Here is a 57,671-nt window from a genome sequence, read left to right on the forward strand (position 1 = left end):
AAAATGCGTTCTTTACGTCGTCATATTATAAATTGTTTTCAGATCCTTTGAGTTCACTTTCTCTACGTATATTTATGCGTACATTATTGCTAAAAGGTTCACTTAATTCATAAACAGCAATGGGTGTATGACCCTTCTTTGATCGTGAAAAACTTACCAGTTTCTGCGTCGTTTTTCTAACATTGCAACAATTGCATTTAACTGATCTGATGAAGGCAAAGTCATAATCGTTTTATTTTCCTCTTTCCTAGCTAGATTTTGAGGTGCATAGGCAGGGATAGGAACTTTATCAAGCTGTACCATAGCAAAAGACGCAGGATATGCCGTCTTGGACTGTGCTACTTCTATCGAAGGAGATGCACTTTTCTCTGCCTTTGCTCCTCTACTTTCTAAGCCTTCATCTATAAAGCTTGGCGCATGACCAGAACGTTCTTGAGCAAAAGCATAAGCAACATCATAAGGGCGATTATTTGTAGGAACTTGAAGTTCTCCATCACGTGATCGTTTTTCATAAAAAGCATTTCCCCCTGCAACCTGCACATAATGCATGTTTTTATACGGAAAAGACAAACCAGCGGTATGAAAAAACTTAGCGTGTCTAACTTTCTTATCTCGCTCACCCCGCAAAACAGCATCAGCCGCCTCTCTTACACGAGCAACAGATGCTTTCTCCGTCATAGGACGCGTTAAAACGCCAGGAGCAAATTGCCTATATTGACCAACAACACCACAAATCGTCTTAGGATAAGCGGTTGAATTAACACGATTCATAACAACCGTCCCAACAGCAATCATTCCTTCACGGCTTGTGCGATTTGATTCAAAATACATCGCTCGCATAAGACATTGACGCTCTGTCAATGGATACGTAACTGTTTTTGTCTTATTATTACTTACTTTTCCAGTCTCTAAATGATTTGAAGCACATCCCACAACAACTAACGGCGCTACACAACAGGTAACAAAAACATTCCAACGATTTTTTTTCATCTTATGCAACACATTCCTATAATCTCTGAGCTACTCAAATTTTGAAATGAGCTTTAACTGTATCTCTCAATAAAGTACATAGCTAACTGTTACCACTTAGTAAAATTTTAATACAAGAGGTAATCAAAAAGTATTTATGCAAAATAAAAAATAAAAAACTCTTAATTTACAGATCAATATTGTTATTCTTCATGGTCCAATATAGGCCATAATAACCCACACATTCCAATGACAATAAAGTAACACTATCCACTTCTTCTACATACGAAAAAATTTGGATACCAAAACTCTTTGCATCGATATTGAAAAAAACAATACAGATATCCCCTTTAATATAAAATTTTAACAAAATGATCTGAAAGGAAATTCCCCTAGAAAACTCCCCTCCGTCCAAAATGTGAGCAATGATATCATCCAATATACAAATATGTCAAACTAAGAGTTAGCAATCTTCCATGCTTCTCTGAAAAAACTCTTCGTTGCTTCTTTGTGCTTTTCCATAAGATGGTTATCTTATTCTTTCTATAGCTGCACTGTAAGAAAATACTCATATATCTACAAACTGATTTTATATATATAAGAAAAATTTTAATCTATTTTCTTCTCACCTACCCCAACTTTATAAGTAAGGTCATCGCGAGGACGATCAGAAGACATATGGTAACCCGTTATGATATAATGCAGCATTTCAGCAATATTCGTAACATGATCACCAATTCGTTCAATATTCTTTAAACAAAACAGTAAGTGCGTACAAGCCGTAATATTGCGCATATCTTCCATCATATACGTCAAAAGTTCACGAAAAAGAGAAGTATACAAAGCGTCAATCTTCTCATCACGCTCACGCACAGCGTCAACACGCTCTAATAGGCGACTCGTATAAGCATTTAAGACTTCTTTTAATTGATTGAGCGCTAAAGCTGTAATTGTTTCAAGCCCATGATAAAGAGAAGCAGATTGACGTATTTCTGAAAGTGCAACAGTCCTTTTAGCAATGTTTTTAGCCATATCCCCAATCCGCTCAAGATCAGAAGAAATACGAATGGCTCCAATAATTTCACGCAAATCAACAGCCATCGGTTGGCGTTTGCAAATAATAGCAACCGCTTTTTCATCAATGTCACGTTCTGCTTCATCTAAAAACACATCATCGGCAATCACTGTCGTTGCAAGTTGAAGATCACTACACACAATCGATGCGACAGAACGTTCAATCATCCTTTCTGCATGGCTCCCCATTTCTGTAATCCTTGCTTTTAAATATTTTAGTTCTGCATCATAAGAACGGACAGTATGGTTCATAGACATATCTTACACTCCTCAATTCACCTATCCAAAACGCCCCGTAATATAATCTTGCGTCCGTTGCTCTTTTGGTGAGGTAAAGATCATTTCCGTCGCACCAACTTCTACTAAATGCCCTAAATGAAACATAGCCGTATATTGAGAAACACGTGCGGCCTGTTGCATGGAATGCGTTACGATAACAATTGTATAATTTTGCCGTAATGCATCGATAAGCTCTTCAATCCGTGCCGTCGCAATGGGATCAAGAGCTGAACAGGGCTCATCCATCAAAATAACTTCAGGACTAACTGCAATAGCACGCGCAATACACAAACGCTGTTGTTGCCCCCCTGATAAACTTGTTCCAAGATCATGAAGACGGTCTTTTACTTCTTCAAACAAACCTGCCTGCCTCAAACTCTTTTCAACTACATCATGCAATTCAGAGCGCGTTTTAACTAAACCATGAATGCGTGGACCATACGCAACATTCTCAAATATGGATTTTGGAAAAGGACTAGGCTTTTGAAAAACCATTCCAACACGAGCGCGCAATTCTACAACATCAATCCTCTGGTCATAAATATTCTCCCCATCTAAGGTAATAAGACCGGTTGTTTTAGCGCCTTCAATCGTATCATTCATACGGTTAAAACAACGCAAAAAAGTCGACTTTCCGCATCCTGATGGACCAATCAGAGCTGTTACTTGATGTTCAGGAATATCAAGTGTAATACCATGGAGTGCTTCTTTGTCTCCATAAGAAACCTTCACATCCTGACCTCGCATTTTAATCTTCATTACAAAAATTCACCTTACAAAAATCTTATCAAAGCTATTGTTTATTAAAATTACTGGCGGCGTTCAAATCGTCGACGTAAAAAAACCGCAGAAACATTCATGATCGCAAGAAAAATCATTAATACAATAATAGCACCTGATGTCTTTTCAACAAAAGCGCGCTCTGCTTCACCCGCCCACATAAAAATTTGAACAGGCAAAGCTGTTGCTGGATCCATGGGGGTCGTAGGAATATTAACAACAAAAGCAACCATTCCAATCAAAAGCAAAGGCGCTGTTTCACCCAAAGCCTGTGCGACTCCAATAATTGTGCCTGTCAAAATACCAGGCGCAGCTAAAGGAACAACATGATGAAAAATCATTTGTGTTTTTGATGCTCCCAGTCCTAAAGCTGCTGCACGAATAGAGAGAGGAACAGCACGCAAAGCAGAACGTGTTGCAATAATGATCGTGGGAAGAGTCATGAGCGCTAAAACAAGACCACCAACAAAAGAGGCTGAACGTGGTAATCCTAAAAAATTAACAAAAAAAGAGAGTCCTAAAAGACCAAACACAATTGAAGGAACAGCTGCAAGATTATTGATGTTAACCTCTATAAAATCTGTAAATTTATTTTTGCGTGCATATTCTTCCAAATAAAGAGCCGTTGCTATGCCTATCGGAAGTGAAACTAATAAAACGATGCCTATCATATAAAGAGAACCAATGATCGCAACACCTAATCCTGCAGTCTCAGGACGACTTGAAGCGCCAAATGTAAAAAAACCAATATTAAATGTTTTATAAAGCGTACCATCACGCGCTAAACGCTTTATCCATTCTACTTGTCGATTAGAAACCTTACGGTTTTTTTCTGCTACGCGCAAATCAATCTGTCCCTTATAAGCAGAATCAATATCCGCAGATGCCAAAACTTTGATTTTTTGCGTTGTGCCAATCAGTTTTGGATTCTTTGTCACCATTTCACGCAGTTGAACGCGGACACCATTTGAAAACATACGATTAATGTCCAGAAGAGAGGCTCGATCATTTTGATCTATATTCAGTTTCTTTACTAAAGCATTGCGTACAAGAAGTGGATAATTCGCCGTCATGAGTATTTGCGGTTTTGTTTTACGTTGACCACTTGGATCAATGATCTTTTCATCCAAATAAATCGATAATGTCATTTCACTTTGAAAAAAAGCTGTATAGCCTTGACTAATGATAGACCATAAAAGCGTAAATAAAAAAAACAAACCAATAAAAATAGCAATCAAACCATAGGCGCGAAAACGACGTTCAGCCCAATACCGACGCTTGAGGCTAATATTGCGACGAGGAAAAAAATCTTCATTCATTCATATTGTTCCCGATATTTACGCACAATATAAAGAGCTAGAATATTCATCAAAAGTGTCATAACAAAGAGCGTCATCCCTAAAGCAAAAGCCACCAGAGTTTGTGGAGAATTAAACTCAAAATCACCGGTCAATTGATTAACAATCTTAACAGTCATCGTAGTCATTGCTTCGAAAGGATTGAGTGTTAAGTTTGCTGCAACACCTGCCGCCAAAACCACAATCATTGTTTCTCCAATTGCACGCGATGCCGTCAACAAAATGGCCCCCATAATCCCTGGAAGCGCTGCTGGTATAACAACTTTTTTAATTGTTTCAGATTGCGTTGCGCCTAAACCATAAGAACCTTCACGTAAAATGCGTGGTACAGCCGTAATAACATCATCCGATAAGGAGGAAACAAAAGGTATCAACATAATTCCCATCACAACTCCAGCGGTCAAAACACTTTGTGCCATAATAAAACCACCCCCCTCTGAGAGAGACGCAGAGAGATCACGTAAAAATGGTCCGACAACCTTTAAAGCAAAAAAACCATAAACAATGGTTGGGATGCCAGCAAGAACTTCCAACAATGGTTTTACAATTGCTCGCAATCGCGCAGAAGCATACTCAGCCATATAAAGAGCTGAAAATAGTCCTATCGGTACAGCAAAAAGCATAGCGACAAATGCAATATAAAGCGTACCAGCAAGAAGCGGTATTAAACCAAATTGTCCTATTTCATCGCTTGAACCGCTCGCGGAAAAACGCGGATCCCAAACTGTCCCTAAAAAGAAATTTGAAAAGGATACAGACTGAAAAAAGCTTACTGCCTGAAAAAGCATAGAAAGCGCAATGGCTATTGTTGTTAAAACTGCAACAATAGATGCACAAATTAATCCAATAATAATAAAAGATTCAACCTTATTGCGCGCACGTTGATGAGGCGCAATTTGCATCATTCCACAGATAAAACCAAAGGACGCAATAGCAAAAAGGAAGCCATAACCTATAAACTTAAGCTTTTCAGAAGAGAATACCCACGACTGTGCTATTTTGAACACATCATCCGATGCTTCATGAGGTAAAATCAATCCCTTCGCGAGTAATTGTGCCTGCACTTCCTTATAGGAAGAGGTAGAAAGATTCCCCTCAAAGCGATAAATCTTTTTGACGAGACTTCGAAGTGTCTCCCAAAGTAGATCGTGATTTACAGGCCCTGTTACATGCGCACTATACGCCCCAAGTTCTCGAGAGGCATTATATTCTAAATAAATTGTACTCCCAGCATCCCAAAAAATTAAAAAAATAAAAGCTGGAATAACAGTAATCAAAAATGTCCACCAGCCATAATAATACGCACGAGAATGCATTTTATGCTGTCTGTATTCAAGAGTGCGTGCTCGCATATAAGAAATACAAAAGCCACAAAATCCAAAAATCAATAATAGCAAAACAATGAAGGAAATGCGCATTTTATCTTTCAGTTTTTATAAAAAATAGCACCAAAATTTCCTATCCCAGAAATCCAACAAATTATTCCCTGCAAATTATTTCAATGTCATTATTCGACCAGCAGAAAAATCAGAACGCTGTGCTTGACGCTCCTTTTCAGGAGAAACAATCAAACCATATTCAGCCAAAGGACCCTCTGGACCAATCATTTGATCAGAAAGAAAAAAGTCAACATACTCTCGCAAACCTGCAACAATACCTAAATGTGCTTTCTTAATATAGAAAAAAAGCGGACGAGAAACTGGATATTGTCCACTAGAAATCGTCTCAACCGTTGGCGCAAAACCGTTAATATCGGCAACCTTTAGCCTATCAGCATTATTTTGATAAAAAGACAAACCAAAAATACCAACCCCTGTTTTATTAGAAGTTAGACGCGCAAATGTTTCAGAATAATCACCATCAATATCAACCGCTTTTCCATCCTTACGTACCGCAATACAAGCAGTGTGTATCTCCTTATCATCCATTCCTAAAGACTTCATCACCTCAACTGCCCCACTCTCTTTACACCCTTCAGTAAGTAATTTTTCCTCAAAAACTTCACGCGTCCCATGCTTCTCTCCAGGAATATACGCTGCTATCGTCCAATTAGGAAGAGCACTATTAACTGCACTCCATTTCAAAACATTATTTGGTTGCAATTTTCCGTCTATAATAATTCGAGCAGCAAGAGCTTTATAAACATCTACTGGCTGTAATTTCCAATCAGGACCCTTAATATCTGTTGCAAAAACAATGCCATCATACCCAATACGTATTTCCTCAACATCTTTTACACCAGCATCAAAACAAGACTGTAATTCACTCGGTTTCATTGCTCGCGAAGCATTAACAATATCAACGGTGTTCTCCCCAATACCACGGCAGAATTCCTTAATACCAGCTCCTGTTCCACCCGATTCGATAACAGGAACCTTAAAATTGGGATAAATCTCTCCAAATGTCTCAGCAACAATCTTTTGATAAGGTAAAACTGTAGATGAACCAGTAATCTGTATTTGATCGCGCGCATTGCCTCCATTTGCTGACAGCAGTAGCGCAAAAATCAATCCCACTCCAATTGATAATACTCTGTTCATCTATAAACTCCCTAAAAATTGAGGACAAAGCCTCTTAATTCATATCATACAGTCATTGTAGTTCACATTTGCAACATAACAAATATAAAAAAGCAACATGGATCATTTTTTTAAAACCATGTTTTGGTCCTCTGTCAAATAAATTAATTTGAACACTTGAACTCAATAACATCCCAAAACAAATGAGCAACATCTGTACCGCAGAAGCGTTTAATTTCACGAATTCCCGTAGGAGATGTCACATTAATTTCTGTTATATAATCTCCGATCACATCAATCCCCACAAAAAGAAGACCACGTTCCTTTAAGGCTGGACCAATGCGTTCACAAATCTCATAATCACGTTTTGTTAACTCAACATTTTCCGCACGACCTCCAACATGCATATTAGAGCGCACATCTGTTTCTGTCGGAATTCGATTAATAGCTCCAACAGGTGTACCATCAAGCAAAATAATCCTTTTATCCCCTTTTCGTACTGCCTCTAAATAGCGCTGAACAATAAAAGGTTCGTGATAAATTTCTGCAAACATTTCCAACAATGATGCTAAATTGCGATCATCTTGTTTTAAATAAAAAATACCAGCGCCCCCATTTCCATAAAGTGGTTTAACAATAATATCGCCAAATGTCTCTCTAAAAGCTGTTATTTCTTCAATATCTTTGGTAATTAATGTTTCTGGCATCAGATCGGAAAATTCAGTAACAAAAATTTTTTCTGGACTGTTGCGTACCCATGCTGGATCATTCACAACAAGTGTTTTAGGATGAATACGTTCTAACAAATGAGTCGTTGTGATATAATTGAGATCAAAAGGTGGATCTTGGCGTAAAAGAACCACATCCATATCTGTTAATTCCGTGCGAACAGACTTTTCTAATTGATAGTGGCTTCCCTCTTTATCATGTACAATCAATGGCTCTAGTCGTGCAATCACACAACCATCGTATAGAGATAAACGATCTGGTGTATAATGGAAGAGAGAGTGTCCACGTTCTTGTGCTGCTAAAGCGAGTGCAAATGTCGTATCTCCTTGAATCCGAACTGTTGAAATATGATCCATTTGAATGGCAATTTTCATAAATAAATCCTCCCTATCCTAAAAGCAGACTAGTCTATGCACCATAAACTTAGTAAACAATAAAAGAACTATGACAAGAGAAAATTTATGACACAAGAAACAGATATAAAATTAAACAACAAAGAAATCGAACGCTATGCACGCCACATCATTTTGCCTGAAATTGGTGGTGCAGGGCAACAAAAGCTAAAAAAAGCACGTGTTCTTGTTGTAGGCGCTGGTGGTCTTGGTACTCCTGTCTTAATCTATTTGGCTGCCGCAGGGGTTGGAACCCTTGGAATTGTCGATAACGACATCGTTTCACTTTCCAATTTACAACGCCAAGTTATTCATAAAACAAATGCAATAAACAAAAGCAAAACAGACAGTGCTGAAACCACTATAAAAGCAATAAATCCCCATGTTGTAGTTGAAAAACACACTCTACGCTTAGATAAAAGTAATGTGGATAAACTGCTCAATGCTTACCACATCATTGTTGATGGAAGTGATAATTTTACGACACGCTATCTTCTTGCTGATCACGCTGCCCAATGCAAAAAACCTTTAATAAGTGGTGCTGTAGAACGTTTTAATGGCTCATTAACCGTCCTTATGCCGTATAAAGACAATAATCCTCACTATCGCGACTTATTTCCCACCCCTCCGGCTCACGGAACTATCCCAACATGCGCTGAAACTGGAATCATCGGTGTTTTACCTGGTGTTATTGGAACCCTACAAGCAATGGAAGTTATTAAAATGATCACAAACATCGGAGAGCCATTAGTAGGAAAAATTCTTCTCTATAATGGATTATTAGCGCAATTTAATATTATTACTTATAAACGCTCAAATTATAAAGAAAATGCCATAGTTATTAAGAAGCCTGGAGAATCATGATTATGTCCCCTCTCCTAATAATTTTTAGCACTCTTGCAATACGTGAAATACTGATGTTTTGTCATAAGTCATCGAAACACTGTAACCAATGAAAATTATTTATCACAAATATGGAAACCCGTTTGTGAAAAAGTAATTCTCTATAATGGATTATCAGCATAATTTCATGTCATCGTCTATAAATGGACAGAGACTCGTGCAAACTTAGCTGCCATCAGTATTCTTGTGTAAAAAATTTTCGAAGTAGATAAAAATACAATCAGCAGAACTCTATTCAACTATTTTACTATTCACACATACAAAATTGCCTCACATGAAAGTGCTTACTTCAAGCCATAACCTATAAATAATTAATCTAAGTCATATTTTAGTGATCGATACTATAAAAGGTCAATGATTTGTATCTACACCTCTAACTTCAAGAGGAAACGTCTATTCATCAAGCATCATAAAATGCAGTTTAGGATTATTGCACGTATAAGAACAATCAATAGTCTCTGTTCATAAGAAAAATACATGGTGTATAGAAGGATTAAGATAAACCTCATGGAGAGCTTTAATTACATAATTATTGCGTTCAGAAACAGAAAGCTGCGGCTCATGAATTGATAATCCTTGAACAATAATTTCACAGACAAGCATATTATAGAAAAAGTGAAGCAAACAAATCTTAAAAACCAATCTGCAGATGATAGCGTAAGGAGTACATTTTTATAAAAGATCTCTTTAAAACAAGCGCGTAAATATGCAACGTTAAATGTGTTCTGTTTTGCGCGAGGGGCGTTTCCCTAACAAAACATCAATAAGAGCTCTTTTGATAACCGTAAAACTAAAATTACAAAAAAATCAGACTTCTTTCTAAAATTAACATCTATGGTATAAGTTAATTTGGCTCTTTCGCTTTATTATTATCCATTGGTAAAGGAACAGGATGATCGGATAAACTGCGTAAATAAAGCAAAAGATCGGCACGATCTTGGTCATTTTTAATTCCACGAAAAGACATAATGGTCCCAGGAAAAGCTTCACGTGGAGAATGTAAATAACGATCTAACGTTACAAAATCCCATTTTTGATCAGAATGAGCACGCAATGCCCGTGAATAAGCAAAACCTGCTGCTGATGCCAAAGGGCGGTTAACAATCTCCCAAAGAACTGGACCAACACGCCCTGCTTCATTGCGTCCAGAAGTATGGCATATGGCACATTGGCGAAAAATTTTACGGCCATTTTCAAAATTTCCTTGTTGAAGACGGCTATTTAGTGATAGGGAAATATCAGGTGCTTTTTGTTTTTCTTTAAATGTATCATTCTTGGCAACTGTATGATAATATTGAATTGATGTAGGATGGTCGTAAATGATATTGCTGAGTGTGAAAATCCCCACAATAATGACCAGTACACATAAACAAGCACAAATAAAATAAATAAATCTCAGGCGATTCATAAAAACTCAAATATTCACGGTTTCATTACCATTTTTAGTTTAAGCTTTTTCTTTATAACACACAACATCATAAATGCATCACAGATGACATTTGGAATCTTACAATGACTCTTGAACCAATTATTCTTATTCCTGCCCGTATAGGCTCAACCCGTCTTCCTCAAAAAGCTCTCGCTGAAATTGGCGGAAAACCGATGATTGTTCATGTCGCAGAACAAGCCAAAAAAGCTGCAATAGGGCGTACAATCGTTGCAACAGATCATAATGATATCGCTAAAGCTGTTGCAGATTATGGGCATGAATGTATCATAACACAAGGCGATCATAAATCTGGATCTGATCGTATTTATGAAGCTTTGATGCGTATTGATCCGGAGCAACGTTACAATACCATTTTAAATATACAAGGTGACTTACCAACAATAATGCCTCGTGAAATCATTCATGCTTTACGCCCTTTAGAAAATAGCTTTACTGATATTGCAACCTTGGGTGCTCAAATCATTGAAGAAAATGAAAAAAGAGATCCCAATATCGTCAAAATCGTTGGTACACCGCTTTCTCAAAATCGCCTTCGTGCTCTTTATTTTACGCGCACCACAGCACCTTATGGAGATGGTCCTCTTTATCACCATATTGGAATATACGCTTATCGGCGCGAAGCACTTGAGAAATTTGTATCATTCAAACCCTCTACACTTGAGATGCGTGAAAAACTTGAACAATTACGTGCATTAGAAAACAATATGCGTATCGATGTGGAAATAGTCGATACAATTCCCTTAGGCGTAGACACACAACATGATCTCAATAGAGTTCGTGAGATTTTAGCATGAAAATACTTCAAAAAACCAATAAAATTTCTTTCCAAGGAGAATACGGCGCTAATTCCCATATTGCTTGCTCCAATATGTTCCCCAATATGGATGCTGTTCCCTCTGCTACTTTTGAAGACGCCCTTAATTTAGTGGAAAGTGGGAAAGCTGATCTTGCTATGATCCCTATTGAAAATACTCTTGCGGGACGCGTTGCAGACATTCATCATCTTTTACCGCAATCATCTCTTTATATTATTGATGAATATTTTTTACCTATCCATTTTCAATTAATGGTTTTGCCCGGCGTTACATATAACGAAATTAAAACCGTCCACAGCCATACGCATGCCCTTGCACAATGCCGAAAAATCATACGAAACAACGGTTGGAAACCTGTTGTTTCTACAGACACTGCTGGAGCTGCAAAATTTATTAAAAAAAATGCTAAACGTTCACAGGCTGCCTTAGCTCCTCTGATCGCAGCAGAACTCTATGGACTTGATATTCTTGAAAGAGATGTTGAAGATAACCCTCATAATATTACCCGTTTTGTCATCCTCTCACGCTCCAAACGACATGTTCCCAAACCTCAAAATGGCGAAAAAATCATCACCAGTCTTCTTTTTCGAGTGCGCAATGTCCCCGCTGCTCTCTATAAAGCTATGGGAGGATTTGCAACGAATGGTATCAATATGACAAAATTAGAAAGCTATCAAATTGGTGGAAATTTCAACGCAACACAATTTTTTGTTGATATTGAAGGACATCCTGAAGACCCGATGATGAAACTTGCCTTAGAAGAATTATCTTTCTTTTCTGCAGAACTGCGTATTATCGGTACTTATCCAGCACAAAACGATCGAGCATCGTATATATAAAAGCAATTAAACTGCCATCATTCTTTGCTGATATCAAAGAGCATCGTAAAAATTTCATGATGCGACGCATCTTGGAAGAGCTCGTTTTTTCTACTCAACACCCTTCATAAACACTGAAGAAGAAAAAACAGCTCGTAACAGAATATATAAATTATTTTCATAATATTTTTTCACAAATTATATCATGATAAAAAGCAATTCAACTTGCATCAAAACAAATGTAAAAAACACAGTAACCACAAATAAAAAAACTTGTACCATATATTTCCCTTTATATATTAAAGGGAGGTTCTTGAGAAAAGTCATTTCCTCTGATAATTTATTCCAATAAAGATAACGAATTTCTAAATTGGCTCTCAAAACAATTCAAATTATTATACATAATAGAGCATTCAAATCTCTTAGACTGATATCATTCTGAACATGGTTTAAAGCTAGAAAATGCAACTTAGTCCTGCTTTTAGCATTAAGTTTGAACTTTCATTTTTATAAAAACTGATTTATGATTCATCTCACTTTAGAAAAAAGGAAAGGATAATGAAAAAAATCTTCGCGCAAGGATTATTAGCCGCAAATATTCTCGCCTACTCTAGTGTTGCATTTGCTGGCTTTGGTGAGAGAAAGTGGAATTTTTCGCTGGATGAAAGTGTTGTGATAACCCCATCCGATATTGTCCATCAAGGAGTTGAATACTCTTGTAGTACCTTTAAACCGAATAAAGTATCCTTCACTTTATCGTACTCTACTCCTTCTGATCTAAACAAATTGAGAATTGTTGTTGATGATGAAAAGAAAATAACCCATGATAAAGAAAAGAAGGTCTTTACACTAAAAAATATAAAATCTCTTCACATAAGTTTTCCTTCGTCAGGACATTATATTTTTAAAAATATTACGAAGAAAAAAGTTGTTGGAACAAATTGTGACACAGGAGATTATGATTAATAATATTTCTATAACATCTAAACTTGAGTAGAGTTATTCTTTTTTCAGGTGTTTTTTCAAAATACGGCATGATAGGCTATTAAAACTAATTGCTGAAGAGGTGTTTTATACTAATATGGAAGAACCTTAAGCTGCTCAGAACATTAGGTATTGAAGGACTTTTGCAAAAACTAAAAGACTAAAATTCAATTGCTCTGTATTTTCTACTATCAGAGCTATTTTTAAAATAATAATATAACTTTTATCTTCGCAATTGCTTCATTTTAAGCACTATAAAGCACATCGTGCCCAAATCACTTAGATAAACAGAAAAGTAAAATTTGCTCTATAGATGCATTCCTTGCTGCATTTTAAATCATACTCATTCAGCTTTTGTAAAAATTCATCTTGCTTTTCCCTCCTTGTTAAAGGATATAATTATTTGAAAATATAAAATGTCGTTTATATAGAATAAGAATCTTTTTATGCTTATAAAATTAGCACCGCCTTATTTCTATAGCGTTTAATGTCGCCTCTTCTCTTGCATGAGTACAGCCCCTTGAAAAATATATGAAATCTTTTCTCAAATAATGAAAATTTATATATTGATCCGTCTTGTGATGAACATCAATGTTTTTTAATTAAAAGAACAAGCACTCAAAAAAAGAGCGATAACATCTACTCAGTATTTATATTCGTATATGTTAAAAGAAAAAATATTACGTATTTGATATTCTCATTCATTATAGAAATGAGGTGCTGACCTTATAAGATATTTAAGATATTGACTTATCATTATAAGACTTTGATTTTTTGATACTGAATTACAACCGCAAATAAAGTACGATCCTCCTAGCTTAAATCTGCATATTGAATCAATTAAAATCGTTTCCTTGAAAGTTACAAATAGGAGTGGTGTGTGAGTAAAAACAATTAAAAAAAAGGAATAAAAATGCTTCTTATAAAGCCTCTCAGGTGCAAGGGATCGCAACATTGGGATTTGTTAAATAGTATGAGGGCTCAAATGCATGCTTTTATTAAGTGTAAAGAGAGTAGTGCACAATGGATTTATACCTCAATGGAAGGGATTTATACCTCAAAGAAACCATGTATACTATTACGAGCGGGGTTTGAAATAGAGTATTGAGCAATAGCTCTTTAAAAAGCCTGTGAATGTACAACATTAAGTTATTCTGTTTGAGATGTTCTGTTTTGTGTGAGAGAAGCAACACCATTAAAGCAATATTTTATAATTATTTAAATAGCACTCTTCCCCCTAATTTTCGAATGTTAGCCAATTACATGATCTATCTGCTTTATTTGCTTCTTTGACTGTTGTAAATTTTTGATGGTTCAATTTCGTAAGTTTTAGAACAAACGTATCTACCTTAAAACTCTTACATATTTCAGCGAATGAGAATAATTATACATTCAAATTATCCTAAGCGAAAAAATATTTTCATACCAAATAAATATAAAGAGCTACTGTTATGAAAACTGATAAATCCACAGTCTCTTTGTTGTTTATATGTCAATAAATTAAACACAAAAGAAAATTCTTCATCGTTCTTAGGATATTTTTCGTTTCTGAGCTTGATTTTTCATTCCAAATCGACAATATGAACTTGGGAGGTTGGTGGTGGACGAACTACTCGCCAACTGGGTCAGGTCTGGAAAGAAGCAGCCCCAACGAGTTCTGGTACGGGTCATCGTTCCAGCCTCCTATTTTGCTGAAGAAATTATTTTTTATGCTGTCTTTTAGCGAGGTATTTTTAATCTTCAGAGCGGCATTTGTATGCAGCAAATGAAGGGATTTGATTATTTTTAAACAAATTATCCTATAAATAATTTGATTAAAAAAAAATCCTTTTATATGAGACTACAGTATTGATCTATGCTTTTGTATATCAAAATGTACGCATAAAAAACTTCGAAGTTGGAAATATTCATGGAAAATGTACCGGTAGAAACAGCCTATCGTGTTCTTGCTCGTAAATATCGACCTCAAAACTTCTCTGACCTCATTGGTCAGGAAGCTATGGTGCGTACTCTCACCAACGCCTTCGAAAAAGGTCGTATTGCACAGGCGTGGATGTTAACAGGGATTCGTGGCGTAGGTAAAACCACAACAGCACGTATTTTGGCACGCGCGCTTAATTATAAAACAAAAGATATTGACCAACCAACAACCGTATTGGACTCTCTTGGTGAACATTGCACACAAATTATCGAAGGACGCCATATTGATGTTATAGAAATGGATGCCGCTTCTCATACGGGCATTGATGATATTCGTGAAATTATTGAACAAATACGCTATCGTCCTGTTTCTGCACGTTATAAGGTTTATATTATCGATGAAGTACATATGCTCTCAACACAAGCCTTTAATGGTTTATTGAAAACTCTTGAAGAACCACCGTCCCATGTGAAATTTATTTTTGCCACAACAGAAATTCGCAAAGTTCCTATTACAATTCTTTCGCGTTGCCAACGTTTTGATTTGCGACGTATTGAATCAAAAGCTTTGAGTGCACATTTGCGCCAAATTGCGAAATATGAAAAGGTAGAAGTAGAAGATCAAGCACTCTCTATGATTGCCCGTGCTGCAGAAGGATCTGCACGTGATGCATTATCCATTTTTGATCAAGCGATTGCCCATGGCAATGGCAATGTTAATGCCATTGCGGTGCGTACAATGTTAGGATTAGCGGATCAAGCGCGTATTATTGATCTTTTTGAATTTATCATGAAGGGCGATGTTGTCAATGCATTACATGAATTACGCAGTCAATATGAGGCAGGTGCTGATCCTCTTACTGTATTGACAGAACTAGCCGATTTTAATCATCTGGTTACACGTTTACGTTTTACACCAGAAATAGTGGAAGATTCCTCGCTGACTGAAGAACAACGTTTAAGAAGCTTAAATTTTTCAAAAAAACTTTCCGTTCCTGTTTTATCCCGAAACTGGCAAATGTTACTCAAAGGTTTGCAGGAAGTTAATCAAACTGCACGTCCGCTTCAAGCCGCTGAAATGCTTTTAATTCGTCTTGCTCACACAGCTGACTTACCAACTCTTGATGAAGCTTTAAAAAAGCTTTCACAAGAAAAAACACCTCTCACACTGGTTAAAAACTCTTCTCATCAAGAATCTGCAAATGCAAATAATATAACAAAAGAAACAATGGTCGAAGCCCATGCTTCCTCGAGCATTTCAAATACATTACCAGATCAATCAGATTTAAAAAATCAATTAGATCATTCCTTACAACCGGAAAAATTTGTTAAAAATCAAAACCCTGACAACACAAAAACCCAAGAAGTAGCAGAAACTCTTGAAACTTCTCAATCTATTGATCTTTCTGAAAAGATTGCAAATTTATCGCATTCTGTCACGCAAACAACGGAAAAGATTACTCAACCTGAAACTCTAGTGATTAATTCTTTGCACGATATTGTTCAATTAGCCGAACAGCATAATGACACTCCTTTCAAACTCCTTGTTAAAGAATTTATTCATCCTGTTTCTTTTGAAGCTGGGCATATTACCTTAAGACTTTCTGAAAATACCCCTCAATTTCTTGCTCATGATATAGAAAAAAAGATATCTCAATGGACTGAGAAACGCTGGACGATAACTTTTGTTAATGAAGGAGGTGGACCAACCTTACAGGAGGAAAGTATAGCGATTCAAAAGACTCTTTTTTCCAATGCAGAAACAGATCCTGATATCGCGAAAATCCTCAACCATTTCCCAGAAGCAAAAATTGTCGATATTCGACTCAATAAAGAAGAAAATGATCTTGATTTACTCCCCAATACCTCTAAAAATGCTGATATTTTTAAAAATAAAAATGATATCAATGATGAATAAGGATACCTATTCCTATGCGTGAAATGATGAGCATGATGAAAAAAGCCAAAGAAATGCAAGAAAAAATGCAGAAGATTCAGGAAGAAATAGCTAATCTGCAAGCTACCGGCACTGCAGGGGGTGGTCTTGTCAATATCACTTTAAGTGGCAAAAATATTATAACAGCAATTCAAATTGATCCTTCATTACTCAAACCTGAGGAAGCTGAAATTCTTGAAGATCTCATTATGGCAGCTTATAATGAAGCCAGAGCAAAAATCGAAGTCGCAATAGAAGAAAAAACCAAAAGTATAACGGCAGGACTACCGCTCCCATCAGGTTTAAAGCTTCCATTTTAATGAAACGGATTTTTCCGTGGGACAAAAATATGTCTAAATACATTGCAGGACCTGAGATTGAACGTCTCATTCAGATTTTATCACGTATACCAGGTCTTGGTCCACGTTCAGCGCGTCGTGCTGCACTTCATCTTATCAAAAAAAAAGAGACATTGCTGGAGCCTTTAGGAGCAGCTATACAAGCAGCTATAGAAAAAGTCGGCATTTGTTCTGTTTGTGGAAATGTCGATACCATTGATCCTTGTTCAATTTGTACAGATCCTCGCCGCGATGATACAACAATTATTGTTGTTGAGGATATTGCTGATCTGTGGGCTCTTGAGCGTGCAAAAACTTTAGCCGCACGTTACCATGTATTGGGTGGACGACTCTCCCCCTTAGATGGAATAGGTCCTGACGAACTCAACATTGCCGCCTTAATACAACGTGTTGTACAAAATCCCATTACAGAAATTATTCTTGCTGTCAATGCAACCGTCGAAGGTCAAACAACTGCTCACTATATCACAGATCAGCTTTCCAATTTTTCAGTTAAAATTACGCGACTTGCTCATGGTGTTCCTGTAGGAGGCGAACTTGATTATCTTGATGATGGAACTTTAGCAGCAGCTGTACAAGCACGAACAAATCTTTAAAACTTTTTCTTCTTAACCTTTAGCTCTTTAATGACGGGGAAATATTCAAATGCTAAAGAAAAAACTCTTATTTTTCAACGACCTTGGTCCTGGTATTTTAGTATGTTTATTCATATCAGCTTTAGCGTATGGTTTAGAAGTCGTGGAAAAGCAGCTTTTTGGGCAAGCATGGCTTGAAAGTCTTGTTTTAGCAATTCTCTTAGGATCTGTTACCCGTAGTTGTTTTACTTTGCCAACATATTTTCAAAAAGGTATAACTTTTTGTGCCAAAACACTTCTTGAAATTGCTATCGTACTTCTAGGAGCAAGCATTAGCATTAACGCAGTGCTTTCAGCCGGTTGGAATTTACTTTCTAGCATCATATTCGTTATATTCGTAATGATTATCCTTAGCTTTGCCATTGGTCGAATCTGCGGGCTCTCTAAACATTTAGCAATGCTCGTTGCTTGCGGAAATGCTATTTGTGGTAACTCAGCTATCGTTGCCGTTGCACCTATCATTAAAGCTAAACACGAAGAAGTAGCTGCATCAATTGCTTTTACTGCTCTTTTAGGAGTTGTTATTATTTTACTTCTCCCTTTTTTATATCTATTTTTGAACTTGTCATTTAGTCAATATGGTGTGCTTGCTGGCATGGTAGTTTATGCCGTACCACAGGTCTTAGCAGCAACAGCGCCAATATCTTTCGTGAGCGTTCAAATTGCAACAATTGTCAAATTAGTACGTGTTCTCATGTTAGGCCCTGTTATTTGTATCCTATCCATTATCTATCATCGATCAGCACAAACACGCCTGCGTCTACATACCCTTGTCCCATGGTTTATTATTGGCTTTATTCTTATGATGCTTGTTCGCTCAAGTGGTTTTATCCCTGAAAAAGTACTTAATCCCATCAAACTAATTGCTCAGTTATTGACCGTCATTTCAATGGCAGCATTAGGACTAGGCGTTGATATTCGTTCATTGAAAAAAGCAGGATGGCGTGTTATCTTAGCTTCAACCTGCTCCATACTCACCCTTGGAGCTTGTAGTCTGATCATGATAAAATTAATCGATTTAAATCAGATAATATTTTGAAATAGCCCTTAAATACTTTTGCTTTTTTCAATGTAGCACACAATAAACCCCAATATTTGCTAGTATTAGGGTAGCCTTTTCACCAAACTAAGCTAACATTTCAAAGAATTCTCTATCATTCTATACAAAAAATTTCATGCGCTTTAATATAGTGCAGAAAGCTATCAAATTGCTTATAACTGAGTATCATAGTACTGAAATACATCATTCATTAAAAACTCTACTCTAACCAAAATCAAGTTTTTACAAAAGGCTAATGAATGTGCTCTTATTGGGAAAAACAAATGTGATCTCACGATTTCTTCCCTTCAAATGGTTGTTATTTGCTCTGTTATACAACAAAGCATAATGAAAATTAAATCTCCCCCACATTCAATAAGGAAAAGAATATTAAATATTGATTAAACATAATAAAAAACTTCAAAAAAACAGTGTTATCTATTTGTTTTATAAGTGACTTTAACTATTGCAAAATGTACAATAAAATAAAAAAGAGTAAAAAAATACAGCAGGCCTTTTGTTTATCATATTATTCAACTACAATATTTTCATGCTTATCCTTGCCATAGACACTGCTTCAATCTATTGCGCTGTTGCGCTTATTCGTCATAAATCTGTTATTGCGCGTATCAATGAGCGCATGAACAAAGGGCATGCTGAAAAACTTATTGGGCAAATTACACAAATAATGACACAAGCCAATATGACTCTTGATCAAGTTGAGCGTATTGCTGTCAATATTGGACCTGGGTCATTTACTGGTGTACGTGTCGGTGTTGCAACAGCGCGCGCTTTGGCATTAGCACTTGAGATACCAGCTATTGGAGTGAGTGCTTTTGAAGCGTTAGCAGCACAAGTAATAAACAGTAAAAGTACAGCATCAGCAATTACTGTTGTCATTGAAGCAGGGAGAGAGATGTTTTACCATCAAAATTTCCATAAAGATCTCACACCTTTGGGAGCGCCGGGATTAAAAACAATTGAAAATATCCTCGACGATTTGCCAAAAAAAACCCGTCTGACTGGCCCAGCTGCTGATGTCATTGTGGAACATATTAAAAACCATAAAATAAACGAAAAAATTGTCCTAGAAAAAATCCCCTGCGAAGCGGCTGATATTGTAAACTATGCTTATCTTGCTGCAAACAAACAATCAAAAAATTCGCCTCGCCCACTCTATCTACGCAGCGCTGATGCAAAGCAACAAACCAATTTTGCTTTACCACAAAAAAAATAATGCCCAAATTTTCATTGACAAAAAAGATTTTTAGAATTGCTCCGCTACAAATTAATGATAGTGCTCCTCTTCATCAAATTCATCAACATTGTTTTACCCCTTCTTGGGGGAAACAAGCTTTTGATAATTTCTTAACAGATCACTCTATCTTCGGATACAAAGTTTTTCTCATTGATCGCTCTGATCAAATTTTAGGCTTTTGCCTATGCCGTCTCATCCTTGATGAAGCAGAAATCATCACAATTGCTGTTCACCCTCATTATCGTCAACAAGGAATTGGTACCTTTCTTATCGAAAGCACAGTTCAGCATCTTCACAACAAAGGCGCTATAAAATTATTCTTGGAAGTAGAAGCCACAAACCTTTCTGCTTTGAACCTTTATCAACGCTTTGAATTTCAAAAAATTTCTGAACGTCTTGCCTACTACCCGTCAAAAAATGGTCGTGGTGATGCAATTATCATGCAAAAAACTTTTAAGTAAATAGATTGAGATTTGTGTAAAAAACATTTACACATGTGCCATGAATAAAGTAAATCCTAAAAATACACCTCCTGTTGCTCCGAAAAAGGTTTTTATCAAAACCTATGGATGCCAAATGAATGTTTATGATAGCCAACGGATGACTGATAGTCTCAGTTCGCAAGGCTATGTGACAACACAAATTCCCAGTGATGCCGATCTTATTCTTGTTAATACCTGTCATATTCGTGAAAAAGCAGCAGAAAAACTTTATTCTGATCTCGGTCGTTTGCGCGTTATGCGTCAAGAGCGCACACCTGATAAACCCCTGATGGTTGGTGTAACGGGTTGTGTTGCACAAGCTGAGGGAAGTGAAATCTTGCGCCGTGCTCCAACAGTGGATCTTGTTATTGGTCCGCAAATGTATCATCGCTTGCCAGAATTGTTAGAGAAAGCCAAACACGGAAAAAAAATTATCGAAACAGACTATGCTGTTGAAGATAAATTTGCTCATTTGCCGCCCCATAATAAACATGCAGTAAGAAAACGAGGTGTTAGCGCATTTTTAACAGTACAGGAAGGTTGCGATAAATTTTGCACTTTTTGTGTTGTGCCCTATACACGCGGTGCTGAAATATCACGATCCGTTGAGCAAATTACTGAAGAAGCCCTTCAACTCATCGAAGCGGGTGTCAAAGAAATTACGCTGCTTGGACAAAATGTCAATGGTTGGCATGGACAAAATGTTGATGGCAAAACTTGGCGTCTTGGCGATCTGCTTTATCATCTTGCAAAACTCGATGGTTTAAAGCGTTTGCGTTACACAACCAGCCACCCACGTGATATGGATGATAGCCTTATTGCCGCGCATCGAGATCTTGATATGTTAATGCCTTACCTCCATCTTCCTGTTCAATCAGGCTCAGATCGCATCTTAAAAGCTATGAACCGCCAACATAAAAGCTCTCATTATCTTCATCTTATCGAAAAAATTCGAACCGCACGGCCAGATATTGCCTTTTCAGGCGATTTCATTGTAGGTTTTCCAGGAGAAACAGATGAAGACTTTGAAGAAACCATTAAACTTATTCAACAAGTACAGTACAGTTCAGCTTATTCTTTTAAATATTCCCCCCGTCCTGGAACAGTGGGAGCCACAATGAAAAATCATGTTGATGAATCTGTAAAAGATGCCCGCCTTCAACATTTACAAGTCCTTCTCCTTGAGCAACAAAATGCGTTTTTGCGTTCTAAAATTGGTCAAAAAACGAACGTTCTCATCGAAAAACCTGGACGTCACTCTGGACAAATGGTAGGACGTTCCCCTTGGCTTTTACCTGTTGTCGTCGATACAGAAGCCTCTACAGGTAGCGTAATAGAAGTTAATATTAAAAATGCAAGCTCAAACAGTTTTGTTGGTGAAGTGACAAATAGATAAATATGCCTCTAAAACCTTGTTCACAATAAATATTTTGGAAAACTCTTTTATTTTAAAAGAAAATGATTACATCTAAAGCGTGCACTTTTGTAAAAAATTGTCTTTTATAAAGTTTACTTAACAAAATGTGCAATCTTTATGTAGATATGGAGAATAGGCTGAAAGCTTCAACCGAAAAAATAAAGCGTATTAAAGAAAAAGTAAATATGTCCCTTGAAAAGGCTGATACCTTAAAACAAACAAGCGCTTCAGATCTGAGCCAAGTTGTTTTGATTTTCGAAAATAATAAATATGCAAAAGCAGTTTTTGGTAAATTTGACGAAAATCTCGCTTATATCGAAAAAAAACTCGAACTTAGTATTCATCCGCGTGGTAATGAAGTATTAATCCGTGGAAATATTTCGGTTATAAAACGTGCGCAATATGTATTGCAGCAACTTTATGAACGTGCCAAAACACATCAAGAGCTCACTTTATCAGATATAAAAGGAGCGCTTGCTATGGCAAATATACCAAAGAAGCAGAAAGAAGACACAATAACTCACAAATCTGCAACGAAACGTATACCAGCACGGCTAAGTACCCATAAAAAAATAATTCATGCAAGAACTCCAACACAAGATGCTTACATACGCGCTATGGAGCATACTGAACTTGTGTTTGGTGTAGGACCAGCAGGAACAGGTAAAACTTATCTTGCTGTTGCTCATGCTGCTATGCTTCTAGAACGTGGTATCATTGAGCGAATTATTCTCTCGCGTCCGGCTGTTGAAGCTGGAGAACATCTTGGTTTTCTTCCCGGTGATCTCAAAGAAAAAGTCGACCCATATTTACGACCACTTTATGATGCTCTTTATGATATGATGCCTGCTGAAAAAGTCGAGCGCATTTTAGCTTCTGGTGTCATCGAAATTGCTCCTCTTGCCTTTATGCGCGGACGAACACTTGCCCATGCTGCTGTTATTCTTGATGAGGCACAAAATACTACGCCCATGCAAATGAAGATGTTCCTCACACGTCTTGGAGAAGGAACACGTATGATTATTACCGGTGACGTAAGCCAAATTGATTTGCCTACAGGGCAAAAGTCAGGTCTCATTGAAGCAATTCGCATTCTTTCAAATGTAGAAAATATTGCAATTGTACATTTTGATGAAAAAGATGTTATACGCCATCCACTTGTTGCTGCTATCGTTCGTGCTTATGATCGTGATTCCGAGATAAAAAATAAAAAAAAATCATTCACATGCGATGATGAACATGATGCATTAAAAAATGAGTTTGATTCATCATGATTATTATTGATATAATGGTTAAAAGCGCAGGGTGGAATGATGAGAAAATGCTTTATAATATTACTGAAAAAGCATTAATGACGACTATGCATCATGTTTCATTGGAAGATGTTGTAAGCGAGATTAGCCTGCTTTTTACGGATGATGAACATATGGCACAAATCAATGCACAATGGCGCAACAAAAACAAATCTACTAATGTATTATCCTTTCCTGCTTTTCCACTTAAAGCTGGAAATCGACCTGGTCCCATACTCGGTGATATTATTATTGCCCGAGAAACTGTTGTTTTCGAAGCAGAGAAAGAAGGAAAAACATTTCAAGATCATTTAACGCATATGATTGTTCATGGTATCTTGCATCTGCTTGGTTATGACCATGAAACTGATGATGAAGCATATAAAATGGAAAAGCTCGAAAGAGAAATTCTTCAAAAGCTTTCTATAAAAGATCCTTACGCAGAATTGTCTATCAATGATAAAATTTAACTTTTAAAATCAATATTACCAGCATACCATTTAAAGCCTCTTATTTATCTATTATAAAAAGAAAGTCTAGAAGATCTCAAAACCATGGCAAACAAAATAAATGCACAAAATAATAGTCAAGCATCTTCTAATAATGAAAAAGACCCCTCTCAACAGACGAATCATACAGAAAAATATTCCCTGATGAATCATTTATTTTCATTCTTACGTGGCCGTAATTGTGCATCGACATCACTGCGCGACGATCTTACCGTTGCACTCACGACTAACAATGAAAAAGATACCGACCTCTTCTCACCTGAAGAACGTACTATGCTGCATAATATTTTACGCTTACGTGAAGCACGCGTGGATGATGTTATGATACCACGTTCTGAAATCGAAGCACTGGAAATAAACACTTCACTTGGAGAAACCCTTAAATGTTTTGCAAAAATTGGTCATTCTCGCATACCTGTTTATGCTGAAACTTTAGATGATCCGCGCGGCATGATTCATATCCGCGATGTTCTTAACTATATGACTCGCTTTATTGTCAGCCCAACAAAAACTGACCAGAAATCCGATTTGCTTCAATTAAACCATACAGACTTACATACCCCAATCGGTGAATTGGATTTGATCCGAACAGTTCTTTTTGTTCCAAGTTCCATGCTTGCAAGCAAATTATTAACACGGATGCAAACTACACGAACACAAATGGCTTTAGTTATTGATGAACATGGGGGAACAGATGGTCTCGTTTCAATGGAAGATATTGTTGAGTTAGTCGTTGGGGATATCGAAGATGAACATGATAATGTTGACAATGCTATCGTACGTGAACCAAATAATAAATGGCTCGTTGATGCAAGAACTGAACTAGAAGATGTGGAGAAAGCTCTTGGTCCTGATTTTATTGTAGGGGAATATGGTGATGAAGTTGATACTATTGGTGGTTTGATCGTCTCCATTCTTGATCGCATTCCTGCCAAAGGTGAAATTGTCGAAGCTGTACCTGGCTATAGATTTCGTATTTTAGAAGCTGATAAACGCCGGATTAAGCGATTGCGTATTTTTCGCATTCCCCAAAATGAGAATCTTGAGAACAATGCCATCCCTAAAGAATAGTCCAGCGTTTTTAAACAATTTCATCGTTTTTTTGTCCTCTGTTACCGGTTGGAAGCGCCAAGCATGGATATTTCTGTGCGGTGCTCTTACTTCTTTTGCACTTCCACCCTTTTATTTGACACCTCTTTGCTTTTTAACTTTCCCTCTCTTTATTGTTTTACTTGACTCAATACGGGACACTAAAAACAATAAAAAACATTTTTTTACTTACGCTTTAAGCTGTGGAACCTTTGGTTTTAGTTATTTTATTTGCGGACTTTGGTGGCTATGCAATGCTTTATTAACAGATCCAGATTCTTTTGGTTGGGCAGTCCCATTAGCCATTTTAGGCCCCCCACTCTACCTTTCTCTTTATTGGTTTTTTTCTGGTTTCATTGTCGGTTTATTATGGACAAAAGGAATAGCACGCTTTTTTGTTTTAGCCTTTGCATTAGGATTGGCCGAATGGTTGCGTGCATTTTTATTCACAGGATTTCCATGGAATGCTCTTGGCTATACAGCCATGCCAACCCCTATGTTCATGCAATCTGATGCAATAGTAGGACTTTACGGAATAAATATTCTTGCTGTATTAGCCTACAGTTTGCCAACTGTTTTATTAACGGATGAAAAAAAGAAAGCAGCACTTTCTCTTTGCTTATCACTTATATTCATTCATAGTGGTTTTGGGTTTTATCGTCTTCATACTATAGAAAACACAGCTGAAAATCAAAAAAAATCTTATTGGGTGCGCATTGTTCAACCTTCTATCCAACAAAATATAAAATTGCGTGATAATACACGAGAAGCTATGTTGGAAGCACATCTGAATCTAAGTGCAATGCCAACAACCGATCAAAACTCAGAACCCGATTTTATCGTATGGCCCGAAGCTTCCGTTCCTTACCTTCTCTATGATAACTCATCTATCACAATGCGCATTGCCTCTCTTTTAAAACCTAAGCAATGGGCTATTGTCGGAGCAATACGCGCCAGCAATGATATACCTCATTCCCAAACACAATATTTTAATACAATTGCACTCATTAATGCTCAAGGTAATATTTTAAACACTTCCGATAAGCTTCATTTGGTTCCTTTTGGTGAGTATCTTCCTTATCAGAATCTATTGAAAAAAATTGGATTGCGTACCCTTGCCGATAATATTGGTGGATATAGTGCTGCAAGTGTGCGCAAAATTGTTACAATGCCAAACGGATTTTCTTATCTACCCTTGATTTGTTATGAAGCAATATTTCCCCATGAAATGACTTTTAAAGGATCCCCGCCTCAAGCAATTATTAATATTACAAATGATGCATGGTTTGGTGTAACACCGGGCCCCTATCAACATCTTCAACAAGCACAGCTTCGTGCAGTTGAACTGGGAATCCCCCTCATACGGGCAGCCAATAATGGAATATCAGCTGTTATTGATTCTTATGGACGAATCGTTGTAGCTCTTCAACAAAATGCTGTGGGCATTATTGATTCGCAAGTTCCATCATCCATTACCCCTATAGGAAGCAATGAATACAGAACTTTCTCTACTTTTATCTTATTCATCCTTATGCTATTGTGTCGTGTTGGTTTTGGTTTTACAAAACAGCTTAAGTGATTCAAGTGCTCCTTGTACGGTATTATGTTGCGTGTACCAGTAATATTGGGAAAAAATATTACATATTATTTTAATTATATGATAAATCAGCTTCGTATAAATATGATGTTGGTTTAGAAGAAAAGTGCTGGAAATAAAGAGTTGCATTATGACCGAAACTAAAAAAAAACCTGACCCTATAGATATCTATGTTGGAACTCGTATCCGTTTACGTCGTAATATTTTAGGACTCACTCAAGAGAAACTAGGCGAAAAATTAGGAATTACTTTTCAGCAAATCCAAAAATATGAAAAAGGAACAAACCGTATTGGTGCCAGTCGTCTTCAAGCGATAGCGGAAATTATGGATGTTCCTGTTTCTTACTTTTTTGATAAAGGTATTACCTCCCAACAAGTAGAGGGTTTTGCTGAAAGTGATCACAATTTTATAGACTTTTGTTCTAGCAGCGAAGGGATTCAGCTCATGCGCGCTTTTACAAATATATCTGATGCTAAAGTGCGTCGAAAAATTATTGACTTGGCAAAAGCGCTTTCTGAGGAAGATTTGACAAATAAGCTATAAATCAAAATTATATCTGTCCCCTTTATTCATATAAATTTGCATTGACGATTTGCTGTAGAATTAGCCAATCGTGACAACTTTAGTAAGCAATTAATTAAATCGTTGATTTTCTTTTTTGAAGGAGTTCCTATGCCGCATCAAGATTATCTTTTTACGAGCGAATCGGTATCGGAAGGACATCCTGATAAAATTTGTGATCGTATTTCTGATGAAATCGTTGATATGGTCTATAAAGAAGCTGAAAAGACTGGTACTGATCCATGGTTAATACGCGTTGCCTGTGAAACTCTCGTCAGTGTCAACCGTGTTGTTATCGCTGGTGAAGTGCGTGTTCCCGATACGCTATTAAAAAAAGATAAAAATAAAGAATTTATCTATGATGAAACTGGCTTTCCACTCATTAATCCTACGCGTTTTCGTACAGCAGCGCGCCGTGCTATTCGTACCATTGGCTATGAACAAGCAGGATTCCATTGGAAAACTGTTAAAATTGATGTTCTTTTGCGCCCTCAATCAGCTGACATAGCAAGAGGGGTTGATAATGCTACGGATCGGCATGGTGAAGAAGGAGCAGGTGATCAAGGCATCATGTTTGGATATGCCTGCCGTGAAACACCTGATTTCATGCCTGCGCCAATTTATTATGCGCATAAAATTCTCAAACTTCTTGCCGCAGCCCGTCATAAAGGAGAGGGAGAAGCTGGAAAATTAGGACCTGATGCTAAAAGCCAAATAACCATACGCTATAAAAATGGAAAACCGATAGAGGTCACATCGATTGTTCTTTCAACGCAACACCTCGATGAAAGCTGGGATTCTAACAAGGTACGTACAGTGGTTGAACCTTACATTCGCCAAGCTTTACATGATATTCCCATTGCGGCTCAATGCAGTTGGTATATTAACCCAACAGGAAAATTTGTCATTGGTGGTCCTCAAAGCGATGCCGGATTAACAGGACGCAAAATTATTGTGGATACTTATGGAGGTGCAGCACCCCATGGAGGCGGTGCTTTCTCAGGAAAAGATACAACAAAAGTTGATCGTTCTGCAGCTTATGCGGCACGCTATCTGGCTAAAAATATTGTTGCTGCTCATTTAGCAGAGCGATGCACCATTCAACTCTCTTATGCAATTGGTATTGCACAACCTTTATCTATTTATCTTAATCTTCATGGAACAGGAAAAGTCGATGAAAAAGTTATTGAAGAAGCCATTCGCAAAATAATGGACCTTTCACCTACCGGCATTCGAAAACATCTCGACCTCAATAAACCTATTTATGCGAAAACAGCTGCCTATGGTCACTTTGGACGTAAACCAAAATACGATGGTTCGTTTTCATGGGAAAAAACTGATCTCGTAAAAACACTTCAAACAATGATCCAAATCCCATGATTAAACATAATACACGCAAGAGTGAAGCATTTTTTGGACGCAGACAAGGAAAACAGCTTCGAAACAGTCAGCTTACACGTATAAAAATGCTTCTTCCCAATTTTAATATTGATTTAAATGTCCCTCCTCCCTCAAACCTTACATCCTTATTTTCAAGTCAAGTAAGGGAAATTCGACTTGAAATCGGCTTTGGTGGAGGTGAACATTTACTTTATGAAATGGAATATTTTCCAAAAACTGGTTTTATCGGCGTCGAGCCTTTTATCAATGGCATGGCAAAAATATTGTTGTCTCTTGAACAGCATCAAAACCATCAAAATCGTCTTCGCCTCTATAATGATGATGCTACACGCCTCCTTGATTGGCTCCCTGATAACTCTCTTGATGGAATAGATCTCTTCTATCCTGATCCTTGGCCAAAAAAGAAACACTGGAAACGACGTTTCATTAACATAAAAAATCTTAACCGTTTTGCTCGTGTTCTTAAAATAGGAAAAATTTTTCGCTTTGCTAGTGATATAGACAGTTATGTAAACTGGACTTTGTACCATTGTGCACAACATGATCACTTTGAATGGAAAGCTGAAAGCCCTCAAGACTGGAAACTCCCTTATCCACTATGGAAAGGAACCCGCTATGAAGCAAAAGCTTTACGCGAAGGACGAACGCCTGCCTATCTTATCTTTATCAAGAAATAAATGATCAAGCGCTTTTCTCATAAACAACTTGAAAAATTTTGAATTTAAGAGTATCAATAGTTAAATTCTTGGTCTTATGATGAAGGGTGGGCCGTTGGACCCGCTCTTTTTTAATATCATAAACTGATGAAAACAACTTGGATAAAATGTATGAACGAAGCTGAAAAAATAAGCAATCTTGACGAACCACGCCTGTTTGAAGAAGATGGTATCGAAGCACAGGTTGCTGCTCTTGTCATACCACTACTTAAACCTTTAGGTTTTCGTTTGGTTCGTGTGAAACTTCTTGGTCAAAATGGTTTAACACTTCAAATTATGGTTGAACGTGCCGATGGTTCTATGACCGTAGAAGATTGTGAAACTGTTAGTCGAACTGTTTCCCCGCTCCTTGATGTACAAAATGTTATTGAACGCAAATATCATTTAGAAATCTCATCACCTGGAATTGATCGTCCATTGGTAAGAAAATCTGATTTTTCTCATTGGCAAGGGCATCTTGCAAAAATTGAAACCAAAATAACAATTGATGGGCGCCGAAAATTTCGCGGGACACTTACAAATATCACGCAAGATGGATTTATTTTAAATACTGATAAAGCTGCTTATGGAGAAGCCATGTATACCCCTATTTCCTATTGTGATATCATAAATGCACATTTAGTGCTTACCGATGAGCTTATTCGCGACGCATTGAAAAAAAATAAAGATTTAAGTCAACAATTCATTGCCGAAGAGAAAGCTAACGACTCTATACAGACGCTCAATTTCAAAAAATAATATCACAGGGGAATACCCATCGTGTGGCACAAAGAAGGAGAAAATTGATGGCTACAAGCGCTAACAGGCTTGAGATTCTGCAAATTGCAGATGCTGTTGCACGTGAAAAGTCAATCGACCGTGAAATTGTCATTTCTGCGATGGCTGATGCTATTCAAAAAGCAGCACGTTCTCGTTATGGTCAAGAAACCAATATCCGTGCTGAAATCAATTCTAAGACAGGTGAAATTAAATTACAGCGCCTGCTTAAAATCGTTGATGTCGTTGAAGACTATACAACGGAAATTACTTTGTCTGATGCTCTCAAACATCAAGCAGAAGCAAAAATTGGTGATTTTTTTGCTGATCTTTTACCTCCTATGGATTTTGGACGTATCGCAGCACAATCTGCTAAACAGGTTATTGTACAAAAAGTACGCGACGCAGAGCGTGATCAGCAATATGAAGAATTCAAAAATAAAGTTGGTGAAATTATTTCTGGTACAGTTAAGCGTGTGGAATATGGTAACGTTATCGTTGATCTCGGGCGTGGTGAAGCTATTGTGCGCCGTGACGAATTAATTCCTCGTGAATCATTCCGCTATGGAGATCGTATTCGTGCTTTTGTCAATGATGTACACCGTGAAACGCGTGGACCGCAAATTTTCCTTTCACGCACACATCCCCAATTTATGGTAAAACTTTTCACTATGGAAGTGCCAGAAATTTATGATGGTATTATAGAAATCAAATCTGTTGCTCGTGATCCAGGTTCACGAGCTAAAATCGCCGTTGTTTCACGCGATGGCTCCATTGATCCTGTTGGAGCATGCGTTGGAATGCGAGGAAGTCGTGTACAAGCTGTTGTTGCTGAATTACAAGGCGAAAAAATTGATATTATTCCTTGGTCGCCTGATGCGGCAACATTTGTCGTTAATGCACTGCAACCTGCTGAAGTTTCTAAAATCATCCTTGATGAAGATGCTGAACGGATTGAAGTTATTGTGCCAGATGATCAACTTAGTCTTGCTATTGGACGACGTGGACAAAATGTTCGCTTAGCTTCGCAACTAACAGGATGGAACATTGATATTTTAACGGAAAAGGAAGAATCTGAAAATCGTCAAAAAGAATTTACTGAACGGAGTAAATTGTTTATGGAAGCCTTAGAGGTTGACGAAATGATCGGACAGGTTATGGCATCAGAGGGTTTTTCTTCTATTGAAGAAATCGCCTATATTGATCTTGAAGAAATCGCTTCTATTGATGGTTTTGACCATGATACCGCCGCTGAAATCCAAAGTCGTGCCCGCGAATATCTTGATCATCAAGAAAAAGAACTTGATGAAAAACGCAAAAAGCTTGGAGTTTCTGACGAATTGCGAACACTTCCTGGAATGACAAGTGCTATGTTAGTTGCTGTAGGTGAGGATGGTGTAAAAACAATAGAAGACTTTGCTGGCTATGCCGTTGATGATTTAGCAGGTTGGAGAGAACGTAAAGAAGGTCAAACACAGAATTTTTCTGGTATTTTAACCCCTTTTGACATTACACGCGCGGATGCAGAAGCTATGGTTTTAGCCGCACGTGTACAAGCAGGCTGGATAGACCAAGCTGATCTTGTTACAGAAAATCCTGTAGAAGATGAAAGTTCTACAGAAAATGAAAAAACAGATGATTTGGATGTGGATACACTTTAAATGAATGAACGGACTTGCATTGTGACCAGAAAAAATGCTTCAGCACAAACGCTGATCCGTTTTGTTATTGGTCCCAATAACCAAATTGTTCCCGATCTTAAAGCGAAGTTACCAGGGCGAGGCGTTTGGGTTTCTGCCCATCACGCTGTTATTGAGAAAGCAATCAAACAGAAAGCTTTTCATAGAAATTTTAAAACAGATGTTGAGGTTGCGCCAAATCTTGTGCATGTTGTTGATACGCTTTTACTAAAAGCCGCTCTTTCAAGCCTTTCCATGGCACGAAAAGCGGGAGCAATTGTTATGGGAGCAACAAAGGTTGATGCTGCTATCCGCTCTGGTAAAGTTATTCTTGTACTTCATGCTAAAGAAACAACAGAAGATGGGAAACGAAAAATTGCACAGGCCATTCATTCAATACAACAACAAACAAATCGGACTATAAAAACCATATCTTTATTTACAAGTGATGAAATGCGAGTGGCTTTTGGCTCTAATCCTGTAATGCACGCGGCCTTATTGGATACAAAAGCTGCCGAAGGATTTCTCAAAACGACATATAAATTGATCAGCTATCGTGACGACAAGCATAGTAAGCCTAGTGAGATGACGGCACAAGCCGTGAAGGAAGTACAATGAGTGAAAATAACAACGACAAAACAACCGTCAAGAAGACACTAACTCTCAAGAGGTCTGTCTTGGAAACAAGCACGGTCAAACAAAATTTTAGTCATGGCCGTACGAAGGCTGTCGTTGTCGAAACCAAACGGCGTAAAATTACGCGACCTGATGAAAAAGCTGAAACCGCACAGCCCATTACAAAGCCGCACGTGGCCGCCCAGCGCTCTAAACCGCGTTTTGAGAGGAAAAAACCTCAAGAATCTGTGGCCAAAAGCAATCTTTCATCGACTGAAATGGAAGCGAGACTTCGCGCGTTAGAAGAAGCACATATCCAAGAAAGAATAACGCGAGAACAAGCCGAAGAAGAAGCAAGACGCGCTAAAGAGCGTGAAGAAATTTTACAGCAAGAAATTAAAGAAAAAGAAATACATCTCCAACAAGAAGAAGAAATATCACCAGCACAGACTCCACCTGTTCCCCCTCTCATTGAACAGACAGCTATTCCTATTGCGCCTAAAAACACAACCGTGGTTGAAAAACGCAAAATAGATGAAAATAAAGAGGAAGAACGGCATAGTCGACGTGCTAATCCTGCTAAATCAGAAATACGTGTACCAAAAGTTGTCAAAGGAGCTGATGAGCGGCGACGCGGAAAGCTAACTCTGAATAGTGCACTGGATGAAGAAGGAAGCGCACGTGGGCGCTCAATGGCTGCAATGCGGCGTAGACAAGAAAAGTTTAAGCGTGCACAAAATCAAGAACCAAGAGAAAAAATTTCTCGCGAAGTTGTTCTTCCTGAAACGATTACCATTCAAGAGCTCGCACAACGTATGACTGAGCGTTCTGTTGATGTGATTAAATTCTTGATGAAACAAGGACAAATGATGAAACCTGGCGATGTCATTGATGCAGATGTTGCCGAACTCATCGCTGTTGAATTTGGACATACTGTTAAACGTGTTTTAGAATCTGATGTAGAGGAAGGTATCTTTAATATAACAGATAATCCTCAAAACATGCAGCAGCGCCCCCCTGTTGTAACCATTATGGGCCATGTTGACCACGGAAAAACTTCTCTTTTGGATGCTATTCGTAAAGCAAATGTTGTTTCTGGCGAAGCAGGAGGTATTACGCAGCATATTGGTGCCTATCAAGTAGAACAAAACGGTCAAAAAATTACTTTTATTGATACACCAGGACATGCTGCTTTTACGGCTATGCGTGCACGTGGAGCTCGTGTTACTGATATTGCTGTTCTCGTTGTAGCCGCTGATGATAGTGTTATGCCTCAAACGATTGAATCAATCAATCACGCGAAAGCCGCTGGTGTACCTATCATTGTTGCTATCAACAAAATTGATAAACCAGCTGCAAATGCACAAAAAGTGCGTACAGAACTTCTACAACATGAAGTGTTTGTTGAAACTATGGGCGGAGAAACGTTGGACGTTGAAGTTTCTGCTAAAACTGGTCAAAACCTTGATAAACTTCTCGAAGCTATCCTTCTTCAGGCTGAAATGCTTGATCTGAAAGCAGATTCTCAACGAACTGCAGAAGGCGTTATCATTGAAGCCAAATTGGATCGTGGGCGTGGATCTGTTGCAACAGTTCTTGTTCAAAAAGGTACATTACACCCTTCTGATATTATAGTTGCCGGAAATGAATGGGGTCGTGTGCGTGCTTTGATTGACGACCATGGACGCCATGTCAAAGAAGCCGTTCCCTCTACACCGATTGAAATTTTAGGCATGCAAGGAACACCACAAGCCGGAGACCGTTTTGCTGTTGTCACACATGAAGCAAAAGCACGTGAAATTTCTGAATACCGTCAACGATTAGCGCGCGATAAAGCTGTTGCGCGGCAAACTGGTTCGCGTGGTTCTCTTGAACAGATGATGACAAAATTGCAAACGACTGGTGTTAAGGAATTTTCCCTTATTATAAAAGGGGATGTGCAAGGATCAATTGAAGCAATCGCTTCAGCATTGGAAAAACTCGGAAATGATGAGGTTCGTGCGCGTATTGTACATGCTGGTGCTGGAGGAATTACCGAAAGTGATATTTCTCTTGCGGAAGCTTCCAACTCTGCTGTAATTGGTTTTAATGTTCGAGCCAATAAGCAGGCACGTGATTTTGCTAAAACACAAGGAATTGAAATTCGTTATTACAACATCATTTATGATCTTGTTGACGATATAAAGGCTGCCATGTCTGGATTACTCTCACCAGAACAGCGTGAAACTTTCCTTGGTAATGCTGAAATTCTAGAAGTCTTTAACATTACAAAAACTGGAAAAGTTGCAGGATGTCGTGTTACAGAAGGTAAAATAGAACGAGGAGCCGGTGTTCGCCTTATCCGCGATAATATCGTTATTCACGAAGGAAAGCTGAAAACACTCAAACGCTTTAAGGATGAAGTCAATGAAGTGCAAAGTGGCCAAGAATGTGGAATAGCCTTTGAAAATTATGAAGATATGCGCGCAGGAGACATCATTGAGACCTTCCGTATCGAACATATTAATCGCACATTATAAAATAATCCAACAACTTTACTTTGTTGTAAAATGAGAAAAGTTATTAGATTTTATACACAATATCTTTTTTTCCTTATCTGAATGGTCAAAAAAGAGATCTTGTAGCAAGGATAAAACTTTGATGAAAAATGCAGGGCCATCACAACGGCAACTTAGAGTAGCAGAGCAAGTGCGTCATGCAATAGCGCATATATTACAGCGTGATATTTTGCTTGATGATATTTTGAAAGATATTGTTATTTCTATCTCTGAAGTACGCATGTCACCAGATTTAAAAATTGCTACTTGCTTTGTATCACCTCTCAGCACTCTTAAAAATGCTTCTCATACCGATGTTGTTGATACCCTCAATAAACATAGTCGTTTTCTCCGTGGAGAAATCAGTCATGCGTTGCGACAAATGAAATATATGCCAGAACTGCGTTTCCGACTTGATAATAGTTTTGATAATTTTTCAAAAATTGATGCCCTCCTTCGCTCGCCTGAGGTTGCTCGCGATCTTCACCATAGTGATAAAAATGAGGATTAAAAATATGGCGCGGCAACACAAAAAAAAAGGGCGTCCTGTTTCTGGCTGGGTCATATTTGATAAACCAAAAGGAATGAAATCAACAGAAGCTGTCTCACAAATCAAATGGCTCTTTCATGCACAAAAAGCAGGACATGCGGGCACACTTGATCCTCTTGCTTCTGGTCTCCTTCCCATCGCATTGGGCGAAGCAACCAAAACCGTCCCTTACGTGATGCAAGGCAAAAAAACTTACCGTTTTCATATCGCTTGGGGACAAGAGCGTTCAACAGATGATCTAGAGGGCGAAATAACGAAAACTTCTCTCAAACGTCCAACACAAGAAGAAATACTTGCTCTTCTTCCTCAATATACAGGTATTATTTTGCAAACGCCTCCACAATTTTCAGCAATAAAAATTGCCGGAAATCGTGCCTATGATTTAGCGCGTGAAGGGGAAGTTGTTGAAATTCCGCCCCGTGAAGTCGAAATAGAAACTTTCAAGTTATTAGAAATGCCTACCAAAGAGCACTCTGTCTTTGAGATAACCTGCGGAAAAGGAACTTATGTGCGCTCTTTAGCACGCGATATGGGACGTGATCTAGGTTGCTATGGGTATATTGCTGACTTAAGACGTGTTTCCGTCGCACCTTTTGATGAAGAAGATCTCATTACATGGGACGAACTAAAAGCGGCCATTCCGCTAAATAAAAACACTACAGATGAAAATAATCGTTCTTTTGAAAAAAACTTCACAACACTTGATGAGCTCTTAATTGAAACAAGCGCCGCATTGGATTGCCTCCCTCACTATATCCTTAATGAAACTCAAGCGCAGAGAGTTATAAGGGGTCATTCTATCCTCTTGAGTCATCACAAAGTACCGCTTGATGAAGATGAGATTTTTGTCCTCTATAAAGAACAACTTCTTGCCATTGGCACCCTCGACAAAAGTTTATTTAAACCGAAGCGGATTTTCACAATTTAATCGATTCTTTTCCACCACCACCTTTTGCGGAAAAATATTTTTCTCTATCAATTAAGAAAAATATGGTGCTTTTCATTGTCTATATTTACCGTATTCATATCAAAATTTAAGTCCGTGCTATAAGCTAACACCACTACACACTTTTTCCTCTTAACGTCGCAACAATCCTTGCATTTGAAAGGATTCATAAGAGGCTTTTTATTTCTTTTTCAATCGTTTTTTACTCACACTTTAGCCCTCGTTTGTAATGTGCAAGCGAAGATTTGAACTGATTTACTCTAAATAGATTTGAAACGAGAAAAACTTAAGATTTTCAGAACTATCGTTCAATATGAAAAATAATCATTATAAATCAATTTATTAACTATTTAAGCCGTAGTTTTTTGTTATGATTATGCTAACAAATTGAACGAAATAATATTAACATATTTAATATTTTACAAAAACTGTTTTAACCCTAAGGGAGATGATCAGAGGAGACTTTTAAAAGCATCTCATTGGCTTGGGGTATTGTTTGGCGTTCAATCATACGGTGCACTCTTATGCCGTTAGGAGCACAATTTAAATGACGCAAACGCTTATTGACTTCTGCATCCGCTTTTGTACGACGATGATTATGGCGTAAATAATCTACCCATGTTGGCATATGATAAGCCTCTGTCCAATATTCAGGTCTTTCAAGATCTCGTAAAAGGACCCACTGACGTGCACCATCACGTAACCGAATATGGCGTCGACGCGTCATCACTTTGAGAAACTCTTCGAGATCATTTTCATGAATTTGATAATCAATCATTATCATGATCGGGCCACTCCTTGCTTTGAGGTCGAGTAATAATTCCGGCTCTCTAAAATGATCAAGAGGATTTAAATCTATTTGAGGAATTTCTTGAATTCTAAATTTTACTCCCGCAAGAGCACCAAAAATCAAGAATAGAGAACAAACACTTAAAGCAATTGTTGGAGAATAACCATCAGCTAAACCTCCCCAGATTGCACTTCCAATAGCCATCCCCCCATAAGACGCCGTTTGATAAAGTGCTAAAGAACGTGCAACAACCCAACGTGGTGTAGAGAGTTGTACAGATGTATTAAACAATGATAACGCCAAAACCCAACATAAACCTGCAGGAAATAAAGCAATATGGCTTATAATCAGTGAACGGCTGATTCCCAATAAAAAGCAAGAAAAGGCGAAACCAATAAATGCACTTGCAATAATTGTTTCTGAACGAAAATGATGCCGTACAACTGCATTAATAATACCTGCTGTCATGGCTCCTAACCCAAAACAACCGAGCAGTGTACCATAAAGAAGGGCATTTCCTCCAAGAACTTTATGCGCAACAATTGGCAAAAGTGCTAAAATCGAAATTGCTCCTACACCAAAAAGGAACGCTCGAACCATAATACTTAGGAGATTAGGTGACATCGCAACATAACGCAAACCATCTGAGACAGCTCCTAATAGCCTTTCTCGTGGCAATGGATTGTTTTTATAATTCGACTTCCAGAAAAATAACGCACCGATAAGAGGAATATAGCTTATAGCATTAAACAAAAAAGCAGCCGATGCCCCCAAAGTTGCAATAATAGCACCACCAATAGCAGGGCCAACACTCCGCATCAAATTAAAGCCGACACTATTCAAACTAACAGCAGCAGGAATATTTTCCCTGCTCACAATATCTCCTATCGTTGCTTGCCAAGAAGGATTATAAAAAGCTGTGCCACATCCAATCAAAAACGTAAAACATAACAAAAGCCAAGGTGTTAGAAATCCCATATAGGCTAAAACAGATAAACTCATGGATATGAGCATCATCATAATCTGCGCACACAACATAATTTGACGCCGATTAAAATTATCAGCTAATGCCCCTGCCATCAAAGAAAACATAACAAGTGGTAATGTTGTGGCACTTTGAACAAGCCCAACCATGGAATGCGAAGAACTAATCAACGCCATTAACCATCCTGCTCCAACAGCCTGTATCAGTCCCCCTAAATTAGAAATAAGAGTAGATGACCATAAATTTCGAAATACCGAATTACGAAAAAGTTTTAATGTTGAAATGCTCTGCATCTTTTTCCTCCAAATCGGTATTTATCACTTTTATTACCACGCACGCGCTCATAATCTTTGTATCAAAAGGATGCATAATTCTTTAAAAAACTTCTCATAAAACTCTATTTAAATCAATATTTCAAAACAAAAGCTTTTATTTAAAGAAAGACTTCAAAATGCTGTCAAGGGCTAGTATTTTAACCTTCTTTCCTATATAAGGACGAAAACAGGTAAGAGTCTTAGACTTTTCTTGTTTCCTCACAGACCCTTGCTGAACGACATCTTGGCTATGGGTGACTTTATGTTTCTTCGTTTTTAGAAAGGATAATACGATGTCGATTACAGCTGAACGTAAACAAGCTCTTGTCGCAGAATACGCAAACAAAGCCGGTGATACAGGATCACCAGAAGTACAGATTGCTGTACTTTCTGAACGTATTTCTAATTTAACAAACCACTTTAAATCTCACAAAAAGGATAATCATTCTCGTCGTGGTCTTTTGAAGATGGTGTCTCAACGCCGGCGCCTTCTTGATTATCTTAAAGGAGTTGACCAAAATCGTTATCAAACACTTATCAAGAAGTTAGGTTTGCGTCGCTAAAAGAAAAATGGAGGTGGTGTTTTAAAAAAAACACCCATTTTTTTTCGACGTGTTGCTTTTAATTAAGAATTTTAAAAACTGACAAGTTATTATGGGATAGGACTGCTCATCATCGTTTCGCATTTAAGGCAGTTTACTTCTCTTTTCTCGCAACAAAGATAAAAAGTATGTTGTCCACTACAGAGCTTGGAAATATGCTACGCAAAACCAGAATGTGAGCAATCAAAGATTTAAACACTGGTCATTAAGGATAAAAAATGTTCAAAACGCACAAGATAGAAATTGAATGGGCCGGGCGTCCTCTCACCCTTGAGACAGGGAAAATAGCACGTCAAGCTGATGGTGCAGTGATTGCTACCTATGGAGAAACTATTGTCTTAGCAACCGTTGTATCAGCCAGAAGTCCAAAACCAGACCAAGATTTTTTTCCACTCACTGTTAATTATCAAGAAAAATCCTATGCTGTTGGTAGAATACCTGGGGGCTATTTAAAACGTGAAAGTCGACCAAGTGAAAATGAAACTTTGGTTTCACGTTTGATTGATCGCCCAATTCGTCCCCTTTTCGTTGAGGGATATAAAAATGATACACAAGTCATTGTTTCCGTTATACAGCATGATCTCGAAAATAATCCCGATATCCTTGCGATGATTGCATCTTCTGCCGCATTAACCCTGTCAGGTGTTCCTTTCATGGGGCCTATAGCTGGTGCTCGCGTTGGCTATTGTAATGGACAATATGTTCTCAATCCTCATATCGATGAAATGCCTGAATCAAAACTTGATCTTGTTGTTGCTGGAACAGAAAGTGCTGTTTTGATGGTTGAATCAGAAGCACAAGAATTACCGGAAGATATCATGTTGGGGGCCGTAATGTTTGGTCACAAAGGCCTTCAACCCGTCCTTGATGCCATTATAAAGCTTGCTGAAGTTGCTGCAAAAGATCCCCGTGATTTTGTTCCTGAAGATCTTTCTGAACTTGAAAAAGCAATGCAAAAAATGGCAGAAAAGGATATACGAAAAGCTTACACAATTACTGATAAGCAAGAACGTTATGCTGCAATTGATGCACTAAAGACAGAAATCCTCAATAAATTTATGCCAGAAACAGAAGAAGACTGTAAGTTTAGTGCTGATCAAATTGCAACCGTATTTAAACAGTTGCAAGCAAACATTGTTCGCGGGAACATTCTTGATACCCAAAAGCGGATTGATGGACGCAATCTTTCTACCGTACGCCCTATCCAATCAGAAGTAAGTATTTTACCCCGCACACATGGATCAGCACTCTTTACCCGCGGAGAAACACAAGCTATTGTCGTTGCAACACTAGGAACTGGTGAAGATGAACAATATGTTGATTCCTTGACAGGGATGTATAAGGAAACATTCCTTCTCCATTACAATTTCCCACCATTTTCAGTGGGTGAAACGGGACGCCTTGGTTCTCCTGGTCGTCGTGAAATTGGACATGGCAAATTAGCATGGCGGGCCATTCACCCCATGTTGCCAACGAAAGAATCTTTTCCCTATACCATTCGTGCTGTCTCAGAAATCACTGAATCCAATGGCTCTTCTTCTATGGCAACAGTTTGTGGAACCTCACTTGCTCTTATGGATGCTGGTGTTCCTTTAGCACGCCCTGTTGCTGGTATTGCTATGGGCTTGATTAAAGAAGGAGAACGCTTTGCTGTTCTTTCTGATATTTTAGGGGATGAAGATCATCTTGGAGATATGGATTTTAAAGTCGCAGGAACAGAAAATGGTATTACTGCCTTGCAAATGGATATCAAAATTGATGGTATTACCGAAGAGATTATGGAAATCGCGCTTGAACAAGCCAAAGGTGGCCGAATCCATATCCTTAATGAGATGGCGAAAGCTTTAACCAGTGCACGTGCTGAGCTGAGTGAATTTTCTCCACGAATCGAAGTTATGAATATTTCTGTCGATAAAATCCGTGATGTTATCGGCTCTGGTGGTAAAGTTATTCGGGAAATCGTGGAACAAACTGGAGCAAAAATTAATATTGAAGATGATGGTACCATTAAAATTGCTTCTGCTGATGCTAAAACCATTGAAGCAGCAAAGCGCTGGATCCATTCTATTGTTGATGAGCCTGAAGTTGGTGCTATCTACCAAGGAACAGTTGTAAAAACCGCAGAATTTGGTGCATTTATAAACTTCTTTGGTTCTCGTGATGGACTCGTTCATATCTCTCAGCTTGCATCAGAACGCGTCACCAAAACAACCGATATTGTAAAAGAAGGTGACAAAGTTTGGGTTAAATTAATGGGCTTTGATGAGCGTGGAAAAGTTCGGTTATCCATGAAGGTCGTTGATCAAACAACCGGAAAGGAAATCACCGGTGATAAAACGATGAATGAAGAAAAGTGCGTTGATGAAAAAAAACAACCTGAAAATAAGCGCCGCCGTAAGAAAAAAGAAGAGTAAGTTTTTCCTCTTATCGTATCATGAAATGCCATCCCAACATTGGAGTGGCATTTTTCTTTGAAAGAGTCATATGTGTTATTATTTTTGCCTTTTGAAAATCATGAACTCCCGTATCCTGATCCAAACCAATGTTGGCTAAGTTTCGGTTTAACAGAAATTCCCGCTCCAGAATGGGCACAAAATTTAAAAGTTATTACGCCTTGGCGACCAGATTTTTTAAAATTTGTCGATACTCAATTTCACTGCTCTCCTCAAATAGACAAAACCTTCAGCTATGATGGTGCATTTTTACATTTGAGCAAATATCGTGGTTTTAACCAAAATTGTTTTCTTGATTTATTAGAATGCGTTAAACCCAATGGATGGATTGTAATCAGTGGGAATAAAACTGCTGGTGCTGCTTCAATGATGAAATGGGTCAAAACAATTGTGCCCATCACCAATAAATTATCTAAAAATCATGGTCTTGTATTTTGGTTGCAAGTTCCTCAACAAATTGAGAGACATAACATTGCGCAATTACGCTCACCACCGCTCAATTTTGGTAAATTTCAAACCACTTCTGGTATGTTCTCACACGGACGTATTGATCCAGGATCTGCTGCGCTTGCTTCTTATATGCTCAAAGTTATTTCTGGAAAAACGGCTGATTTTGGTGCTGGATGGGGCTATCTTTCTCACGTTGCACTTGAAAGAAGTGAAAAACTCACCACTCTCGACCTTTATGAAGCAGACTACAACGCTTTGACAGCAGCAAAACAGCACCTGAAATCCATAACAGCTCCTTTTTCAATTCATTTTTATTGGCATGACCTTGTGCATGAACCTATCACAAATCTGTATGACACAATCATTTCAAATCCACCGTTTCACACACAACAAACGACAGATGTTTCATTAGGAAAAAATTTTATTATAAATGCTGCAAAGTGCTTAAAACCAGGCGGACGTCTGCTTTTTGTTGCAAACCGCCACCTGCCTTATGAAACATTATTAAAAAACATTTTCCGCACAGTGTTGATACATGAACAAGCCCATGGTTTCAAAATTATTGAAGCGCGTAGATAAAGAAAACAAGCGATAACTTTCAAAGAATAAAACGTGAAAGATCGATATCAGCAGCAAGCTCGCCAATAGATTTTCTCACATAATCGGCATCAATTGTAAACGATGTTCCAGCTTTATCAGGTGCCGTGAAAGAAATTTCATCCAAAACGCGCTCCATCACTGTTTGCAAACGACGTGCCCCTATATTTTCAATCCTTGCATTTAAATCTACAGCAATATCTGCTAAAGCATCAATTGCATCATCAGTAATTTCCAAATGAACCTCTTCTGTTGCCATAAGAGCAATATATTGCTTAATCAAACTAGCTTCTGGTTCTGTTAGAATGCGCCGTAAATCTTCTCTTGTTAAAGGGTTGAGCTCCACACGGATGGGCAAACGTCCTTGAAGTTCCGGTAATAAATCAGATGGCTTAGAAACATGAAATGCACCTGAGGCAATAAAAAGAATATGATCTGTTTTGATTTGCCCATATTTCGTACTAACCGTTGTTCCTTCAACCAAAGGCAAAAGATCACGTTGAACGCCCTCACGCGAAACCGCAGCACCAACTCCACCATCCCTAGTTGCAATTTTATCAATCTCGTCGATAAAAACAATACCGTCATTTTCAGCAACACGAAGCGCTTCTTGAATAATTTGCTCCTGATCAAGGAGTTTTTCAGATTCATCATCAATGAGCGGCTTAAAAGCATCCCTTACTGTTGTCTTACGGACTTTTGTACGACTGCCCATTTTGCCCAAAATATCTGATAAATTCATAATACCCATTTGTGCCCCAGGCATCCCAGGAATATCAAAGGTTGAAGCACTATTGCTATTATTATCGGCGACTTCAATTTCAATCTCTTTCTCATCCAATTCACCTTCACGCAATTTTTTGCGAAAACTATCACGGGTAGCGGGGCTGGCTGTTTTACCAACAAGGGAGTCTAAAACGCGCTCTTCAGCATTCACGTGAGCCTTTTCTTTTATTTCATCCCGTTTCTTTTCACGCACAAGAGAAATAGAAATTTCAACAAGGTCTCGAATAATTTGCTCAACATCACGTCCCACATAACCAACTTCAGTAAATTTAGTCGCTTCTACTTTAACGAAGGGTGCTCCAGAAAGTTTTGCTAAGCGACGTGCAATACCAGTTTTACCAACACCTGTTGGCCCTATCATTAAAATATTTTTTGGCATAACTTCTTCACGCATCGGCTCATCAAGTTGTTGTCTACGCCACCGATTGCGCAGTGCAATAGCTACAGAGCGTTTGGCATCATTTTGGCCAATAATAAAACGATCAAGTTCAGAAACAGTCTCACGAGGGGAAAATACAACACACATTTAAATAGCTTTCTCTAAAGAAGATAATTCTGTATCCAATGTTTCAATCGTAAAATGATCATTGGTGTAAACACAAATTTTAGCGGCAATAGCCATAGCTTTACGAGCAATAGTTTCTGCATCCAAATCTAAATCCATAAGTGCACGTGCTGCTGAAAGAGCAAAATTTCCTCCAGAGCCAATTGCCATAACCCCATCTTCTGGTTCTAAAACATCACCAAGCCCTGTTAGAGCCAAAGTTACTTTCTTATCAGCCACGAGCATCATTGCTTCGAGACGACGCAAATAGCGATCTGTTCGCCAATCTTTTGCAAGTTCGACACATGCACGCATAAGCTGATCAGGATACTGCTCAAGCTTTGTTTCCAATCTTTCCAGTAATGTGAAAGCATCTGCCGTAGCACCTGCAAAACCAGCAATAACCACTCCGTTCTTTCCAAGACGACGCACTTTACGTGCATTGCCTTTCATAATTGTCTGTCCAAGAGAGACCTGACCATCACCGGCCATCACGACTTTGCCACCTTTTCGTACCGTAATAATTGTTGTACCATACATTATGTCTGGCTTATGTTCTGTCATAAGGAAACTCCTTAATATTAACTTTACTTTTTAATATTGATTTCTTTTCATACAATGTAAAACTCAATTACTATTGTCCTATTTAAGAACATATACAACAAAACACAATGATTCAGCATAACTCAATTTGTTGAAAATGGAAAAATGATATCATTGTTGTCAATGTAAATTACTGCTAAATAGCTTTATATAAACAGTTTGTGCCTTTTAGAGGAAAATTATGAAAAAAATAGCCATAGGAACCTTAGGTGGAACAATTGCAATGACTGCTGATCGTTTTGGTCACATGCAACCGACTTTAACTTCAGATAACCTCATAAAAAGTGTTCCTGATTTAAATAACGTTGCTGATATTCATGCACAAACATTAACGCAAATACCAAGTGGATCTTTATCGTTTCAAATTCTTTTTGAAATAATCGAGTGGGCAAAACAACAAATAAAAGCTGGTGCAGAAGGTATTGTTTTAACACAAGGGACTGATACTCTAGAAGAAACAGCTTTTTTTCTTTCTCTTTATTGGAAGGAAGCTGAACCACTCATCATAACCGGCGCTATGCGCATGCCTCATGAAGCAGGTGCGGACGGCCCCGCTAACATTTTAGCAGCCACTCGTGTCGCAGCAGCCACACAAAGTCGTAACAGGGGCGTTCTCGTTGTTATAAATGATGCAATTCATTCACCTTATTGGCTCTATAAAAGCCATACCGTCAAAGTCGAAACATTTCAATCAGGTCTTGCAGGTATTTTAGGAACTATTTTAGAGGGAAAACTTATTTATTTCAATGATCAAAAACTTTTTCCGACAACGTTTGATCTTCCCCAAAACCACGATCATCAAATTGCACTCCTCTATTCCTCTTTATCATCTGGTGCACAATTAATGAAACTATGCCTCGAAAGTGGGTATTATGCTGGAGTTGTTATTGCTGGTTTTGGTGCAGGACACTGTAGTTTTCAAGAAGCAGACCTTGTACAACAATATGCACAAAAAATACCAATCATTATTGCTAGTCGTTGTTGTAATGGATCAACAACTCGTATAACTTATGGCTATAAAGGCTCAGAAATCGATATGATTGCTTCCGGTGCTCTCATGTCTGGTTATTTGTCAGCCGTAAAAGCGCGTCTACTTTTATGGGCTTTTTTAGCACAAGGGCACTCATTAGCACAAATCCGTGCGGACTGGAATGACTGGACTATAAGTTAATGAAAAATGATCTATTATCTTAAAGAAGAGAGCATGCAAAACAAAACTTATTTGAAAATCAAGCCGCTCATCTGTCTACTTTTAATCGATTGCTGCGGCAAAAAATTCTCGACCAATACAAATGATTGATACGACTATACAAAAAATTAATCAGGAAGATAATCTGGTTAAATCCGTTTCTGACCGATATTCGCCCTATCGTGTTTTTACTGCACAAGAATGGTCAGAGTTTCGTGCAGACACACCTCTTACTTTGACTTTTGATGAAATTAAGCGTTTACGCTCTATTGATGATCCTATCGATCTTAAAGAAGTCCAACGGATTTATCTTTCTTTATCGCGTCTGTTATCATGCCATGTTGAAGCAGTACAGGAACTTTTTCACAAACGTCAGCAGTTTCTCCATCAAGAAGAGAGTAGAAAAACGCCCTTTATTATTGGAATTGCTGGTTCTGTAGCAGTAGGAAAATCAACCACAGCTCGCATTCTTCAAGAACTATTGAAAAGATGGACATCCAGCCTTAAAGTTGATCTGATCACAACGGATGGTTTTCTCTACCCTAACACAATCTTACAGCAAAAAAATCGTATGAATCGTAAAGGATTTCCTGATTCCTATGACATTAAAAAATTGCTGTGCTTTCTTTCGGCTATAAAAGCAGGTATCGGAAATGTTCGTGCACCGCTTTACTCACATATGACCTATGATGTTCTAGAAAATCAGACAATTACCATTGATCGTCCTGATATTTTAATTATTGAAGGTATTAATGTATTACAGGTCAGTGATCTTCCTAAAGATGGGAAAGCTATTCCTTTCGTATCAGATTTTTTTGATTTTTCAATCTATGTCGATGCTGAAACAGAAGTCATTCGTCACTGGTATTTGGAGCGCTTTAAACGTTTGCGTAAAACAGCTTTTCAAAATCCTGAATCCTATTTTCATCGTTATGCTCTGCTCAGTGAAAAAGAAGCCTCAAAAATCGCTGAGGATCTTTGGCAAACAATCAATTTAAAAAATTTACAAGAAAATATATTGCCAACACGACCACGATCCAATCTCATTCTACGAAAAGGAAAAAATCATTTGGTCGAGTATGTCGCACTTAGACGACTATAAGGAACTCATAACTATGCAGCACTATCACGTTCATTTTACCTCAACGCGTATCGATAACAGTTGCCCTATCATCTTGGTAAACCAAAGAACTCTTGCCAACCTATCACTTGATGCGTCAACAACAGCATGGATAAAAGTTAATGACTTTACTGGTAAAGCAGGACAAATACTCTTTGTTCCTCATGAAACTGGGCATTTAAAAAAAGTTTTATTTGGAGTTGGCAATGGTAACGATCCCTTTATTACAGGACTGCTTGCTCAAAAACTTCCTGCTGGTCAATGGCATTTAGAAGGTACAACCTCTGATGAAATAAATGCTTATCTTGGATTAGCATTCGGTAGCTATCAATTTAATCGCTATCGTCAAAATTCTTCTTTCAAATCATTATCCATCCATGTCAATGAGGCCGTTGATCTTAATGAACTCCAACGAATTTATGAAGCTGTCTTTTTCGTCCGTGATCTCATCAATATTCCAGCCAATGATATGACCCCTGATGCTCTCGAAAAAGAAGCACGAAAACTAGGAAAAACTTATGGTGCTCATGTCCAAAGTATTTGTGGAGATGCTCTCTTAACCCATAACTTTCCAATGATTCATGCCGTAGGACGAGCAGGCAGTACTTCACCACGACTGATTGAATTACATTGGGGGCAAGAACATCATCCTAAAATAACGTTGGTAGGCAAAGGAGTAACTTTTGATACGGGAGGACTCGATATTAAATCAGCCAATAACATGTTGCTTATGAAAAAAGACATGGGGGGTGGAGCAAACGTTTTGGGATTAGCTAAGCTTATCATGGATGCCAAATTGCCTTTCCGTCTACGTGTTTTGATTCCAGCTGTAGAAAATGCAATTTCTGCCAATGCTTACCGACCAAGTGATATTCTCAAAAGTCGTAAAGGCTTAAGTGTTGAAGTAGGTAATACAGATGCTGAAGGGCGACTTGTCCTTGCCGATGCGCTCGCCTATGGTGATGAAGAAAGTCCACAATTCATGCTTTGTATGGCTACTTTAACAGGGGCAGCGCGTATAGCATTAGGACCAGATCTTCCCGCATTTTATTGTAATGATTCAATATGGGCACAAAAAATTTCTGAATCTGCTCACACTGTTTTTGATCCTCTTTGGCAAATGCCCCTTTGGAAACCTTATCAAGAGATGTTATCATCACCAATTGCTGATCTTAACAATGTAACTGGAAATAGCTTTGCTGGCTCTATAACGGCTGCTTTATTTCTTAATTCTTTTGTTGAAAAAGCTGAACATTTTGCACATTTTGACCTTTATGGATGGGTTCCAAAAGAAAAACCAGGATATCCTATTGGTGGATCAGCACAAACTATTCGTGCCCTTTATAATATTTTTAAAAATGAAGTTTGACACACAATATCCACAAAGATAAACAATTTTGCAGCTTAAAGAACAATTGCTATCGTCTGAAACGGTGTTCTTAGTTTTATTTGATAATAAAAACCTTACTAATACAATTTTCATAAGTTTGGTTAAAAGGTAAGAAGTAACAAAATGAAAAGAAAAAAGATGATCTCTAAAGACCCAAGGCTTTACGCATTCAGAGATGATCTAGCGGACCAACGCCTTGAAACAGAAGTTATAGCTCAGCGCTTTGTTCAAGGTGAAAAAAGACGTGTTAATACAGCGATTGCTGGACTTTTTAAAGAAAGTAGCAAAAAAAGTGAAAGACAAACAGAATGCTTATTGGGAGAAGAACTTCTCATTTTTGAAGAAGGCGAAACGATGTCGTGGGGGCAATCACTCAAAGATGGTTATGTTGGTTATATTGATACAACAGCCCTTTGTACATCAACTGTAAAACAAACGCATGTAGTTTCAGTACCACGTACATTTAAATATTTACACGCCGACTTACGTGGACCAATAGTGTCTCCGTTATCTATGGGAAGCAAAGTCAGTGTTGTTGATGAAATTGAAGTCCGTGACACAATGTATTCTATTCTTGAAAATGGAACAGCAATTATTACGAGCCATCTCAGCCCCATTGGACGTGTATATGAAGATTATGTCACAGTTGCAGAAACCTTTATCCGTACACCTTATCTTTGGGGTGGTGTCAGCGGTTTTGGAATTGATTGTTCGGGACTCATTCAGCTCTCTATGATGATGACCGATCAAATAGTTTTACGTGACACAGATATGCAGCAAGAAACTATAGGCAGTCCTCTTACAGATACTGATAAACTTCAACGAGGCGATTTAATTTTTTGGAAAGATCATGTTGCTATTATGGTTGATCACGCAAATATTATTCACGCAAATGGTTTTTCTATGGACGTTATGATCGAGCCCTTGGAAGAAGCAATTACCCGTATCGCTAAAAAAAATCAATATCCCATCGCAAAACGCCGTCCAATTCAAGAAACTTAATACATGCCTCCTATAAAAAATAATTAATTGAATATTTTTGTTATATAATAAATTGATTTATAAGGATAATTATCCATTATTCATTCTGTGTCAAGCATTCTAAATATCTTAAAATTCTCTCATTTCAAATCTGTTTTTATGTTGAAGCAATCAAATTTTCTTGCTTGTTCATCACAAACGGAATTGATGTATAAGTAAAAATGATTACGAAAAAAAATATCCCATCTGAATGCTCTCAAATGCCAAGAACTATCGTAACATTGCGACCGGCTTACTCCTTCATAAGCGTAAAGACAGGGCTCTCAATAGATTTTACATTATTTCCATGGGGGCTTTAACGTTATACTATTCACTAGTACCGGCACGAAATGGACTTTGGAGCGTTTCGAGATGCCTCTTTTAAATAAGCTCATGAATATGCAACACAATGCCGTTCTATATTACGTAAAGAACGTACCTCTCTCAATCAAAAGCGACATTTTTTGATCTTTTCTCGTAAAGTTCATATTCATTTAGAAATCTTTATTAATATTCGCCTACCTTTAAATACTGAGAAAACTCTTCAACCGGCTTACTCAATAACATTCTAAAATATCATATAGCAATCATAAATCGTATTACATAATTTGAATCAGAATTCTTGATATTATCATATTTCACTGTTTCAAATACCTTTATTACAAACCAATAGAGAAATAAGCGTATTCTTTTCAAAAAAAAATAGAAATAGAAATTATTACGCAGCTTTATCATTTCTTTTCCATTCAGTTTTATGTTTTTTTAATATAAAAAATAATATATTTCTCTTTTATATACTTACTTAGGTAGCTTTTTTCTTCATCTCTCATACCATAGAATGTATAATATATAATTCCCTGAAGAAGCCTTCTGTTCATGTTTTTCTTTTATATTTAATAATTCATTAACCGTATGTTTTATTTGTTTTAAAATTGTTGTTTAAATTACATACCACTCTTTTATTCGCACGTTATTGAACATTTTTTTGATTGACAAATCGTATAGCATCAAGAAAAATAAAAGGAAATTTATAATTATAAAACAATATGTTATTATATAATCATGTATTACAATGATGATTGAACCTTTGATCATGTAAAACAATCTCTAACAGCAAACACAAAGCATTTTTTGAAATTTTTCCTATTATCGATATCTCATGAAATAAATACTCCTGATATCTCTCAGTGCATCCAAACCTATCTCACAATGATACGCGTGGAAAGTATAACATACATTACCTACCATTATCTTTATGCTTATGAATCGTGCAAAGACATCATTACACACTTTGCCAATTCTCAATGTTACGATGCCCCTTGACTATTAGAAAGCGTTCTTTCAGCACGTATTTTATTTCTTTCTTAAATAATTTTTATCCACATAACTTTCCCCGCTTGGAACGTGCAAAAGAATGGTCTTGATTAATTTAACATAAAACACATTTGAAATGAAAAAAAATTTACGACTTTAGGCTTTTCCATTCAACATAAAAATTATAAATTATCATTTCAAATCAATATCTTGAATTTTATTTAAACAATATTTCCTACTTATAACACATTAAAGAAGATGATTTTTCAATACCTGAACCAATGGTTTATCAGCATCAGGCATCGGATATTTATCAAGATAACCAATAAAAACCCATTCTAAGTTTTGCCCTTCCCGCCCTTGCGCAACGCCCTCATAATGGTCACAAAGATACAATGGCATTAAGAGATGAAATGTTTTATAGCTATGACTTGCAAATGTTAAAGGGTGTAAATTATTTGGTTGAACATAAATACCAAGCTCTTCCTCTAGTTCACGAATCAATGATTCTTCCGGAGTTTCACCTTGCTCAACCTTGCCACCAGGAAACTCCCATAAACCAGCCAGTGATTTTCCTGCAGGACGCTGTGTAAGCAAAACACGATTATTCTGATCGAACAATGCGCATGAAACAACAAGAAGAATGGAACTTTTTATACACATATCACTCCCCAATAGGGAACATAAAGATAACTGTCTTTTCTATCATATCCCCTCTGCTCCTAAAAGAGCTCACATACCCTATTTTCTCTGAAAAATAATAAGCTGTTAAATATAAAGTGCATCCATTAACTTCTGTAATCGCTATTGATCATAACGTACTCTTTTGTTAAATCGCAAGACCAAACCGTCGCCGTGCCCTTACCCAAACCGATATCAACACGAATTGTGATGTGTTTACCTTGCATATAAGTCCCTATTGCCTCTTCACAATATTCAGGATCTCGTACGCCATTTACAGCCACACGATGCTCACCAAACCAAATCGTCAATAGATCACGATCGACTTCAACACCAGCCTTCCCAACTGCCATAACGACCCGCCCCCAATTCGCATCTTCACCAGCAATAGCTGTTTTTACAAGCGGTGAATTTGCAATTGATAAAGCAATCGTTTTCGCTGCATTGTTTGTTGTAGCGCCCATCACATTAACCTCAATTAAATGACGAGCACCTTCACCATCGCAAACAATTTGTAGTGCAAGTTCATGTAGAAGTGCACTCAATTGTTTCACAAAAACCCCATAACGCGGATCAGATTTACTTGTAAGACATGGAAAATGTTCTTTTCCTGTCGCAAACAACATAAGCGTATCTGAAGTTGAGGTATCACTATCAACAGTAATTGAATTAAAAGACCCCTCAACTGCCTCTGATAACATAGATTGGAGTGCATCCGAAGAAATAGCAGCATCACTAACCACAAACGATAGCATCGTCGCCATATCGGGTGCAATCATACCAGCACCTTTTGCAATTCCATTAATGGTAACACACTCTCCCCCACAGTCAAAAGTGCGCGTCGCAAGTTTTGGAAATGTGTCCGTTGTCATTATGGCTTTTGCAGCCTCCAACCAATTTCCCTCTTCTGCTGTCTCTACCATACTTGGTAAAAGATTGACAATACCCGATGCATCCATTGGCTCACCAATAACACCCGTAGAGGCTATAAAAATTTCATCTTCTCTAACCTTTAAAGCGTTCGCTGCTGCACAGATGATTGCATTGGTTGTGTGCTTTCCTTTGCTTCCTGTAAAAGCATTTGCATTTCCAGAATTCACAACAACACCCCTCGCAACCCCATGAGGAAGCGATGCACGACAATGCTCTACAGGGGCAGATGGACATTTTGAACGAGTAAAAACACCGGCCACACTCACTGGCTTATCGAATATGATGAAAAGAAGATCTGTACGATCTTTGTATTTAATCCCAGCTTCAGCTGTCGCTATCCGTACACCAGATAAGGGAGAAAGCGCCTGGATCTTTTGAGGCGCCAAAGGAGAGATTTTTAAAACCACAATATGCTTTCTATAAAAACAAATGAAATGACTGCAGATCAATAACCTCTCATAGAAAACTGCTAGGCTTTTTGAACAAACCTAACCTAACAAATTATCTATTAAAGAGGCTATCCACTTATTTTTCCTAGCTATTCCGTATCTTCTTCATCAGATGTCTCATCGGGAAGTAGCGTTCCATTTTGATGAAGTGACTCCATGATTTTTGCAACATTAGGATCAGGATATTTCACATCTATCTTGCTACGCAAATCAACAATCAGTTCTTGATAGCGCTTTTTTATAAGCTGTGTACGCAACATCTCTTTAACATCATCAAATGCAGGCGGTTGTTTTACACGACGATCTTCTAATTTAATAATATGCCAACCAAAAGGACTTTCAACGGGTTGTTTAGTGTATTCGCCAATTTTCAAACCAAATGCAGCATCTTCAAAAGGCTTGACCATTTGACCATGGCTAAAATAACCAAGATCACCCCCAACGGCAGCAGAACCATCTGTTGAACTTTTCTTTGCAATCTCTTCAAAATTTTCGCCTTTATTTAAATGCTTAATGATAGCTTCTGCTTCTTTTCTCGTTTTGACCAAAATATGACGCGCTTTAACCTCATCCTCTTTAGGTAAAGCAGCAACTTCTTGCTTATAAAGGGCTTCCAAATCAGTATCCGATATTTTGTCAACAATTGCCTGTTTAAAATAAAGCTGTTGAAGAACATTGTCACGCATGACTGCCATACGCTTATCGTAAGCTTCTGTCTTATCAAGACCTTTGCTTCTTGCTGCTTTTGCAAGTGCCTGCATATCTAAATAAGCTTTTAGAACCATCATACGGCGTTGCTCATCAGGGAAACGTGCTAAATTAGGATTTATTTCAAGCGCTAAATCATCCAATTGGCCTGCTGTAATATTTTTTCCATCAATGACCGCCATAACATGAGAAGGAGAAACGGCTTTTTCAGAAGCTTTCTCCAAAGTCTTTAAATCATTCGACGATGAATTCAAACCTTCTTGGGCTCTCACCCCTAAACTTGTACTTGCCAATAAAGTTGATGCTAAAAAAAGCGTAATAAAGTTAAATTTCATAAATATACTCCTTAAAAATGAAGGCAGGTTCAAGATTCCAATTTTCTTTACCATAACACTTTAATCTTTAAACATAGAGAAATAAATTAGTAATTTATTTTAAAAAAGCATAAAATTGTCCTTTTATCTCAGTCTCTCCAATCCTATCTAATGCAGATGAAAAACATAATAATAGAAAAAAATGACGTATTGTATCTTAAATTACTTTGTATTGTACCAGTTAAATAGCATACCTAAAGTTGACATAAGGCGCTTAGCCTCTTATCTCTACTTTACAATTAACGTGAAAAAATTGCACACCAGCAAGTATAATGATACCATCTGCATTTCGTGATTTCATGATATCTCTAATGATATTAGATAACTTGAAGAAAATGTAGAGTATGGGGAGAGCGTATGAATTACCCAACAAGAGTGACAACAATTAAAAGAAAGGGCCAGAGATGGTCAGTTTAGGTGTTTTTGCCCGTAAGTTTTTTGGTTCAGCTCATGAGCGACGTCTCAAAGCACTCCGCCAAAAAGTTGCACAAATTAATGCTTTGGAAGAACAATTCGTAAAATTAAGTGATGAGCAGCTTTGCCAAAAAACAGATGCCTTTCGTAAACGTCTTAGTGAAGGTGAAAGTGTTGATTTGCTCTTACCAGAAGCTTTCGCAACTGTTCGTGAAGCTGCAAAACGTGTTTATGACATGCGTCCTTTTGACGTACAACTTATTGGTGGAATGGTCCTTCACGACTGTGGTATAGCTGAAATGCGTACTGGTGAAGGTAAAACATTAATGGCAACTCTGCCAATTTATCTCAATGCACTGGAAGGTAAAGGCGTTCATGTTGTGACAGTAAACGATTATCTCGCCAGTCGTGATGCTGAAACCATGGGAAAAATTTTTAGTTTTCTAGGGCTTACAACAGGCGTGATTCTTCATGATCTTGATAGTGATGCCCGCCGAGAGGCCTATGCATGCGACATCACCTATGCCACAAATAATGAACTAGGTTTTGATTATTTGCGTGATAATATGGCCTTCGATCATAGTCAAATGGTCCAACGTGGACATCATTACGCAATTGTTGATGAAGTTGATTCGATTCTTATTGATGAAGCCCGTACACCCCTTATTATTTCTGGTCCTCTAGAAGATCGTACTGACTTCTATAACCTTATTGATACATTTATTCCTGCCTTAACTCCAGAAGACTATGAAATAGACGAAAAACAAAAAACAACGACCTTTACCGAAGTTGGTACTGAAAAAATTGAAAAAATGCTCGAACAAGCTGGGCATCTTAAAGGTGAAAGTCTTTATGACATAGAAAATGTCGCTATCGTTCATCATGTCAATAATGCTCTAAAAGCTCATAAACTGTTTGCTCGCGATAAAGATTACATTGTTCGCAATGATGAAATCGTTATCATTGACGAATTTACAGGGCGAATGATGCCTGGGCGGCGTTATTCTGAAGGACTTCATCAAGCGTTAGAAGCTAAAGAGCATGTTGCTATTCAACCAGAAAACCAGACACTTGCTTCCATCACTTTCCAAAATTATTTCCGTATGTATAGAAAATTATCTGGCATGACTGGAACTGCAACAACAGAAGCCGAAGAATTCAGAAATATTTATGGTCTTGACGTTGTTGAAGTCCCTACAAATTTGCCAATACAACGTATTGATGAAGATGATGAGATTTATCGAACAGCAGAAGAGAAATATCGGGCGATTGTGCGTGATATCCGTCAAGCACACGAAAAAGAACAGCCTATTCTTGTTGGAACAACCTCTATTGAGAAGTCAGAACAATTGGCAGAGCGTTTGCGAAAAGAAGGCATTACCGATTTTAGAGTCTTAAATGCTCGCTATCACGAACAAGAAGCATACATCATTGCGCAAGCAGGAGTTCCTAGAGCTCTCACCATCGCAACCAACATGGCAGGACGCGGTACGGATATACAGCTTGGTGGTAACGTTGAAATGCGCATCCGACAAGAGTTACAGGATATCCCCGAAGGTCCAGAGCGGACAGCTAAAATTGAAGAAATAAAAAAAGATGTTCAGAAGCTTAAAGACAAAGCTTTAGCGGCTGGAGGGCTTTACGTTATCGCTACTGAACGTCATGAAAGCCGTCGTATTGATAACCAGCTTCGTGGACGCTCTGGTCGCCAAGGCGATCCGGGTCGCTCAAAATTCTTTCTCTCTCTTCAAGATGATCTTATGCGTATCTTTGGCTCCAACCGTATGGATAGTATGCTGCAAAAACTTGGATTGAAAGAAAATGAAGCTATTATCCATCCATGGATTAATAAAGCCCTTGAAAAAGCACAAAAAAAGGTCGAAGCACGAAACTTTGAAATTCGTAAAAATCTGCTAAAATATGATGATGTCATGAATGATCAACGCAAGGTTATTTTTGAACAGCGTATGGAGGTCATGAACGCAGATGATTTGTCAGAAATGATCCTTGAAATGCGCAATGAAGTCGTAGAGGATCTCGTAGAGGCTTATATCCCATCAGGGACATATTCTGAAAAATGGGATGTAAAAACTCTCGAAGAAGAGCTTCGACAACTCTTTAATCTTGAGCTTCCAGTGGAAGAATGGGCAAAAGAAGATGGAATTGCCGAGGAGCAAATTTTAGAGCGTGTATCAGATGCTGTTACAAAACTTGAAAATGAGCGTACTGAGCGCTATTCCCCAGAAGTTATGGCTTATTTTCACAAAGCAGTATTGCTCGAAACTATTGACACGTTATGGCGTGAACATCTGGTAAGTTTAGACCATTTACGTTCTGTTGTTGGTTTTCGTGGTTATGCGCAGCGAGATCCACTCAATGAATATAAGACAGAATCATTTGAACTCTTTCAAAGTATGTTGAAAAATTTGCGCCGAATTGTCACTTCTAAGCTTATGCGCTTTGAAATCATTCAACAACCAACAGAACCGACCATGCCTGAGCAAACTGATGCTTCTTCTTCTGTCTTTAATGATCAAAGTCAAGAAAATGCTCCCACTTTATGGGCACGATCACAAGAAAATAGATTTGTTAATCCACAAGATCGTGACCCTAACGATATAACGACATGGGGAAAAGTTGGACGTAATGAGCGTTGTCCTTGCGGTTCAGAGAAAAAATACAAACACTGTCATGGAGCCTTTGTTTGAAAAGCAAACTATGAAAATGAATAAAAAGCGAAATTATGAGCAAGAATTGCGCACAGCTGGTTTAAGAGTAACACGTCAACGACGAGTTATTCTTGATATTTTGACTGATACAAATGACCATCCCAATGCATTTGAAATTTTTCAGCGTGCAAACAAAATAGATTCGAATATTTCACTCTCAACTGTTTATCGAACCATGAAAATATTAGAAGGAAATGGAACAATTCATCGCCATAGCTTTAGCGGTGGTCCATCTCGTTTTGAGCAAGCAGATGGGCAACATCATGATCATCTCATTGATATAGAAACAGGACAAGTTATCGAATTTCATTCTGATGTTATTGAAAAGCTGCAAGAGGAAATTGCAAAATCTCTTGGTTATGATATTATTCATCACCGCCTTGAACTTTACGGAAAAAAAAACTCTTAAAAAATTGACCATATATTATGAGATAAAACACCTCAGGCAAATCAAATTTTATAAAAATTTACCTTTAAAATATAATAGTTTTCATTGGCAAAAAAAAAGAATTGCTTTATCACCCCTTTTTGTATGATGCTATACGGTAATTCATTGCCAATATTATAACAAAAAATCATTGCAACAAAATATTATAAAAATTGTATTATGAAAAATTAGGCTAATATTATCATGGTTTCTTTGCCACAAGATCGTATGAGACAGCTTGAAAAGCGCTTTGAAATAATTGAAAGCCAAATGACGACTAATCCAAATGCTGAAACATATGTCAAATTAGCTTCTGAATATGCAGAACTACAACCTGTTATTGCCTCTATACGCGCATTAAATGCTCTTTACAGAGAGATTACAGAATTAGAAACGATTATCAACGATAAACAAACAGATATAGAGATGCGTAA

48 protein-coding genes and 1 other RNA gene (1 of these 49 only partly in view) are annotated in these 57,671 nt (G+C 37.8%); 35 read left to right on the forward strand and 14 right to left on the reverse strand.

Annotated features, from left to right (window positions below; genetic code table 11):
• Positions 1 to 153 precede the first annotated feature (153 nt).
• The 7 genes from ACFIK6_RS02250 to gshB form a co-directional block, all read right to left on the reverse strand.
• A complete protein-coding gene (locus tag ACFIK6_RS02250; RefSeq protein ID WP_375641596.1) occupies positions 154 to 990 on the reverse strand; it encodes a cell wall hydrolase in 837 nt (278 codons plus the stop codon).
• 588 nt (positions 991 to 1,578) lie between these two features.
• A complete protein-coding gene (phoU, locus tag ACFIK6_RS02255) occupies positions 1,579 to 2,301 on the reverse strand; it encodes a phosphate signaling complex protein PhoU (protein WP_375641597.1) in 723 nt (240 codons plus the stop codon).
• Between the two features lie 21 nt (positions 2,302 to 2,322).
• A complete protein-coding gene (gene pstB / locus ACFIK6_RS02260) occupies positions 2,323 to 3,081 on the reverse strand; it encodes a phosphate ABC transporter ATP-binding protein PstB (protein WP_375625677.1) in 759 nt (252 codons plus the stop codon).
• A gap of 50 nt (positions 3,082 to 3,131) precedes the next feature.
• Positions 3,132 to 4,421: a phosphate ABC transporter permease PstA gene (gene pstA / locus ACFIK6_RS02265; protein ID WP_375641598.1), complete on the reverse strand. Its 1,290-nt coding sequence runs from the start codon at positions 4,419 to 4,421 to the stop codon at positions 3,132 to 3,134.
• Positions 4,418 to 5,878, reverse strand: a complete 1,461-nt coding sequence (gene pstC, locus ACFIK6_RS02270; protein WP_375677312.1) for a phosphate ABC transporter permease subunit PstC — start codon at positions 5,876 to 5,878, stop codon at positions 4,418 to 4,420. The genes pstA and pstC overlap by 4 nt, the downstream gene beginning before the upstream one ends.
• A gap of 75 nt (positions 5,879 to 5,953) precedes the next feature.
• The gene (locus ACFIK6_RS02275; RefSeq protein WP_375677313.1) at positions 5,954 to 7,000 is read right to left on the reverse strand and encodes a PstS family phosphate ABC transporter substrate-binding protein; all 1,047 of its coding nucleotides are present in this window, start codon (positions 6,998 to 7,000) and stop codon (positions 5,954 to 5,956) included.
• Between the two features lie 143 nt (positions 7,001 to 7,143).
• Positions 7,144 to 8,082: a glutathione synthase gene (gene gshB / locus ACFIK6_RS02280; RefSeq protein WP_375677314.1), complete on the reverse strand. Its 939-nt coding sequence runs from the start codon at positions 8,080 to 8,082 to the stop codon at positions 7,144 to 7,146.
• An 87-nt stretch (positions 8,083 to 8,169) separates the two neighbouring features.
• Here gshB and ACFIK6_RS02285 point away from each other — a divergent pair, with 87 nt between their 5' ends.
• Positions 8,170 to 8,964: a molybdopterin-synthase adenylyltransferase MoeB gene (locus ACFIK6_RS02285; protein WP_375677315.1), complete on the forward strand. Its 795-nt coding sequence runs from the start codon at positions 8,170 to 8,172 to the stop codon at positions 8,962 to 8,964.
• A gap of 883 nt (positions 8,965 to 9,847) precedes the next feature.
• Here the strand turns inward: ACFIK6_RS02285 and ACFIK6_RS02290 are convergent.
• Positions 9,848 to 10,411, reverse strand: coding sequence for a c-type cytochrome (locus ACFIK6_RS02290; RefSeq protein WP_375677316.1), 564 nt, complete (start codon positions 10,409 to 10,411; stop codon positions 9,848 to 9,850).
• Between the two features lie 104 nt (positions 10,412 to 10,515).
• Here ACFIK6_RS02290 and ACFIK6_RS02295 point away from each other — a divergent pair, with 104 nt between their 5' ends.
• The 24 genes from ACFIK6_RS02295 to truB all read left to right on the forward strand — a co-directional run bounded on the left by ACFIK6_RS02295 (position 10,516) and on the right by truB (position 36,347).
• Positions 10,516 to 11,247, forward strand: coding sequence for a 3-deoxy-manno-octulosonate cytidylyltransferase (locus ACFIK6_RS02295; RefSeq protein WP_375677317.1), 732 nt, complete (start codon positions 10,516 to 10,518; stop codon positions 11,245 to 11,247).
• Complete coding sequence (locus ACFIK6_RS02300) at positions 11,244 to 12,107, forward strand: prephenate dehydratase (protein WP_375677318.1); 864 nt, start codon at positions 11,244 to 11,246, stop codon at positions 12,105 to 12,107. The genes ACFIK6_RS02295 and ACFIK6_RS02300 overlap by 4 nt, the downstream gene beginning before the upstream one ends.
• Before the next feature lie 537 nt (positions 12,108 to 12,644).
• A complete protein-coding gene (locus ACFIK6_RS02305) occupies positions 12,645 to 13,052 on the forward strand; it encodes a hypothetical protein (protein WP_375641606.1) in 408 nt (135 codons plus the stop codon).
• 1,607 nt (positions 13,053 to 14,659) lie between these two features.
• Positions 14,660 to 14,757, forward strand: an RNA gene (gene ffs / locus ACFIK6_RS02310) — signal recognition particle sRNA small type.
• Positions 14,758 to 14,979: 222 nt separating this feature from the next.
• Positions 14,980 to 16,908 (forward strand): DNA polymerase III subunit gamma/tau, encoded by a 1,929-nt coding sequence (locus ACFIK6_RS02315; protein WP_375677319.1) that lies wholly within the window; start codon positions 14,980 to 14,982, stop codon positions 16,906 to 16,908.
• A 14-nt stretch (positions 16,909 to 16,922) separates the two neighbouring features.
• Positions 16,923 to 17,246, forward strand: coding sequence for a YbaB/EbfC family nucleoid-associated protein (locus ACFIK6_RS02320; RefSeq protein WP_375677320.1), 324 nt, complete (start codon positions 16,923 to 16,925; stop codon positions 17,244 to 17,246).
• Positions 17,247 to 17,275: 29 nt separating this feature from the next.
• The gene (gene recR / locus ACFIK6_RS02325; protein WP_375677321.1) at positions 17,276 to 17,881 is read left to right on the forward strand and encodes a recombination mediator RecR; all 606 of its coding nucleotides are present in this window, start codon (positions 17,276 to 17,278) and stop codon (positions 17,879 to 17,881) included.
• 49 nt (positions 17,882 to 17,930) lie between these two features.
• Positions 17,931 to 18,959: a YeiH family protein gene (locus tag ACFIK6_RS02330; RefSeq protein WP_375677322.1), complete on the forward strand. Its 1,029-nt coding sequence runs from the start codon at positions 17,931 to 17,933 to the stop codon at positions 18,957 to 18,959.
• A 550-nt stretch (positions 18,960 to 19,509) separates the two neighbouring features.
• The gene (gene tsaB, locus ACFIK6_RS02335; RefSeq protein WP_375677333.1) at positions 19,510 to 20,196 is read left to right on the forward strand and encodes a tRNA (adenosine(37)-N6)-threonylcarbamoyltransferase complex dimerization subunit type 1 TsaB; all 687 of its coding nucleotides are present in this window, start codon (positions 19,510 to 19,512) and stop codon (positions 20,194 to 20,196) included.
• Positions 20,196 to 20,678 (forward strand): ribosomal protein S18-alanine N-acetyltransferase, encoded by a 483-nt coding sequence (gene rimI, locus ACFIK6_RS02340; protein WP_375677323.1) that lies wholly within the window; start codon positions 20,196 to 20,198, stop codon positions 20,676 to 20,678. The genes tsaB and rimI overlap by 1 nt, the downstream gene beginning before the upstream one ends.
• Positions 20,679 to 20,718: 40 nt before the next feature.
• A complete protein-coding gene (gene miaB, locus ACFIK6_RS02345) occupies positions 20,719 to 22,095 on the forward strand; it encodes a tRNA (N6-isopentenyl adenosine(37)-C2)-methylthiotransferase MiaB (protein ID WP_375677324.1) in 1,377 nt (458 codons plus the stop codon).
• 158 nt (positions 22,096 to 22,253) lie between these two features.
• Positions 22,254 to 23,390 carry a PhoH family protein gene (locus tag ACFIK6_RS02350; protein WP_375677334.1) on the forward strand — a complete coding sequence of 379 codons (1,137 nt, stop codon included), beginning with the start codon at positions 22,254 to 22,256 and terminating at the stop codon, positions 23,388 to 23,390.
• Positions 23,387 to 23,878, forward strand: coding sequence for an rRNA maturation RNase YbeY (ybeY, locus tag ACFIK6_RS02355; RefSeq protein WP_375641612.1), 492 nt, complete (start codon positions 23,387 to 23,389; stop codon positions 23,876 to 23,878). Before ACFIK6_RS02350 ends, ybeY begins: the two co-directional genes overlap by 4 nt.
• Positions 23,879 to 23,962: 84 nt before the next feature.
• Complete coding sequence (locus ACFIK6_RS02360; RefSeq protein ID WP_375641613.1) at positions 23,963 to 24,988, forward strand: hemolysin family protein; 1,026 nt, start codon at positions 23,963 to 23,965, stop codon at positions 24,986 to 24,988.
• Positions 24,951 to 26,585 carry an apolipoprotein N-acyltransferase gene (lnt, locus tag ACFIK6_RS02365; protein ID WP_375641614.1) on the forward strand — a complete coding sequence of 545 codons (1,635 nt, stop codon included), beginning with the start codon at positions 24,951 to 24,953 and terminating at the stop codon, positions 26,583 to 26,585. The genes ACFIK6_RS02360 and lnt overlap by 38 nt, the downstream gene beginning before the upstream one ends.
• Before the next feature lie 148 nt (positions 26,586 to 26,733).
• The gene (locus ACFIK6_RS02370) at positions 26,734 to 27,147 is read left to right on the forward strand and encodes a helix-turn-helix domain-containing protein (protein WP_375641615.1); all 414 of its coding nucleotides are present in this window, start codon (positions 26,734 to 26,736) and stop codon (positions 27,145 to 27,147) included.
• A gap of 129 nt (positions 27,148 to 27,276) precedes the next feature.
• Positions 27,277 to 28,545, forward strand: coding sequence for a methionine adenosyltransferase (gene metK, locus ACFIK6_RS02375; RefSeq protein WP_375641616.1), 1,269 nt, complete (start codon positions 27,277 to 27,279; stop codon positions 28,543 to 28,545).
• On the forward strand, positions 28,542 to 29,243 hold the full coding sequence (locus tag ACFIK6_RS02380; RefSeq protein WP_375641617.1) for a tRNA (guanine(46)-N(7))-methyltransferase TrmB: 702 nt from the start codon (positions 28,542 to 28,544) through the stop codon (positions 29,241 to 29,243). Before metK ends, ACFIK6_RS02380 begins: the two co-directional genes overlap by 4 nt.
• Positions 29,244 to 29,369: 126 nt before the next feature.
• A complete protein-coding gene (gene rimP, locus ACFIK6_RS02385) occupies positions 29,370 to 30,020 on the forward strand; it encodes a ribosome maturation factor RimP (protein ID WP_375641618.1) in 651 nt (216 codons plus the stop codon).
• A 47-nt stretch (positions 30,021 to 30,067) separates the two neighbouring features.
• The gene (gene nusA, locus ACFIK6_RS02390) at positions 30,068 to 31,699 is read left to right on the forward strand and encodes a transcription termination factor NusA (RefSeq protein WP_375641619.1); all 1,632 of its coding nucleotides are present in this window, start codon (positions 30,068 to 30,070) and stop codon (positions 31,697 to 31,699) included.
• A complete protein-coding gene (locus ACFIK6_RS02395) occupies positions 31,700 to 32,335 on the forward strand; it encodes an RNA-binding protein (protein WP_375641620.1) in 636 nt (211 codons plus the stop codon).
• Positions 32,332 to 34,851: a translation initiation factor IF-2 gene (gene infB / locus ACFIK6_RS02400; protein WP_375641621.1), complete on the forward strand. Its 2,520-nt coding sequence runs from the start codon at positions 32,332 to 32,334 to the stop codon at positions 34,849 to 34,851. Before ACFIK6_RS02395 ends, infB begins: the two co-directional genes overlap by 4 nt.
• 121 nt (positions 34,852 to 34,972) lie before the next feature.
• Positions 34,973 to 35,380: a 30S ribosome-binding factor RbfA gene (gene rbfA, locus ACFIK6_RS02405; protein WP_375641622.1), complete on the forward strand. Its 408-nt coding sequence runs from the start codon at positions 34,973 to 34,975 to the stop codon at positions 35,378 to 35,380.
• 4 nt (positions 35,381 to 35,384) lie between these two features.
• A complete protein-coding gene (truB, locus tag ACFIK6_RS02410) occupies positions 35,385 to 36,347 on the forward strand; it encodes a tRNA pseudouridine(55) synthase TruB (protein ID WP_375641623.1) in 963 nt (320 codons plus the stop codon).
• Positions 36,348 to 36,804: 457 nt separating this feature from the next.
• On the opposite strand, the gene ACFIK6_RS02415 is transcribed toward truB, so the two are convergent.
• Positions 36,805 to 38,433 carry an MFS transporter gene (locus tag ACFIK6_RS02415; RefSeq protein WP_375641624.1) on the reverse strand — a complete coding sequence of 543 codons (1,629 nt, stop codon included), beginning with the start codon at positions 38,431 to 38,433 and terminating at the stop codon, positions 36,805 to 36,807.
• 314 nt (positions 38,434 to 38,747) lie between these two features.
• Here ACFIK6_RS02415 and rpsO point away from each other — a divergent pair, with 314 nt between their 5' ends.
• The 3 genes from rpsO to ACFIK6_RS02430 all read left to right on the forward strand — a co-directional run bounded on the left by rpsO (position 38,748) and on the right by ACFIK6_RS02430 (position 42,538).
• The gene (gene rpsO, locus ACFIK6_RS02420; protein ID WP_254473402.1) at positions 38,748 to 39,017 is read left to right on the forward strand and encodes a 30S ribosomal protein S15; all 270 of its coding nucleotides are present in this window, start codon (positions 38,748 to 38,750) and stop codon (positions 39,015 to 39,017) included.
• Positions 39,018 to 39,274: 257 nt separating this feature from the next.
• Complete coding sequence (pnp, locus tag ACFIK6_RS02425) at positions 39,275 to 41,470, forward strand: polyribonucleotide nucleotidyltransferase (protein ID WP_375656632.1); 2,196 nt, start codon at positions 39,275 to 39,277, stop codon at positions 41,468 to 41,470.
• Between the two features lie 72 nt (positions 41,471 to 41,542).
• Positions 41,543 to 42,538, forward strand: coding sequence for a class I SAM-dependent methyltransferase (locus tag ACFIK6_RS02430; protein WP_375641626.1), 996 nt, complete (start codon positions 41,543 to 41,545; stop codon positions 42,536 to 42,538).
• A gap of 19 nt (positions 42,539 to 42,557) precedes the next feature.
• Here ACFIK6_RS02430 and hslU read toward each other — a convergent pair whose 3' ends face one another.
• Together hslU and hslV are read right to left on the reverse strand one after the other, a co-directional pair.
• The gene (gene hslU / locus ACFIK6_RS02435) at positions 42,558 to 43,868 is read right to left on the reverse strand and encodes an ATP-dependent protease ATPase subunit HslU (protein WP_375641627.1); all 1,311 of its coding nucleotides are present in this window, start codon (positions 43,866 to 43,868) and stop codon (positions 42,558 to 42,560) included.
• A complete protein-coding gene (gene hslV, locus ACFIK6_RS02440; RefSeq protein WP_375641628.1) occupies positions 43,869 to 44,450 on the reverse strand; it encodes an ATP-dependent protease subunit HslV in 582 nt (193 codons plus the stop codon).
• Between the two features lie 220 nt (positions 44,451 to 44,670).
• On the opposite strand from hslV, the gene ACFIK6_RS02445 reads away from it, so the two are divergent.
• The 4 genes from ACFIK6_RS02445 to ACFIK6_RS02460 all read left to right on the forward strand — a co-directional run bounded on the left by ACFIK6_RS02445 (position 44,671) and on the right by ACFIK6_RS02460 (position 49,190).
• On the forward strand, positions 44,671 to 45,660 hold the full coding sequence (locus ACFIK6_RS02445) for an asparaginase (RefSeq protein WP_375641629.1): 990 nt from the start codon (positions 44,671 to 44,673) through the stop codon (positions 45,658 to 45,660).
• Positions 45,661 to 45,781: 121 nt separating this feature from the next.
• Positions 45,782 to 46,780 (forward strand): type I pantothenate kinase, encoded by a 999-nt coding sequence (coaA, locus tag ACFIK6_RS02450; RefSeq protein ID WP_273722543.1) that lies wholly within the window; start codon positions 45,782 to 45,784, stop codon positions 46,778 to 46,780.
• Between the two features lie 13 nt (positions 46,781 to 46,793).
• Positions 46,794 to 48,167 (forward strand): M17 family metallopeptidase, encoded by a 1,374-nt coding sequence (locus ACFIK6_RS02455; protein ID WP_375641631.1) that lies wholly within the window; start codon positions 46,794 to 46,796, stop codon positions 48,165 to 48,167.
• Positions 48,168 to 48,326: 159 nt separating this feature from the next.
• On the forward strand, positions 48,327 to 49,190 hold the full coding sequence (locus ACFIK6_RS02460) for an NlpC/P60 family protein (protein WP_375641632.1): 864 nt from the start codon (positions 48,327 to 48,329) through the stop codon (positions 49,188 to 49,190).
• A gap of 1,581 nt (positions 49,191 to 50,771) precedes the next feature.
• On the opposite strand, the gene mutT is transcribed toward ACFIK6_RS02460, so the two are convergent.
• The 3 genes from mutT to ACFIK6_RS02475 form a co-directional block, all read right to left on the reverse strand.
• Complete coding sequence (gene mutT / locus ACFIK6_RS02465; RefSeq protein ID WP_375641633.1) at positions 50,772 to 51,185, reverse strand: 8-oxo-dGTP diphosphatase MutT; 414 nt, start codon at positions 51,183 to 51,185, stop codon at positions 50,772 to 50,774.
• Positions 51,186 to 51,310: 125 nt separating this feature from the next.
• Positions 51,311 to 52,543 carry a bifunctional glutamate N-acetyltransferase/amino-acid acetyltransferase ArgJ gene (argJ, locus tag ACFIK6_RS02470; RefSeq protein WP_375641634.1) on the reverse strand — a complete coding sequence of 411 codons (1,233 nt, stop codon included), beginning with the start codon at positions 52,541 to 52,543 and terminating at the stop codon, positions 51,311 to 51,313.
• Positions 52,544 to 52,674: 131 nt separating this feature from the next.
• On the reverse strand, positions 52,675 to 53,628 hold the full coding sequence (locus ACFIK6_RS02475; protein ID WP_375641635.1) for a peptidylprolyl isomerase: 954 nt from the start codon (positions 53,626 to 53,628) through the stop codon (positions 52,675 to 52,677).
• A gap of 443 nt (positions 53,629 to 54,071) precedes the next feature.
• Between ACFIK6_RS02475 and secA the strand changes: the two genes are divergently transcribed.
• The 3 genes from secA to prfA form a co-directional block, all read left to right on the forward strand.
• Positions 54,072 to 56,789 carry a preprotein translocase subunit SecA gene (gene secA, locus ACFIK6_RS02480; protein WP_375641636.1) on the forward strand — a complete coding sequence of 906 codons (2,718 nt, stop codon included), beginning with the start codon at positions 54,072 to 54,074 and terminating at the stop codon, positions 56,787 to 56,789.
• Positions 56,728 to 57,219 (forward strand): Fur family transcriptional regulator, encoded by a 492-nt coding sequence (locus tag ACFIK6_RS02485; protein WP_375641637.1) that lies wholly within the window; start codon positions 56,728 to 56,730, stop codon positions 57,217 to 57,219. The genes secA and ACFIK6_RS02485 overlap by 62 nt, the downstream gene beginning before the upstream one ends.
• A 222-nt stretch (positions 57,220 to 57,441) precedes the next feature.
• Positions 57,442 to 57,671 carry the 5' portion of a peptide chain release factor 1 gene (gene prfA / locus ACFIK6_RS02490; protein WP_375641638.1) on the forward strand. Its footprint extends 847 nt past the window's final position, so only the first 230 of its 1,077 coding nucleotides appear in the window; its start codon is at positions 57,442 to 57,444; its stop codon lies beyond the right edge, outside the window.

The organism is Bartonella sp. AS69XJJH (assembly GCF_042195585.1).
In the GTDB taxonomy this organism is placed as follows: Bacteria; Pseudomonadota; Alphaproteobacteria; order Rhizobiales; family Rhizobiaceae; genus Bartonella.

Bases quoted from the DNA above. Each gene is read 5' to 3' on its own strand.
- ACFIK6_RS02250 (WP_375641596.1), bottom strand. From the start codon at position 990: ATGAAAAAAAATCGTTGGAATGTTTTTGTTACCTGTTGTGTAGCGCCG.
- phoU (WP_375641597.1), bottom strand. From the start codon at position 2,301: ATGTCTATGAACCATACTGTCCGTTCTTATGATGCAGAACTAAAATAT.
- pstB (WP_375625677.1), bottom strand. From the start codon at position 3,081: ATGAAGATTAAAATGCGAGGTCAGGATGTGAAGGTTTCTTATGGAGAC.
- pstA (WP_375641598.1), bottom strand. From the start codon at position 4,421: ATGAATGAAGATTTTTTTCCTCGTCGCAATATTAGCCTCAAGCGTCGG.
- pstC (WP_375677312.1), bottom strand. From the start codon at position 5,878: ATGCGCATTTCCTTCATTGTTTTGCTATTATTGATTTTTGGATTTTGT.
- ACFIK6_RS02275 (WP_375677313.1), bottom strand. From the start codon at position 7,000: ATGAACAGAGTATTATCAATTGGAGTGGGATTGATTTTTGCGCTACTG.
- gshB (WP_375677314.1), bottom strand. From the start codon at position 8,082: ATGAAAATTGCCATTCAAATGGATCATATTTCAACAGTTCGGATTCAA.
- ACFIK6_RS02285 (WP_375677315.1), top strand. From the start codon at position 8,170: ATGACACAAGAAACAGATATAAAATTAAACAACAAAGAAATCGAACGC.
- ACFIK6_RS02290 (WP_375677316.1), bottom strand. From the start codon at position 10,411: ATGAATCGCCTGAGATTTATTTATTTTATTTGTGCTTGTTTATGTGTA.
- ACFIK6_RS02295 (WP_375677317.1), top strand. From the start codon at position 10,516: ATGACTCTTGAACCAATTATTCTTATTCCTGCCCGTATAGGCTCAACC.
- ACFIK6_RS02300 (WP_375677318.1), top strand. From the start codon at position 11,244: ATGAAAATACTTCAAAAAACCAATAAAATTTCTTTCCAAGGAGAATAC.
- ACFIK6_RS02305 (WP_375641606.1), top strand. From the start codon at position 12,645: ATGAAAAAAATCTTCGCGCAAGGATTATTAGCCGCAAATATTCTCGCC.
- ACFIK6_RS02315 (WP_375677319.1), top strand. From the start codon at position 14,980: ATGGAAAATGTACCGGTAGAAACAGCCTATCGTGTTCTTGCTCGTAAA.
- ACFIK6_RS02320 (WP_375677320.1), top strand. From the start codon at position 16,923: ATGCGTGAAATGATGAGCATGATGAAAAAAGCCAAAGAAATGCAAGAA.
- recR (WP_375677321.1), top strand. From the start codon at position 17,276: ATGTCTAAATACATTGCAGGACCTGAGATTGAACGTCTCATTCAGATT.
- ACFIK6_RS02330 (WP_375677322.1), top strand. From the start codon at position 17,931: ATGCTAAAGAAAAAACTCTTATTTTTCAACGACCTTGGTCCTGGTATT.
- tsaB (WP_375677333.1), top strand. From the start codon at position 19,510: ATGCTTATCCTTGCCATAGACACTGCTTCAATCTATTGCGCTGTTGCG.
- rimI (WP_375677323.1), top strand. From the start codon at position 20,196: ATGCCCAAATTTTCATTGACAAAAAAGATTTTTAGAATTGCTCCGCTA.
- miaB (WP_375677324.1), top strand. From the start codon at position 20,719: ATGAATAAAGTAAATCCTAAAAATACACCTCCTGTTGCTCCGAAAAAG.
- ybeY (WP_375641612.1), top strand. From the start codon at position 23,387: ATGATTATTATTGATATAATGGTTAAAAGCGCAGGGTGGAATGATGAG.
- ACFIK6_RS02360 (WP_375641613.1), top strand. From the start codon at position 23,963: ATGGCAAACAAAATAAATGCACAAAATAATAGTCAAGCATCTTCTAAT.
- lnt (WP_375641614.1), top strand. From the start codon at position 24,951: ATGAGAATCTTGAGAACAATGCCATCCCTAAAGAATAGTCCAGCGTTT.
- ACFIK6_RS02370 (WP_375641615.1), top strand. From the start codon at position 26,734: ATGACCGAAACTAAAAAAAAACCTGACCCTATAGATATCTATGTTGGA.
- metK (WP_375641616.1), top strand. From the start codon at position 27,277: ATGCCGCATCAAGATTATCTTTTTACGAGCGAATCGGTATCGGAAGGA.
- ACFIK6_RS02380 (WP_375641617.1), top strand. From the start codon at position 28,542: ATGATTAAACATAATACACGCAAGAGTGAAGCATTTTTTGGACGCAGA.
- rimP (WP_375641618.1), top strand. From the start codon at position 29,370: ATGAAAACAACTTGGATAAAATGTATGAACGAAGCTGAAAAAATAAGC.
- nusA (WP_375641619.1), top strand. From the start codon at position 30,068: ATGGCTACAAGCGCTAACAGGCTTGAGATTCTGCAAATTGCAGATGCT.
- ACFIK6_RS02395 (WP_375641620.1), top strand. From the start codon at position 31,700: ATGAATGAACGGACTTGCATTGTGACCAGAAAAAATGCTTCAGCACAA.
- infB (WP_375641621.1), top strand. From the start codon at position 32,332: ATGAGTGAAAATAACAACGACAAAACAACCGTCAAGAAGACACTAACT.
- rbfA (WP_375641622.1), top strand. From the start codon at position 34,973: ATGAAAAATGCAGGGCCATCACAACGGCAACTTAGAGTAGCAGAGCAA.
- truB (WP_375641623.1), top strand. From the start codon at position 35,385: ATGGCGCGGCAACACAAAAAAAAAGGGCGTCCTGTTTCTGGCTGGGTC.
- ACFIK6_RS02415 (WP_375641624.1), bottom strand. From the start codon at position 38,433: ATGCAGAGCATTTCAACATTAAAACTTTTTCGTAATTCGGTATTTCGA.
- rpsO (WP_254473402.1), top strand. From the start codon at position 38,748: ATGTCGATTACAGCTGAACGTAAACAAGCTCTTGTCGCAGAATACGCA.
- pnp (WP_375656632.1), top strand. From the start codon at position 39,275: ATGTTCAAAACGCACAAGATAGAAATTGAATGGGCCGGGCGTCCTCTC.
- hslU (WP_375641627.1), bottom strand. From the start codon at position 43,868: ATGTGTGTTGTATTTTCCCCTCGTGAGACTGTTTCTGAACTTGATCGT.
- hslV (WP_375641628.1), bottom strand. From the start codon at position 44,450: ATGACAGAACATAAGCCAGACATAATGTATGGTACAACAATTATTACG.
- ACFIK6_RS02445 (WP_375641629.1), top strand. From the start codon at position 44,671: ATGAAAAAAATAGCCATAGGAACCTTAGGTGGAACAATTGCAATGACT.
- coaA (WP_273722543.1), top strand. From the start codon at position 45,782: ATGATTGATACGACTATACAAAAAATTAATCAGGAAGATAATCTGGTT.
- ACFIK6_RS02455 (WP_375641631.1), top strand. From the start codon at position 46,794: ATGCAGCACTATCACGTTCATTTTACCTCAACGCGTATCGATAACAGT.
- ACFIK6_RS02460 (WP_375641632.1), top strand. From the start codon at position 48,327: ATGATCTCTAAAGACCCAAGGCTTTACGCATTCAGAGATGATCTAGCG.
- mutT (WP_375641633.1), bottom strand. From the start codon at position 51,185: ATGTGTATAAAAAGTTCCATTCTTCTTGTTGTTTCATGCGCATTGTTC.
- ACFIK6_RS02475 (WP_375641635.1), bottom strand. From the start codon at position 53,628: ATGAAATTTAACTTTATTACGCTTTTTTTAGCATCAACTTTATTGGCA.
- secA (WP_375641636.1), top strand. From the start codon at position 54,072: ATGGTCAGTTTAGGTGTTTTTGCCCGTAAGTTTTTTGGTTCAGCTCAT.
- ACFIK6_RS02485 (WP_375641637.1), top strand. From the start codon at position 56,728: ATGAGCGTTGTCCTTGCGGTTCAGAGAAAAAATACAAACACTGTCATG.